General features: G+C 67.7%; 47 protein-coding genes and 2 pseudogenes (1 of these 49 only partly in view). 26 read left to right on the plus strand and 23 right to left on the minus strand.

Features of this window, described 5'->3' with window-relative positions; genetic code table 11:
- Positions 1–569: 569 nt before the first annotated feature.
- Positions 570–1760, plus strand: coding sequence for a benzoate/H(+) symporter BenE family transporter (locus J2X70_RS03960; RefSeq protein WP_223483093.1), 1191 nt, complete (start codon positions 570–572; stop codon positions 1758–1760).
- Here J2X70_RS03960 and J2X70_RS03965 read toward each other — a convergent pair.
- From J2X70_RS03965 to egtB, 4 genes are all read right to left on the minus strand, one after another.
- Positions 1754–2314, minus strand: a complete 561-nt coding sequence (locus J2X70_RS03965; protein ID WP_025875676.1) for a DUF2628 domain-containing protein — start codon at positions 2312–2314, stop codon at positions 1754–1756. The two genes, J2X70_RS03960 and J2X70_RS03965, sit on opposite strands and share 7 nt — an antisense overlap.
- A gap of 30 nt (positions 2315–2344) precedes the next feature.
- A complete protein-coding gene (locus tag J2X70_RS03970; protein WP_223483188.1) occupies positions 2345–4492 on the minus strand; it encodes a lytic murein transglycosylase in 2148 nt (715 codons plus the stop codon).
- Between the two features lie 137 nt (positions 4493–4629).
- Positions 4630–5607 carry an L-histidine N(alpha)-methyltransferase gene (gene egtD / locus J2X70_RS03975; RefSeq protein WP_223483094.1) on the minus strand — a complete coding sequence of 326 codons (978 nt, stop codon included), beginning with the start codon at positions 5605–5607 and terminating at the stop codon, positions 4630–4632.
- Complete coding sequence (egtB, locus tag J2X70_RS03980; RefSeq protein ID WP_309909079.1) at positions 5604–6875, minus strand: ergothioneine biosynthesis protein EgtB; 1272 nt, start codon at positions 6873–6875, stop codon at positions 5604–5606. The genes egtD and egtB overlap by 4 nt, the downstream gene beginning before the upstream one ends.
- Positions 6876–7021: 146 nt before the next feature.
- Here egtB and J2X70_RS03985 point away from each other — a divergent pair, with 146 nt between their 5' ends.
- Positions 7022–8323, plus strand: coding sequence for a GGDEF domain-containing protein (locus J2X70_RS03985; protein ID WP_105165065.1), 1302 nt, complete (start codon positions 7022–7024; stop codon positions 8321–8323).
- Here J2X70_RS03985 and J2X70_RS03990 read toward each other — a convergent pair.
- Positions 8305–8697, minus strand: a complete 393-nt coding sequence (locus J2X70_RS03990) for a YchJ family metal-binding protein (protein WP_032978546.1) — start codon at positions 8695–8697, stop codon at positions 8305–8307. The two genes, J2X70_RS03985 and J2X70_RS03990, sit on opposite strands and share 19 nt — an antisense overlap.
- Positions 8698–8769: 72 nt before the next feature.
- Here J2X70_RS03990 and J2X70_RS03995 point away from each other — a divergent pair, with 72 nt between their 5' ends.
- Positions 8770–9549, plus strand: coding sequence for a TSUP family transporter (locus tag J2X70_RS03995; RefSeq protein WP_025875666.1), 780 nt, complete (start codon positions 8770–8772; stop codon positions 9547–9549).
- Between the two features lie 102 nt (positions 9550–9651).
- On the opposite strand, the gene J2X70_RS04000 is transcribed toward J2X70_RS03995, so the two are convergent.
- The 4 genes from J2X70_RS04000 to folE form a co-directional block, all read right to left on the minus strand.
- On the minus strand, positions 9652–13032 hold the full coding sequence (locus J2X70_RS04000; RefSeq protein WP_309909083.1) for an ATP-binding protein: 3381 nt from the start codon (positions 13030–13032) through the stop codon (positions 9652–9654).
- Between the two features lie 16 nt (positions 13033–13048).
- Positions 13049–13750 carry a DUF4194 domain-containing protein gene (locus tag J2X70_RS04005; RefSeq protein WP_025875661.1) on the minus strand — a complete coding sequence of 234 codons (702 nt, stop codon included), beginning with the start codon at positions 13748–13750 and terminating at the stop codon, positions 13049–13051.
- Complete coding sequence (locus J2X70_RS04010) at positions 13737–15206, minus strand: DUF3375 domain-containing protein (protein WP_059065679.1); 1470 nt, start codon at positions 15204–15206, stop codon at positions 13737–13739. Before J2X70_RS04010 ends, J2X70_RS04005 begins: the two co-directional genes overlap by 14 nt.
- A gap of 109 nt (positions 15207–15315) precedes the next feature.
- Positions 15316–15927, minus strand: coding sequence for a GTP cyclohydrolase I FolE (gene folE / locus J2X70_RS04015; protein WP_025875657.1), 612 nt, complete (start codon positions 15925–15927; stop codon positions 15316–15318).
- A 629-nt stretch (positions 15928–16556) separates the two neighbouring features.
- Between folE and J2X70_RS04020 the strand changes: the two genes are divergently transcribed.
- From J2X70_RS04020 to J2X70_RS04045, 6 genes are all read left to right on the plus strand, one after another.
- Positions 16557–17012: a MarR family transcriptional regulator gene (locus J2X70_RS04020; protein WP_309909086.1), complete on the plus strand. Its 456-nt coding sequence runs from the start codon at positions 16557–16559 to the stop codon at positions 17010–17012.
- Between the two features lie 107 nt (positions 17013–17119).
- Positions 17120–17329, plus strand: coding sequence for a DUF1656 domain-containing protein (locus J2X70_RS04025; RefSeq protein ID WP_025875651.1), 210 nt, complete (start codon positions 17120–17122; stop codon positions 17327–17329).
- Complete coding sequence (locus J2X70_RS04030; RefSeq protein WP_025875649.1) at positions 17326–18243, plus strand: HlyD family secretion protein; 918 nt, start codon at positions 17326–17328, stop codon at positions 18241–18243. Before J2X70_RS04025 ends, J2X70_RS04030 begins: the two co-directional genes overlap by 4 nt.
- Complete coding sequence (locus tag J2X70_RS04035; RefSeq protein WP_140228089.1) at positions 18240–19700, plus strand: efflux transporter outer membrane subunit; 1461 nt, start codon at positions 18240–18242, stop codon at positions 19698–19700. Before J2X70_RS04030 ends, J2X70_RS04035 begins: the two co-directional genes overlap by 4 nt.
- Positions 19701–19703: 3 nt before the next feature.
- Positions 19704–21743, plus strand: coding sequence for an FUSC family protein (locus J2X70_RS04040; protein ID WP_218788213.1), 2040 nt, complete (start codon positions 19704–19706; stop codon positions 21741–21743).
- Between the two features lie 94 nt (positions 21744–21837).
- Entirely contained in the window at positions 21838–22236 is a 399-nt protein-coding gene (locus J2X70_RS04045) for a hypothetical protein (protein ID WP_032978532.1), read from the plus strand.
- Between the two features lie 310 nt (positions 22237–22546).
- On the opposite strand, the gene recD is transcribed toward J2X70_RS04045, so the two are convergent.
- The 3 genes from recD to recC are packed head-to-tail and all read right to left on the minus strand — an operon-like array spanning position 22547 to position 31436.
- Positions 22547–24427, minus strand: a complete 1881-nt coding sequence (gene recD, locus J2X70_RS04050; RefSeq protein WP_309909090.1) for an exodeoxyribonuclease V subunit alpha — start codon at positions 24425–24427, stop codon at positions 22547–22549.
- Entirely contained in the window at positions 24424–28098 is a 3675-nt protein-coding gene (recB, locus tag J2X70_RS04055) for an exodeoxyribonuclease V subunit beta (protein WP_223483099.1), read from the minus strand. The genes recD and recB overlap by 4 nt, the downstream gene beginning before the upstream one ends.
- Positions 28095–31436: an exodeoxyribonuclease V subunit gamma gene (gene recC, locus J2X70_RS04060; protein ID WP_223483100.1), complete on the minus strand. Its 3342-nt coding sequence runs from the start codon at positions 31434–31436 to the stop codon at positions 28095–28097. The genes recB and recC overlap by 4 nt, the downstream gene beginning before the upstream one ends.
- A gap of 194 nt (positions 31437–31630) precedes the next feature.
- On the opposite strand from recC, the gene J2X70_RS04065 reads away from it, so the two are divergent.
- From J2X70_RS04065 to J2X70_RS04090, 6 genes and pseudogenes are all read left to right on the plus strand, one after another.
- The gene (locus tag J2X70_RS04065; RefSeq protein WP_025875633.1) at positions 31631–32419 is read left to right on the plus strand and encodes an ATP-binding cassette domain-containing protein; all 789 of its coding nucleotides are present in this window, start codon (positions 31631–31633) and stop codon (positions 32417–32419) included.
- Entirely contained in the window at positions 32419–33168 is a 750-nt protein-coding gene (locus J2X70_RS04070) for an MlaE family lipid ABC transporter permease subunit (RefSeq protein ID WP_006404088.1), read from the plus strand. Before J2X70_RS04065 ends, J2X70_RS04070 begins: the two co-directional genes overlap by 1 nt.
- A gap of 58 nt (positions 33169–33226) precedes the next feature.
- Positions 33227–33691, plus strand: a pseudogene (gene mlaD, locus J2X70_RS04075) (outer membrane lipid asymmetry maintenance protein MlaD); the annotation flags it as partial.
- Between the two features lie 56 nt (positions 33692–33747).
- Complete coding sequence (locus tag J2X70_RS04080; RefSeq protein ID WP_025875629.1) at positions 33748–34410, plus strand: ABC transporter substrate-binding protein; 663 nt, start codon at positions 33748–33750, stop codon at positions 34408–34410.
- Positions 34400–34711, plus strand: coding sequence for an STAS domain-containing protein (locus tag J2X70_RS04085; RefSeq protein ID WP_025875628.1), 312 nt, complete (start codon positions 34400–34402; stop codon positions 34709–34711). The genes J2X70_RS04080 and J2X70_RS04085 overlap by 11 nt, the downstream gene beginning before the upstream one ends.
- 1 nt (position 34712) lies before the next feature.
- Positions 34713–35714, plus strand: coding sequence for a VacJ family lipoprotein (locus J2X70_RS04090; RefSeq protein ID WP_032978521.1), 1002 nt, complete (start codon positions 34713–34715; stop codon positions 35712–35714).
- Between the two features lie 87 nt (positions 35715–35801).
- Here J2X70_RS04090 and J2X70_RS04095 read toward each other — a convergent pair whose 3' ends face one another.
- The 4 genes and pseudogenes from J2X70_RS04095 to rmuC form a co-directional block, all read right to left on the minus strand.
- Entirely contained in the window at positions 35802–36347 is a 546-nt protein-coding gene (locus J2X70_RS04095; RefSeq protein ID WP_025875625.1) for a glutathione peroxidase, read from the minus strand.
- 136 nt (positions 36348–36483) lie between these two features.
- Positions 36484–36667, minus strand: a pseudogene (locus J2X70_RS04100) (hypothetical protein); the annotation flags it as partial.
- A gap of 91 nt (positions 36668–36758) precedes the next feature.
- Positions 36759–37160 (minus strand): hypothetical protein, encoded by a 402-nt coding sequence (locus tag J2X70_RS04105; protein ID WP_025875623.1) that lies wholly within the window; start codon positions 37158–37160, stop codon positions 36759–36761.
- A 60-nt stretch (positions 37161–37220) separates the two neighbouring features.
- Entirely contained in the window at positions 37221–38789 is a 1569-nt protein-coding gene (gene rmuC / locus J2X70_RS04110) for a DNA recombination protein RmuC (RefSeq protein ID WP_059065694.1), read from the minus strand.
- A 55-nt stretch (positions 38790–38844) separates the two neighbouring features.
- On the opposite strand from rmuC, the gene J2X70_RS04115 reads away from it, so the two are divergent.
- On the plus strand, positions 38845–39450 hold the full coding sequence (locus J2X70_RS04115) for a glutathione S-transferase N-terminal domain-containing protein (RefSeq protein ID WP_309909095.1): 606 nt from the start codon (positions 38845–38847) through the stop codon (positions 39448–39450).
- 251 nt (positions 39451–39701) lie between these two features.
- Here J2X70_RS04115 and J2X70_RS04120 read toward each other — a convergent pair whose 3' ends face one another.
- Positions 39702–40709 carry a zinc-binding alcohol dehydrogenase family protein gene (locus J2X70_RS04120; protein ID WP_309909097.1) on the minus strand — a complete coding sequence of 336 codons (1008 nt, stop codon included), beginning with the start codon at positions 40707–40709 and terminating at the stop codon, positions 39702–39704.
- 89 nt (positions 40710–40798) lie between these two features.
- Here J2X70_RS04120 and J2X70_RS04125 point away from each other — a divergent pair, with 89 nt between their 5' ends.
- Together J2X70_RS04125 and leuE are read left to right on the plus strand one after the other, a co-directional pair.
- Entirely contained in the window at positions 40799–41773 is a 975-nt protein-coding gene (locus tag J2X70_RS04125; protein WP_081794606.1) for a LysR family transcriptional regulator, read from the plus strand.
- Positions 41774–41785: 12 nt separating this feature from the next.
- On the plus strand, positions 41786–42415 hold the full coding sequence (gene leuE, locus J2X70_RS04130; protein WP_025875614.1) for a leucine efflux protein LeuE: 630 nt from the start codon (positions 41786–41788) through the stop codon (positions 42413–42415).
- Here the strand turns inward: leuE and J2X70_RS04135 are convergent.
- Positions 42353–43321 (minus strand): LysR family transcriptional regulator, encoded by a 969-nt coding sequence (locus J2X70_RS04135; RefSeq protein ID WP_051585166.1) that lies wholly within the window; start codon positions 43319–43321, stop codon positions 42353–42355. The two genes, leuE and J2X70_RS04135, sit on opposite strands and share 63 nt — an antisense overlap.
- Before the next feature lie 98 nt (positions 43322–43419).
- Between J2X70_RS04135 and J2X70_RS04140 the strand changes: the two genes are divergently transcribed.
- From J2X70_RS04140 to J2X70_RS04150, 3 genes are all read left to right on the plus strand, one after another.
- The gene (locus J2X70_RS04140; protein ID WP_309909101.1) at positions 43420–44508 is read left to right on the plus strand and encodes an aldo/keto reductase; all 1089 of its coding nucleotides are present in this window, start codon (positions 43420–43422) and stop codon (positions 44506–44508) included.
- A gap of 46 nt (positions 44509–44554) precedes the next feature.
- The gene (locus J2X70_RS04145; RefSeq protein WP_309909103.1) at positions 44555–44968 is read left to right on the plus strand and encodes a hypothetical protein; all 414 of its coding nucleotides are present in this window, start codon (positions 44555–44557) and stop codon (positions 44966–44968) included.
- 154 nt (positions 44969–45122) lie between these two features.
- Positions 45123–46550: an amino acid permease gene (locus tag J2X70_RS04150; protein ID WP_032978503.1), complete on the plus strand. Its 1428-nt coding sequence runs from the start codon at positions 45123–45125 to the stop codon at positions 46548–46550.
- Positions 46551–46667: 117 nt separating this feature from the next.
- Here the strand turns inward: J2X70_RS04150 and J2X70_RS04155 are convergent, their stop codons facing one another.
- Entirely contained in the window at positions 46668–47909 is a 1242-nt protein-coding gene (locus J2X70_RS04155) for a dipeptidase (protein WP_309909105.1), read from the minus strand.
- A gap of 156 nt (positions 47910–48065) precedes the next feature.
- On the opposite strand from J2X70_RS04155, the gene J2X70_RS04160 reads away from it, so the two are divergent.
- Positions 48066–48884: a protein klaA gene (locus tag J2X70_RS04160; RefSeq protein ID WP_032978497.1), complete on the plus strand. Its 819-nt coding sequence runs from the start codon at positions 48066–48068 to the stop codon at positions 48882–48884.
- Entirely contained in the window at positions 48881–49747 is an 867-nt protein-coding gene (locus tag J2X70_RS04165; protein ID WP_263930117.1) for a hypothetical protein, read from the plus strand. The genes J2X70_RS04160 and J2X70_RS04165 overlap by 4 nt, the downstream gene beginning before the upstream one ends.
- Before the next feature lie 72 nt (positions 49748–49819).
- On the opposite strand, the gene J2X70_RS04170 is transcribed toward J2X70_RS04165, so the two are convergent.
- Positions 49820–50989: a class I SAM-dependent rRNA methyltransferase gene (locus tag J2X70_RS04170; RefSeq protein ID WP_025875598.1), complete on the minus strand. Its 1170-nt coding sequence runs from the start codon at positions 50987–50989 to the stop codon at positions 49820–49822.
- A 350-nt stretch (positions 50990–51339) separates the two neighbouring features.
- Between J2X70_RS04170 and J2X70_RS04175 the strand changes: the two genes are divergently transcribed.
- Together J2X70_RS04175 and J2X70_RS04180 are read left to right on the plus strand one after the other, a co-directional pair.
- Positions 51340–52296, plus strand: a complete 957-nt coding sequence (locus tag J2X70_RS04175; RefSeq protein ID WP_025875596.1) for a TerC family protein — start codon at positions 51340–51342, stop codon at positions 52294–52296.
- A gap of 106 nt (positions 52297–52402) precedes the next feature.
- Complete coding sequence (locus tag J2X70_RS04180; protein WP_025875594.1) at positions 52403–53173, plus strand: rhomboid family intramembrane serine protease; 771 nt, start codon at positions 52403–52405, stop codon at positions 53171–53173.
- Between the two features lie 43 nt (positions 53174–53216).
- Here J2X70_RS04180 and J2X70_RS04185 read toward each other — a convergent pair whose 3' ends face one another.
- Entirely contained in the window at positions 53217–54332 is a 1116-nt protein-coding gene (locus J2X70_RS04185; protein ID WP_025875592.1) for a glycerophosphodiester phosphodiesterase, read from the minus strand.
- Positions 54333–54551: 219 nt separating this feature from the next.
- Between J2X70_RS04185 and J2X70_RS04190 the strand changes: the two genes are divergently transcribed.
- A complete protein-coding gene (locus J2X70_RS04190) occupies positions 54552–55634 on the plus strand; it encodes a beta family protein (protein WP_234003403.1) in 1083 nt (360 codons plus the stop codon).
- Here the strand turns inward: J2X70_RS04190 and J2X70_RS04195 are convergent.
- On the minus strand, positions 55582–56169 hold the full coding sequence (locus J2X70_RS04195) for a sce7726 family protein (protein ID WP_025875588.1): 588 nt from the start codon (positions 56167–56169) through the stop codon (positions 55582–55584). The genes J2X70_RS04190 and J2X70_RS04195 overlap by 53 nt on opposite strands.
- Positions 56170–56238: 69 nt before the next feature.
- On the minus strand, positions 56239–56844 hold the final stretch of the coding sequence (mnmE, locus tag J2X70_RS04200) for a tRNA uridine-5-carboxymethylaminomethyl(34) synthesis GTPase MnmE (RefSeq protein WP_025875586.1). The gene runs 744 nt beyond the window's last position; 606 of the gene's 1350 nt are visible here — the last part of the coding sequence; its start codon lies off the right edge, out of view; its stop codon occupies positions 56239–56241.

A 56844-nucleotide genomic window follows, 5' to 3' on the forward strand; every position in this document is an offset into this window, starting at 1 on the left:
CAATTAATAGTTGCTTGATCAAACGTCTGCAAGATGGACAATCATCCTTCCTGCAGGCGCCTTCACAAGATACCTGCGCATACTTTCAAAGATCCTGGGAAGTGGCCTCAGCGCCGTTCCCGTGTGCTGCGAAGTTTCCTTCGTAGCGAGCCGCCCATTATAGCCGGCTTTTCCGCTTCGTCAACACCTTTTTTCAAGGCCGCCTCACCGAAGTGGACGTTGTTGCCGATGCTGCTTCGTCGTTGGGCCCGAGGGCCTTTCGTCGTTGCGAGCCGCCTATTATGCCGGACTTTTCGAGTCCGTCAACACCTTCGTTCGATGATCTCGTCCGGCGGTGGTGGCGTTGCTCTTCGCGTTGCCGGCTTCCGAAGAAGTCGCCGCGCTGCAGCAAGGGAGCGAATTCTAGAGATCCTGCAGAATTCGTCAACACATTTTTTTCAGGAGCATGACAACGCATCGGCTGCTGCATGCACAACGGGCGTGCAACGATCACGGCGGCGTTGCCCGCGCGTTGCGCGGTCAACGCCGCAGGCGCTATCTATAGTGGGATGCATACAGGAAGGAAGACGATGGACACGACGGTACGACAGGGATGGTGGCGCGATCTTTCGATGCCGGCGATCGTCGCCGGCTTCATCACCGTGCTGGTCGGCTTCGCCAGCTCGGCGGTGATCGTGTTCCAGGCCGCGCAGGCCGTGGGTGCCGACCAGGCCCACATCGCCTCGTGGATGTGGGCGCTGGGGCTGGGCATGGGCGTGACCTGCATCGGCCTGTCACTGCGCTACCGGGTGCCGGTGGTCACCGCATGGTCGACGCCTGGGGCGGCGATGCTGGTCGTCGGTGCGGGTGGCGCCTCTCTGCCCGAGGCCACCGGTGCGTTCCTGCTTGCGGCAGTGCTGGGCATGCTCGCCGGCTTCTCGGGAGTGTTCGCCCGGCTGATGAAACGCGTGCCCATGGCCCTGGCCGCCGGCATGCTGGCCGGTGTACTGCTGCGCTTCGGGCTGGACGTGTTCGTGGCGATGAACACCCAGCGCGTGCTGGCATTGGCCATGTTCGCTACGTGGCTGCTGGGCCGCCGCCTGTTCCCCCGCTATGCGGTGATCGCCACCCTGCTGGTCGGCATCGCCATCGCTGCCAGCCAGGGGCTGCTGCATGCACAGCAGGTGCACCTGCAACTGGCGGCACCGCAATGGGTCACTCCCTCGCTGTCGTGGACGGCGATGGTCGGCATCGCCCTGCCCCTGTTCGTGGTCACCATGGCGTCGCAGAACATTCCCGGTGTGGCGGTGATGCGCGCCTCCGGCTACGACGCGCCGGTGTCACCGGTGATCGGCTGGATCGGCGTGGTCAACACGCTGCTGGCGCCCTTCGGTGCCTACGCATTGAACCTGGCCGCCATCACCGCGGCGATCTGCATGGGCCGTGATGCCCACGAAGACCCGGCACGGCGCTACACGGCGGCGATGGCGGCCGGCGCCTTCTATATCGTCATCGGCCTGTTCGGGGCCACTGTAGCGGCCCTGTTCGCTGCCTTTCCCAAGGAACTGGTGGCCTGTGTGGCCGGCATCGCCCTGTTCGGCACCATCGGCAACAGCCTGGCCAGCGCATTGGCAGTGGAGCGCGACCGCGAGGCCGCGCTGGTCACTTTCCTGGTGACCGCCTCGGGCATGACGCTGGCCGGTGTCGGTTCTGCGTTCTGGGGCCTGGTCGCCGGAACGATCTGCCTGTGGGTGCTGCGGCCGCGTTCGCCGGCTCAGTGATAGGTCTGCAGGAGGCCCTGGGTGATGTAACGCAGCGCGTAGATCAGGCCCAGGCAGACCACCACGGCCGAGGCGCGGGTGCCACCACGGCGAAGCAGCTCGGCGCGGATGCGGTTCGGCTGGCCGGCGTGGGTCGCCTGCACCCTCGCCAGCAGACGGCTGCAATGGCGCAGGTACAGGGCGTTGGCGAAGATGGCCAGGGCGATACGCGGGAGCAGCATGCCAAAGGCGATCTGCGGTATGCCCGCGTCGGCCAGCAGCATCAGGATCGGCAGCAGCGTGGTGACCAGGTAGAAGCCGATGGCGGCCAGGTACATCCGGCGATGCACCATCCACAGGGTGCCGAACAGGAAGGCGGGCCAGTTCCAGCGGCGCGGAGGCTTCGGCAGTGCACTGTCCACATGCCAGAAACGTCGGTAGGCGGCGGCATTGGGCCCGACCACCAGCGTCAGGTAGTCGGCATCTTCCAGTGCAGTGCCTACATCGGCGTCAGCGCCGGGCGCCAGATAGGGGTTCTCGCTACCGGGCGAGGTCTGCGGATCGAGGGTGCTCATGCTGGCCATCCGTGCCAAAGGGGAAGCCCGCTATAGCGGCGCGCTGGACAGGATCTGAAGCAGAACATGACGCCCGCCCGGTGCCACGGTGACCACATCGGGCCCGGCGTTGGCCGCTTCCAGGCAGACATAGTCGCGCCAGCCGTCACCGACATCGGCCATCCTGGCGGCACCTTCGGCGCCAGGGTTCCATGCCACCAGCGAGCGGCTGCCTTCGGTACGGAGGTCGATGCGGCGCTTGAGCACCGGGTCGCGCAGCACATAGTGTCCGCCGGCCTGGGTGTAGATGCGGTCGCTGCGGCCCGGGTCACGCGGATCGCGCAGCGACCAGGGGCCCTGCTGGCGGCGCGGCTGGGCGTAGTTCTCGAACTTGTCGAGGTAGTCCAGGCCGTCGACGCCGTCGACATCGACCTTGCTGGCGTCACCGACACGGAAGTAGTTGTGCAGCGCCTGGGTGATGGTGGCTGGAGCCTTGCCGGTGTTCTCGGTGACCAGCTGCTGGCGCAGTTCACGGCCGACACGGACGGTCATGGTCAGGCGCAGGCCGAGGTTGTCCAACGCCGGCGGGGCCAGGGTCAGCTCGATGCTGCCATCGTCGAGCCGGCGCGCCTGCTGCAGTTCCCAGGGCAAGGTGCGCACGAAACCGTGGGCGGGCACGTCGTCGCCCTGCCCCTGGCGGCCGAAGTAGGGCCAGCACACCGGGCTGCCGCCACGGATCGGCGTGGGCAGCGCGGCACGCTTGGGCGAGAGCCACATCAGATCGGGCTGGCCCTTGGGCACGAACGAGAGGAGTTGGCCGCCGAACACGCTGATCGCGGCGGTGGCCTGGGGAGTTTCCACCAGCCAGGCGTCGAGTCCCTGGAACTGGCCACTGCTGACACCCTGGATCTGTTGCACGCTGGATCGACTCCGGATGGCCGGCGACTGCACGGCACTGTAGTTGTTGGGAAGGCTGAAGCGGGTCGGCGCGGCTGGCGCCTGTGCCTGCGGTTGTGCCTGCGGTTGTGCCTGCAGCGCGCGCAGGATGCGCTGGCCGGCGCGACCGTCGGCGTCGGCCCACCCGAGCCGACGCTGCTCGACCTGGATGGCACGACGACTGGCGGTACCGATCATGCCATCGGCGGCGCCGATGTCATGGCCGCGCGCGAGCAGCAGGGTCTGCAGCTGGCGGCGCTCGTCGCGGCCAAGGCCAGGGTCATCGGTTGGCCAGGCGGTGACCAGGCCGTTGCTGCCACGCAGGCGGTCGGCCAGGGTGGCGATGGCCAGCGCATAGCTCTCGGCCGCGTTGTAACTGTAGATCGCGTCGTAATTGCGGAACACCAGCAGCGCCGGGCCTTTTGTCCCGGACGGCAGCAGCAGCGCGGCGCGGGCGTCGGCGGGCAGGCCGGACGGTGCCAGCGCGCTACCGTCCAGGCCGGTCACGCCCAGTGCGCGCCAGTCGGCCAGTGACCGGCGCTGGGTGCGTCCCGCCTGGCTGGCGTTGAAACCGGCGGGGACACGGACTTCCATGCCCCAGGGTTCGCCGGTTCGCCAGCCGGCACGCTTCAGATAGTTGGCGGTGGAAGCCAATGCATCGGGAATGCTGCCGACCAGATCGCGGCGGCCATCGCCATCACCATCGACGGCAATGCGTGCGTAAGTGCTGGGCATGAACTGGGTGTGGCCGAAGGCACCGGCCCAGGAACCGGTCAGGCCCTGCGCCTGCAGGTCGCCCTGGTCGATGAGCTTGATCAGCGCCAGCAGTTCGCCGCGGAAGAAGGGCTGCCGGCGGCCGGCACAGGACAGCGTGGCCAGCGACTGCAGCAGTGGGCGTTTGCCGAACACGCGGCCGTAGTCGCTCTCTACACCCCATACGGCGACGATGGTGACTGGATCGACGCCGTACTGCGCCGATACGCGCTGAAGCAGGTCACGGTGCTGCTGCAGCATGGCGCGACCGTCGTCCACGCGCTGGCGATCGACCAGTGCGGCCAGGTAGTCCCAGATCGGCGTGGTGAACTCCGGCTGCGCATCGAGCAGCGGCAGCACAGTAGGGTCGGGCTGCAGTCCGGCGGTGATCGCATTGAAGCGGTCAGCGGCAATGCCCTGGCTGGCAGCCGTCGCCTGCAGGCCCGCCATGCAGCGGGCGAACGCGGGATCAGCGGTTGCCGCTGCTGCCGGCGGCGCGGCCGCTGGCATGGCAAGCGCGGCGGCCAGGCCGAGCGTGGTCAGAATGGGCATGGCGTCCTCCGTGTTGCCGGTGCTGCAGCCATGGTAACGCGGAGGGAGAGCAAGGTTGGTCCAGATTGCCGGCCAGCGGCCGGTACCACCTGTGCCTAGGGTGAGGGGCGCAGGAGGCGCAGGCCATAGGCGGGATCGTCCGCGTTCCAGGATGCCGCCACCTCCAGCGCTGCCTGCTGCAGCAGGTGGCCGAAGCTGGCATCGGTGTACTTGTGGCTGTACTCCACGCGGATCGGTTCGCCAGCGCTGAAGTGGAAGGTGCGGCCGTCGAGATGCACGTCCTGCTCGCGCTGGCTGACCAGATCGGTTTCGATGCGCAGGCGCGCGGTGCTGTAACGGGCCCGGTGACGGAAGCCGTCGAGATCGAAATCGCTGCCGACCTCGCGGTTGAGACGCGCCAGCAGGTTCAGGGTGAAGGCGGCGGTGACACCGTCGGCGTCGTTGTAGGCGGCTTCGATCAGTGCCGGGTCCTTGTGCAGATCGATGCCGACCAGGGCCAGGCCGTGCTTGCCCATGGTCTGACGCATTGCGCGCAGCAGCGCGATCGCATCCTCATCGGCGAAGTTGCCCAGCGTGGAGCCCGGGAAGAACAGCAGCCGGCGCGCGGCAGGCCGCTCTGGCGCGGGGACCTGCACAGGGCGGGTGAAGTCGGCACACACCGGCAGCATTTCCACGTCCGGCAGCGCCGGGGCCAGATGGTCGATGCTGGACAGCAACGCCGCGCGCGAGATCTCGATGGGTGTGTAGGCCACCGGGTCCTGCAGGGCAGCCAGCAGGCGCGCGGTCTTGCGGCCGCTGCCGCTGCCCAGTTCGACCACATGCACGCGCGGCCCCACCGCCTGCGCGATCTCCGGCAACACCCGGTCCAGCAGGGCCAGCTCGGTGCGTGTGGGGTAGTACTCGCGGGTGTGGGTGATCTGCTCGAACAAGCGCGAGCCGCGTGCGTCGTAGAAGTACTTGGAAGGCAGCTGCCGTGAGGCGTGCGACAACCCCGCCACGGCGTCGGCAAGGATCTGCTGGCGGCCGGGGGTAAGGTCGGTCAGCGCCTGCAGCGCATCCTGGACGGTACTCATGAAAGATCCCTTGCCAGGCGCAGGCCTGAGAACTGCCAACGCGCCGGTGGCATGAAGAAGTTGCGGTAGCTGGCCCGTACATGGCCGCGCGGCGTGGCGCAGCTGCCACCGCGCAGGACCCACTGGCCACACATGAATTTGCCGTTGTATTCGCCGAGGTTGCCGGCGAAGGGACGGAAGCCGGGATAGGCGCCATAGGCGCTGCTGGTCCATTCCCACACGTTGCCGAACAACTGGCGCAGTCCATCGCCCTGCCCTGCCATCGGGTGCAGATGGTCGTCATCGGCGAAGTGGCCTTCGACCGGCTGCGTGGCGGCGGCCGCTTCCCATTCGAATTCGGTGGGCAGGCGGGCACCGGCCCAGCGGGCGCAGGCATCGGCTTCGTAGTAGCTGAGGTGACAGACCGGCGCATGCGGATCGAGCTCGCGCCAGCCGCCGAGGGTGAACTCGCGCAGCAGGTCGTCATCCCAGTACAGCGGATGCTGCCACTGCTCGGCCTCGCGCAGCGCCCAGCCTTCGCTCAGCCACCAGCGCGGATCGCGGTAGCCGCCAGCGTCGATGAAGGCGCGGTACTCGGCGTTGCTGAGCGGGCGTTCGGCGATGGCATGCGCGGGAAGCAGCACGCGATGCACGGGCGATTCATTGTCATAGGCGAAGGCCGTGTGCTGCGGCCAGGCGGACGCACCGATGCTGACGATGCGTTCGCCCTGTTCGACCCAACCCTGCGTGCCGAGGGCGCTGACGGCGATGGGCAGGTCTTCGCGGTACGGCGGCTGCAGCGGATTGCACCAGAAGGCATGCTTGATGTCGGTGAGCAGCAGCTCCTGGTGCTGTTGTTCGTGCTGCAACCCGAGCTGCAGGTGCTGCAGGGCGTCGCTGCCGAGATCGCCATCGCGCAGTCCTGCCAGCACCTGCTCATCCACATGCTGGCGGTAGGCGTGGACCTGCTGCAGCGAGGGCCGCGACAGCAACCCGCGCTGAGGCCGTGCGTGAGCGGGGCCGAGACTCTTGTAGTAACTGTTGAACAGATAGTCCCAAGCCGGATCCCAGGGTGCGTAGCCGGGCTGGCTGGCCAGCACGAAGCGTTCGAAGAACCAGGTGGTGTGGGCCAGATGCCACTTGGCCGGGCTGGCATCGGCCATGCTCTGCAGCAGGGCGTCTTCCGGGCTGAGGGGTGCGGCCAGCTGCACGCTGCGCCCCCGCACATGGGTGAAGTGGCGGGCGAGGTCACGCTGCGGGGCAGCGACGGCGGCGGGTACGCTGTCCATGCGACCAGCTTCGACCGCTGCCGGTGAGCGCAATGTCATGGCCCGGTGCCGCGGTGTTCACATCAGGGCGCGCGCATTCAAGAAGGGCACCGTTGCGCCGCTAACGGCAGTGCTGCGGCCGCGTCGTGACCGCGCTGGAATTCCGTGTGTCCCATCATCCGCTTCGACAGCCTGTGCACTATCTGTTCGTGCTGCCCGCCGTGCTGGTCGCGCTGGTGCTGTGGGCGAGCCTGGAAAGCGATGATGTCGGCCGCGCCGGGCAACGCATCCTGCCGTGGTTGCTGGCCTGCCTGGGTGCAGGGCTGGCGCTGCTGTACAACCAGGTGCGCACGCTGTGCCTGTTGCTGCTGGTGGCGCTGGCCTTCGCGGTGCTGCACCAGGACCTTGGGCATTACCTGCGCGAGGGCCGGGTGACGGCGTTGACGCCACTGCGCTTCCACGCGATCTCGACCTGGCTGCCGTTGCTGTTCGCCGTCCATGCGTTGTGGCCCGAACGTGGCCGCCGCCGCCAGGACCTGCTGCTGAGGGCCACGACCAGTGGTGTTGCGGTGGCGATCTTCATCCTGCTTGCCGCACAACAGCCACAGGGCATGCACGACCTGCTGTCGAACCGGCACTTCCCCTGGATACCGAGCGACTGGAACGCGCTGGCGCAGCTGCCTGCCGTGCTGTTCCTGCTGGCCACCGCTGCGCTGGCATGGCAGGCGTGGCGCCAGCCGCGGCCGCTGCATACGGCGATGCTGCTGGCCCTGCTGTGCCTGTGGTGGATGCTGCCGCGGATCTTCCTGCAGCCGGCACTGCTGCCGGCGCTGAGCGTAGCGGCACTGCTGCTGATGCTGGGCGCGACCCTGCAGGAGTCCTTCCACATGGCCTTCGGCGACGAGCTGACCGGCCTGCCCGGTCGCCGTGCGTTCAACGAGACCCTCAAGCGCGCCACCGGCACTTACAGCATCGCGATGATCGACGTGGATCATTTCAAGAAATTCAACGACACCCACGGCCACGACACCGGCGATGACGTGCTGAAACTGGTGGCCTCACGGCTGTCGCGGGTGGGCGACGGCGGCCGTGCGTTCCGTTATGGCGGCGAGGAATTCGCCGTGGTTTTCCTCGACCGCCCGGCATCGGCCTGCGTGGATGCGGTGGAGGCGCTGCGACAGGGCATCGAGCAGAGCCGCATGCAACTGCGCGACCGCAGCACGCGCACCCGCGACGATACGCTCGGCCAGCAGCAGCGCGGGCGCGGCGGTGGCGGTGCGGTGGTGCAGGTAACCGTCAGCATCGGCCTGGCCGACAGCCGGGTCGATCGGCGCCCTGCCGGGGTGGTCAAAGCGGCCGACCAGGCGCTGTATGCGGCCAAGGAGGAAGGCCGCAACCGCGTGTGCGCACATGGCGGCCAGCGCGTGCTGGCCGTGCGCGGCAGCCAGGCTCAGACGGCGTCGAGGTAGTACCAGCGACCCTCGACCCGCAGGAAGCGGCTGTGCTCGGTCATTTTCACCGCGCTGCCGCCACCGACGCGGTAGCGGGCGGTGAAGCGGACCTCGGCGCTGTCGCTGCCGGTCACCTGGTGGTCCTGCACGGTCAGGCCCAGCCATTGGGTACGCTGGCCGGGGGCATCATCGAGCGACAGTTCTGCCGGACGGGTGTCCGGGTGCCAGGTGGCACGCAGGTAGTCCGGCAGGTGGCGCACATAGGCGCTGTAACGCGAGCGCATCAGGCGCTCGGCATCCGGCGCGGCGTCGCCGGCATGGAAGCGCCCGCAGCAGGCGGCGTAGTCGGCGGCCAGGCCACAGGGACAGGGATCGGGGGCGGTTCGGCTCATGCGGGTATTGTCGCGTGGGCGGCGGCAATGTGACAGGCGTATGCTGTCGCGCCCCCACTTCGATCGATCGCCGTGCTGGAACTGATTCCTCCTGAGTTGTGGTGGCTGGTGGTGATCGCCTTCATTGCCGGCCTGGTCGATGCGGCCGTGGGCGGCGGCGGACTGGTGCAGCTGCCCGGCCTGTTCACGGTACTGCCGCAGCAGACCCCGGCGATGCTGTTTGGCACCAACAAGTTCAGCTCGATGTTCGGCACCGGCGCAGCGGCATGGCGCTATGCGCGCAACGTGCGCTTCCCGTGGAAGCCGGTGCTGTTCGCCGCCGGTACGGCCTTCGTGTTCTCCTTCCTGGGCGCTACGGCGGTCAGCCTGTTGCCCAAGGACGCAGTGCGGCCGCTGGTGCTGGTGCTGCTGGTGGCGATGCTGGCCTACACGCTGTGGAAGAAGGACTTCGGTGCGCTGCACCGGCCGCAGGACATCGGCCGCCGCGAGCTGGTGATCGCGCTGGCGATCGGTGCGGCGATCGGCTTCTACGATGGCTTCTTCGGGCCCGGCACCGGCAGCTTCCTGATCTTCCTGTTCGTGCGTTTCTTCGGGCTGGACTTCCTGCGTGCGTCGGCCGCGTCGAAGGTGGTGAACCTGGCGACGAACGTGGCGGCGATCTCGTTCTTCGTACCGACCGGCAACATCCTGTGGCTGTTCGCGCTGCCGATGGCGGCGGCCAACATCATCGGTTCGGTGGTGGGCACGCGGTTGGCGCTGAAGGGCGGCACGCCGTTCATCCGCAAACTGTTCGTGGGCCTGGTGGTGGTGCTGATCGCGCGGATGGCGTGGGATACGTTCCGTAGTGCGTGAATGCGGTTGCCGGCCAGCGGCCGGCACTACCACTATCGGGGTTCATGACCCGGTAGGTGCCAACCTTGGTTGGCACAGCGCTACCAGTGCGGGCCGAAGCGGTCAGGCCTCGGCTTCTTCCGGTTCGTCGGCCTGCTGGCGGCTGCGCTCCGGCAGCTTCAGGCGCTTGCCTTCTTCGTCGTACTCGATGAGCAGCACGCCCGAATCGTGGCGGCCACTGATCTCGACGAAGCAGGCGCCACCGATGAACGGTTCCAGCGTCATCACCGATTTCAGCGGGGTGGCCACCACCATCTGGAAACCGAAGTTGTCGAAGATGTTCATCGCCAGCGCGGTGAACTCGTTGTCGGCCTTGTCGAAGGCTTCGTCGAGCACGACTGCGGCGTAGCTGGGCAGCTGGCTGTCAGCGCCGCCGAGCTGGTAGCGCAGCGCCGCCGCCAGGCAGGTGGTGGCCAGCTTCTGCCGCTGGCCACCGGATTTGCCGGCGCCGCTGCGGTAGATCTCGACCTGCTGGCGCGTTTCCACATCCAGCTCCACGCCGATGAACTCCACGTGCAGGCGTACGTCCAACACCACTTCGCGCCAGCGCTTGTCTTCGCCTTCCTGCGAGCCGAGGCGGTTGACCAGCTGGCGCAGGACGGTGAACTGCGTTTCCGCCAGGTCGCGCTGCTCGGTCTGCTGCTGCGACAACACCTCGCGCAGCTGCTGGTGGAACTCCTGCACTTCCGGCAAGCGCCGGTCGTTCAGCTCGATGGTCAGCAGGGTGCCACGGTTGAAGGGCACCTGCTCCAGGCTGGCGTTGACTTCGTCCAGGCGCTGGCCGATCGACTTGCGGGCCTCGGCGCTGTGACGCTGCAGCGCGAGCAGGTTGTTCTTGCTCTGGTTCTGCAGCAGGTCGAAGAAGCGTTCTTCGTGCTGCGGCAGGCCATCGCGTTCAAGGCGTTCGAGGCGAGCCAGGAAATCCTCGGCCGAGGCCACCGACACGGTGAAGTCGCCCGATTCTTCCGGCCACTGCTGGATGAAGCGACGGAAGCATCCCAGCAGCAGGTTCTCGATGCGGTTGACGTCCTGCTGCGAAGACGAGAGCTGTTCGTTCAGCGCGTTGCTGACCTGGCGCATGTGCGCTTCCAGCGTTTCCAGGCTGAGCGGGCCCTGCTCCTGCAGGCGCTCGGCCAGGCCGGCTTCCTGGTCTTCGGCCAGCGCTGGCAGGACCAGTGCACGGCTCTGCTGGCGGGCACGGTCCAGGCGGTCGCGTTCGCGCACCAGCTGGCCGCGCTCGACGCGGGTGTCTTCGTAAGTGCGGCGGGCCTGCTCGATATCGGCGCGGGTGGCGTCGATCTGCTGGGCGATCCTGGCCAGGTCGGCATTGCCTTCGCGCAGGGCGTGCAGGCTGGCCTCGATGTCGGCCAGGCGCTGCTGCGGCGCGGCGACGTCGATTTCGTTCCAGCTGATGCCCACCAGCTGGTGGCAGGCCAGGCGACGTTCGTTGTCGCGGTCACGCTGGCTGCGCAGGCGCGCGATGTCGGTATCGCAGCTGGCGATACGGGCGGCCAGCTCCTGGGCTTCCTTCTCGAAGACGGCCAGCTTGTCGCGGTTGCTGAAGCCCAGCAGCCAGCGGCGGCGATCATTGACCGCACTGCGGTCGTCCTTCTCGAAGCGATCGCCCGGATGCTTGACCTGGCCTTCGCGGGTGATGCCGCGGTCGACGTTGCGCAGCTGCTTGGCGTCCACGCATTCGTAGTCGAAGCGCTTGCCCAGCTCGCGACGCAGCCAGCTTTCGAACACGTGATCGCGCAGTTCCAGCTTGTGCAGCAGCGACTTGGCGGACGGTTCGCGGGCGAACGCATCATCATTGCGACGCACGCGGTAGTAGGTGAAGCGCATCCCCAGGTGGGTGCGGTTCACCCACTCGGCGACGTCGTTGTAGTGCTTGTCATCGACCAGCAGCGATTGCGCGAAACCACCGAGCACGCGCTCGATCGCGCCCTGCCAGCTCTGCTCTTCCGAGCGGACCTGGATCAGTTCGCCGACGAACGGCAGGGCCGCTTCGGAGATGCCGGTTTCTTCGGCCAGGCGTGCGCGCAGCTTCTGCATCGGCGCAGGAATGCTGGAGGGTGTGCGCTGCATCGCCTCCAGTTCGCCACGCACTTCGGAGAAGCGCCGCTCGTCGTCGCGCTTGCCGCCCAACCGTTCGCTGATGGCGTCATCCAGGGCGCTCGACGCACGCTGACGGTCTTCCAGTTCGGACTGCGCCTGCTCGACCAGCTCGGCGAAGCCATGTGCATCCTCGGGCAGCGCGGCCTGCAGCTTCTGTGCGGCGTCACGCGCCTGCGCCTGCTTGGCCAGGCGGCGATCACGTTCGGCTTCGGCGCGGCCCTGCTCGCGTTCCAGTTCCTCGATGCGCTCACCACCCTGCTGGCGGCGCTGCAGTTCCAGCTCGGCCAGTCGTTCGGTGTGGTTGTCCAGCGCCGCTCGACGCTGCGCTTCTTCGCCCAGCAGGCCACGATCGCGCGTGTCCATCTCGCGCAGGCGTGCTTCGATCAGCAACTGGCGGCGGCTTTCGCGGAAGCTGTCGATGCCGAGCTTGAGCGCTTCGTCGTTGCCGCGACGGCGACTCATCGCCTGCAGATCGCCATAGTGCTCGCGCGCCGGCTGCAGGGTTTCGACCTGGCGCCGCGCGGTGACCACGGCCTGGTGCGCGCCATCGAGTTCGGCGAAATCGCTGACCAGTCGTTCGGCAGCGTCGAAGGTCTTCGGCGTGTCGAGCATGAAGTCGCGCAGGAAGACGTTCAGGTCACCCAGGTTCTTCGCCGACTGCGTCTTGTGCAGCAGCCGCAGCGCCATCTCGTTGTCGATGCCGAGCAGGTGGCGGAAGCGTTCGGCATAGCCGGAGAACGTGTCGAAGTGATGGACGTCGGCCAACTTCTGCTTGAGCTTGCGCAGGTCCAGATCGAAGCCGCCCAGATCCTTGGCGATGTCGAACGGACGCTCGGCGATCATGTAGTGCTTGCGCACGTCACCGGCGGAGGTGCTGCTGCCGGCGATCCAGAGCAGGCGTACCAAGCTGACCACGCGGCCATCGCCGGCGCGGTACTCCAGCACCAGCGCGGTCCAGGTCGCGCCCTTGCGCAGGTACTGGGTGGCGATTTCACCGGTGCCACTGTCCTGCTGGTCGGCCCACGCGCCGCGCACGTAGGACACCAGGTTGCGGTCGCGGCCGCTGCGTTCGGCTTCACGCGCTGCGGCGTTGAAGTCGACGATGGCCGGCGGCGTCAGCAGGGCGGACATGGCATCGAGCAGGGTCGACTTGCCCGAACCGGAGCGGCCGACGAACAGGAAGCCGCGCTCGGCGATCGGCACTTCGGTCAGGCCGTTGAAGGTGCCCCAGTTGTGCACCTGCAGGCGGCGCATGCGGAACTGCTGCAGGCGCGGGTCCGGCAGGCCTTCGTTGAACAGGGCGGGAGTGTGCTTGGAAATGGCCATGCGGTGCTCGGGTCTCTCAGGCTTCAGCGGCCGGGGTTTCGCGCAGCTGGCGGTAAACCGCCGACAGCTGGGATACGTCTTCGGCGGAGAACAGCAGCTTCAACGCCGGCGAGACTTCGTGGCGGTCTTCCTGGCCGCCGAGGCGGGTCAGGATGTGGTTGTCCTTCATCTTCTGCACCGCCGAGGCGACACGGCGGTTGAAGCCGGCGCGGTCGGTGGACAGGTTCTTTTCGTAGATGGCCAGTGCTTCGGCCATTTCAGCATCGGCGACCACGGCGCGGTTGCCACGCGCATCGGCTTCGCCCAGCTGCTGGCGCAGGTACAGCAGCAGCACCGAATCGATGAAGGTCAGCGGCGAGGTGCGCAGCAGTACCGGTGCATCGACATCTTCGGTGTCGGCCTGGCGGGTGAACGCCACGCCACTGTCACGGTCGAGCACCAGTTCCAGGAACAGGTCCGACAGCGCCGAACGGATACCGGCTTCGCTGCGGATCAGTGCCGGCCACAGCTTGGCGTGACGCAGCTGGTCGATGCTGGGGCCGATCAGCAGCTGGCACAGCGCGCGGCGCGCATCCAGCGGCAGGCGGCCGGTATCGCCCATGTAGTAGACGTCGTTGCCGCGCCGGGGCTGGGCCACGGTCGCCACCGGTTCGGCCTGGTAAGCGTCTTCGGCCAGGTCGGCATGCGGTGCATCGATGGGGTCTTCATGCCAGCTCATGGCGTCTCTCCTGGGTAAACCAAACCAGCGGGATGCGGGCACGACGGATCTGTCCGTCGCCACCTCGCCATTCGGCAAGCTCCTGTTCGCCGGCGATCACGCTGCCAAAGCGCGTGCCCAGCGAGAGGTAGCCGATGACACTGCCCAGCCCCTGCGGCGCTTCGCGCTGCGACAGGGCCTGGGCAATGCTGAGTTTCGGCTGCCTGTCGAGCAGGTCGTGCAGGTCGCGGCGCAGGGTGCGGAAATCGATTTCCGACGACGCCACCAGATCGCCCACGCTTTCCAGGCTGATGCTGGCCGCATCGTTGTATTCGACGTTGCCATCGACCTGCGCGCTGCGCGGGTCGTGCAGCTTCCACTGCGACCACGAGCGCAGGCGGCTGGTGGTCAGCTGCAGGTCGCGGCCAATGGCGCGCTGCGCCGGGAAGTCATCGCGCAGTGCCAGTGCTTCGGACTGCGCCTGCTTCAACAGCTGGTTGAGGCGGCGCTGTTCCAGGTAGCCACGGCTCTGCACAAAACCACGCAGGCTGCGCGCGAAGTTCTGCAGCACGTCATGCACCTGGCCACCACGCTCGAGCATGGTGCTGGTGAAGCCGCGCAGGAAGTTGCGCTCGTTGCGATCCAGCCGCCGGGCGAAGCCACGGGCCAGCAGCGTCTCCAGCGCGGCATCGAGCTGGGCGCTCTGTTCGGCGTCGTTGAGCAGGCGCCAGAACGCCTGGAAACTACGGCCCGCGTCGCTCTCGCCGATCACGTCCACGCCTTCGAACAGCTTGGACAGCACGTCGCCGCGCTCGCCTTCGTCATCGATGATGCGTTCACGGAACTCACGGTTGAGCTGTTCAAAGTCGTCGCGCACGCGGCGGAAGTCTTCGGTCAACTCGTCGGCCAGGCCGATGATCTGCCGCGTACGTTCCAGCGCGCGCTTGCCGTCCAGGGCCGTCACGCGACCAGCGCTGACACGGGCGATCTCGGCATCGATGCGATCGCGTTCGTCTCGCAACGCGGACAGGCGCGCGTCCGGATCGGCCTCGGTCTGCGCGGCCAGCTGCGACAACTGCTCGATCACCAGTGCCAGACGGCTCTCGGTGGCGGCCACGCGGGCCTGCTCCATGCTGTCGGCGAAACGGATCGCCTGCAGCGCCTGGGTCGAGAGCTCGTACTGCTCCTGGTCGGCGCCTTCAGGCAGCCGGCGTTCCAGCCAGCCCTGCGCGAGCCAATGGGCGACGTAGGCCTGCGCGGTCCGCGGCAGCTCGCGCGACAACTCGTCGCCGTTGAGCTGGTCCAGCGCACGCTGCAGGCGCTCATTGAGAACCGATGCCGGCAACGTGCGATCGCCGTCCATCAGCAGGCCCTGCAGCAGGCCGATGATTTCCGGTGCGTGGTCGGCGGCGAGCAGCTTCCATTGCGGCTGTTCGCGCAGGTGGCGATAACGGGTGATGCGTTCGCGGTGCTTCATGCAGCGAGATCGGTCGGAAGGGCGCGGCGGCCAGCGCGCGCGCAAAGACGCGGCGCAGGCACGGCGAAAGCGGCGGCCACGCGCGGCCGCCACCGGGAGGCGACGGCGCTCAGCGCTTGCCGCCCACTTCGATGAAGCGCAGGAACTCGGCGCGGGTGCGGGCGTCCTCGCGGAAGCTGCCCAGCATCTTCGAGGTGACCATGCTGACGCCGCGCTTGTGGATGCCGCGGGTGGTCATGCACTCATGGGCGCCTTCGACAACGACGCCGACACCGACCGGCTGCAGCACGTCCTGGATGCACTGGGCGATCTGCGCGGTCATCTTTTCCTGCACCTGGAAGCGGCGGGCGTAGGCTTCGACCACGCGTGCCAGCTTGCTGATGCCCACCACCTTGCCGGCCGGCAGGTAGCCGACGTGCACGCGGCCGATGATCGGCGCCATGTGGTGCTCGCAGTGGCTTTCGTATTCGATGTCGCGCAGGACGATCAGTTCGTCGTAGCCGGCCACTTCCTCGAAGGTGCGTTCCATGTAGGCGCGCGGGTCGTCGCGGTAGCCGCTGAACCAGTCGCCATAGGCTTCGGCCACGCGGCGCGGGGTATCCAGCAGGCCTTCGCGGGTCGGGTCCTCACCGGCCCAACGCAGCAGGGTGCGCACGGCATCCTCGGCCTGGACCTGGGTCACTTCGCCCTGCGGGGCGGCCTTTTCGTTGTTCTTGCTCATTGCATACAGCGCCCGAACGGGGGGCGAGCATCGTACCCGACCGGGGGGTGGGTCGTCCTCTGGGGACGGTTCATCGGGGGATCCCCTGCGGCGCCTCAAGGCTGCTGGGCGAGAGGTGGAGGGGCAGGCAGGGCAGGACACGCCGCAAGTACGTCCTTGTAGGCTCGGCCACGGCATCCATGCCGTGGACGGTCCTGCCCTGCCTGCCCCTCCGCCTCTCCGACGGTTTCCTGCGGGCGCGGCCGGTCCGCCCGAAAGCGGGGTCAAAAGCTGGGGTCCATGGCTTCGGAGAGTGCTCTGGTAGCGCCGGGCCATGCCCGGCGAGCGGAGCGGTGCCACCAGGAGCCGCCGGGCATGACCCGGCGCTACCGCTCTTGTTCTTGAAGAGCCAACCCTCCGCGCCCGCGGGATGTGGGGTGGGTGGCGGAGGGCCGGGCGGGGTAGGACCGTGAGGCGCATGGATGCGCCGATCGAGCTTACAGGGACGTACTTGCAGCGTGCCCTACCCCGCCCGGCCCTCCGCCACCCCAACCGATAGCCAGCAGGCGCAACGCTTTCCTCAATACACCCCACCCATTCAGCAAGACCTATTGATAGGAATGAAATTAGTAGTATCCTATCTATTACTTATGGACCGCCCCCTCGACGAGCGCACCGTGCTGCAGATGCAGCTCAGCTCCGGCCTGCTGTACGCAGGGCGGCAGTGGCAGCGCCTGGCCGACAGCCGGTTGGGCAGCTACGGCATCTCCACCGCCTGCACCATGCCCCTGCTGATGATCGGCCGCTCCGGCGGTGGCATCCGCCAGGTCGCGCTGGCGCAGCAGCTGGGCATGGAAGGCCCTTCCCTGGTGCGCCTGCTGGACAAGCTCTGCGCCAGTGGACTGGTCCGCCGCGAATGCGATGCCAGCGACCGCCGCGCCAACCTGCTGTGGCTGACCGAGGAAGGCCAGGCATTGGTGCGCGAACTGGAAGACCAGTTGATCGGCCTGCGCCAGGACGTGTTCGGCGAGCTTTCCATGGATGAACTGAATGCCGTGCTGAAGGCATGGCGCCTGCTGGCCGAGGCTGCCGACCGCATCACGTAAGCCCGTTGTCGGTGAATACCGCCGCTGCCGTGCATGCGCCAGCGGCTTTTGCCCGTTGCCGTTGTCCTGTTCCACCTCCCCTTCCCCTACCGTCCCCGCCCCTACCGATGCCCGGTGAATTCAGTCTCCACGGAGTGTTCGTCCCGACCCTGCTCGGGTTGATGGTGTTGGCCTACCTGGTCAACAGCGGCCTGCACGCGCTGCTGCAGCGTGCCGGTGCCTATCGCCACGTATGGCACCCGGCGCTGTTCAACCTGGCCTTGTACGGGATCGTGCTGGGCCTGCTGTTCCACCTCCTGCGTTGGATGCAATCGTGAACAAGATCGTGAAGAAGACTCTGCCGGTGCTGCTTACCTGCGCAGCCGTGATCGTCGCCCTGCTGGTGCTGCGCCAGCTGTGGGTCTACTACATGGATGAGCCGTGGACCCGCGATGCCCACGTCGGCGCCGACGTGGTGCAGGTGGCGCCGGATGTGTCCGGCCTGGTCGAAACGGTGCAGGTAGCCGACAACCAGGCAGTGAAAAAGGGCGACCTGCTGTTCGTGATCGATCGCGCGCGCTACCGCATCGCGCTGGAGCAGAGCCGCGCCAGCCTGGCTGAACGCCAGGCATCGGTCGCGCAGCTGCGCCGTGAGATCGGACGCGACCGCAGCCTGCAGGATCTGGTCGCCGCCGAGGACGCCGAAGTGCGCCGGGCCAAGCTGCAGGCCGCACAGGCCGCATTGGCCACCGCACAGGCCGCGGTCGACCTGGCCGAACTCAACCTGGCCCGCACCGAAGTACGTGCACCGGCCAATGGCCGGGTCAACGACCGCACCATGCGCGTGGGCGACTACGTGGTGGCCGGCAAGCCGGTGCTGGCGCTGCTGGATACCGGTTCGTTCCGCATCGATGGCTACTTCGAGGAAACCCGCCTGCGCGGCGTGGCCCCGGGGCAGCGCGTGGACATCCGCCTGATGGGCGAAGACACCCCTCTGCACGGCCATGTCGAAAGCATCGCCGCCGGCATCGAGGATCGCTACCGCAGCAATGGCAGCACCCTGCTGCCGAACGTGACCCCGGCCTTCGACTGGGTGCGGCTGGCGCAGCGCATCCCGGTGCGCATCGCCATCGACGAGGTACCTGCCGGCGTGGAGCTGATCGCCGGGCGCACCGCCACGGTGACCGTGGATACCGGCCGCCACGTGCAGAACAAGAAGGCCGGCGCTGCGCCGACACAGGCGGGCCTGTGAACGCCGCCCTGCCCCGCCTTGGCCTGATCGTCGCGCTGGCCAGCCTGGCTGCGTGCAGAACCGTCGGCCCGGATTACACGCTGCCCGAGGGCTCGGCATTCAAGCGGCCGCAAGCGAATGCCGCGTTCATCGATACCCACAACCCCGAAGTGGCTGCCAACCAGGCACTGCCGGCACGCTGGTGGTCGCTGTACAACGACCCGGTGCTGGACGGGCTGATCACCCAGGCGCTGCGCGACAACGTCGAACTGAAGGCCGCCGACGCGCATCTGCGCCGCGCTGCTGCGGTGTACGAGCAGGCGATGGACGCCGGTGGCTTCGAGTACGAGGCCGAAGCCGGCGTCAGCCGCGCACAGTTGTCGGCCGAGTCGTTCCTGCAGGAGCACGAGCTGCCGGTGATCAACCTGGCCGACGGCAAGTTCGCGGTGAGCTACCAGTTCGACCTGTTCGGCAAGCTCAAGCGCGGTGCCGAAGCAGCCCGCGCCGACGAACAGTCGGTGGCCGCTGCACGTGACCTGGCCCAGGTGAGCGTGGTGGCCGAGGTGGCCGACAGCTACCTGGAGATCTGCCACGCCAACCATGAGCTGCATGTCGCCGAGCATTCCCTGCAGCTGCAGCAGCGCAGCCGTTCGGTCACCCAGCGGTTGATCAGCGCAGGCCGCGGCACGCCGCCGGAACTGGCGCGCGCCAATGCCCAGGTCGCGCTGCTGGAAGCCGCATTGCCCCCGCTGCAGGCGCAGCGTTCGGCCGCCGCCTATTCGCTGGCGGCACTGCTTGGGCAGACCCCGGGCCAGCTGCCGGCCGGGGTGATCGACTGCGCGCACGCACCCACCCTTGCCCAGCCGCTGCCGGTCGGTGATGGCCGCGCGCTGCTGCAGCGCCGTCCCGACATCCGCCAGGCCGAACGCAAGCTGGCCTCGGCCACCGCGCGGATTGGTGTCGCCACTGCCGAGCTGTACCCGGACATCCGCCTGGGCGCTTCGGTCGGCGCCGCCGGCCTGCTGGAAGACTTCGGCCAGCCGATGACCCAGCAGTGGTCGTTCGGCCCGCTGATCTCATGGACGCTGCCGTCCTCGGGCACGCATGCACGCATCCACGCCGCCGAGGCTGGCGCCGATGCCGCGCTGGCCGAGTTCGACCATGCCGTGCTGCAGGCACTGCGCGAAACACAGACCGCACTGGACCGCTATGCGCAGGATCTGCGCCGCCTGCAGTCGTTGCGCGTGGCGCAGGAGCAGGCTGCGATGGCCGCAGAGCAGAACCGCCGGCTGTACCAGGGTGGCCGCACGCCGTACCTGTCCAGCCTGGATGCCGACCGCAGCCTGGCCAGCAGCGATGCCACCCTGGCCGCGGCCGAAGCCCAGGTCTCGCGCGACCAGATCCACCTGTTCCTGGTACTGGGCGGTGGCTGGCAGGACAGTGCCGCGTCTGCGTCTGCGCCGACGGCGGCGAGGTAAGCGATGAACGGGCTGACCGACCGCCAGGCCTGGCTGTTCTCGATCAAGACCTACCTGGCAGCGATCGTCGCGCTGTATATCGCCATGGCCGGCAACCTGTCGCGCCCGTACTGGGCGATGGGCACGGTGTACATCGTCAGCCAGCCGCTGCTGGGCCCGACCCGGGCCAAGGGCGTGTACCGCATCCTCGGCACCCTGGCCGCCGGCCTGGCCACCCTGCTGATGTTGCCCGCCCTGGTGGAAACGCCGCTGGTGCTGAGCGCAGCGATGTCGATCTGGCTGGCCGGCTGCCTGTTCCTGGCCCTGCTCAACCGTGGCCCACGTGGCTACGCGTTCCTGCTTGCCGGCTACACCACTGCATTCATCGGTTTCCCGGCGGTGACCTCGCCGGAGACCATCTTCGACACCGTGGTGGCGCGCAGCGAGGAGATCATCCTCGGTACGGTGGTAGCGGTGCTGTTCGCCTCGCTGCTGTTCCCGGCCTCGGTGCGGCCGATGCTCGGCGCGCGCATCGGCAACTGGATGGAGGACGCGGCGCAGTGGTGCCGGCAGATCCTCGAGCGCGGCCGCGCGCATGCCCCACGCAACCGGCTGGCCGCCGACCTGGTGCAGTTCGAGGCGCTGATCGAGTTCCTGCGCCGCGATGACCCACGCCATGCCGGCGCGGCCGTCTCGATGGAGCGCCTGCGCGAACGCATGCTGTTGCTGCTGCCGGTGCTGTCATCGATCGCCGACCGCCTGAGTGCGCTGCGCAGCGATGGACAGACCCTGCCCGAGGGCCTGCCGACGCTGGTCGATGACATCCACGACTGGATCGACACGCCGTCCAGTGCCAGCGACTACGCGCGCCTGCGCGCACGCATCAGTGCGCTGAAGCCACAGGTGGACCGCGATCTGCAGCACCTGCAGCTGGCCAGCCTGCTGCTGCGCCTGGAGGAGCTGGTGGACCTGTGGCAGGACTGCCGCACCCTGCAGCACGCGATCGACCAGGGCACCGCGCCGCTGGACCGTGCGCACTACCGCATCCGCACCGAACGCGCCGCCACCGACAAGCACGTCGACTACGGCATGGCACTGTTCTCCGCGCTCAGCGCCGGCGTGGCGCTGATGAGCTACTGCGTGCTGTGGATCGGCCTGGGCTGGGAGGGCGGTGGCAACGGCGCGATGATGGCCGCGGTGACCGCCGCGTTCTTCGCGGCACAGGACGACCCGGCGCCGAGCATGGTCTCGTTCCTGGTGTGGGCGATGGTGGCTTCGCTGGTCGCCGGCGTGTACCTGTTCGGCGTGTTCCCCGCCGTGCACGACTTCGGCCTGCTGGCGCTGGTGCTGGCAGTGGTGTTCCTGCCGTTGGGCCTGCTGCTGCACCACCCGAAGAGCGCGCTGTTCGCGCTGCCGCTGACGGTCAACCTGGCTGCGCTGCTCAGCCTGCAGAACACCTACAGTGCCAACGTGCAGACCTTCGCCAACTCGTCGATCGCGATGTTCATCGGCATTGGCTTTGCGGTGGTGATGACCCGGCTGTTCCGCTCGGTGGGTGCCGAATGGACCGCGCGCCGGCTGGTACGGCAGGGCTGGACCACGCTGGCCGAGGCGGCCGAAGGCCGTGGCCAGCAGGATCGCCAGCGCTTCGCCGCGCGCATGCTGGATCTGCTCGGCCTGCTGGCACCGCGCCTGGCGGCGACCCCGGAAGGCAGCGACATCGCCTCGGTGGACATGCTCAACGAGGCGCGCATCGGCCTGAACATCCTGCAGCTGCGCCGCGCCCGCCTGGAGCTGCCGGAGCGCAGCCGTGAGGCGGTCGAGCACATCCTGGAGGAAGTGGCCGTGCACTATCGGCGGCAGATCGCCGCACGCAAGCCGATTGTGGCGGCAGAGGCGCTGCGCGAACGGCTGGACACCTCGCTGGGACGGGTTGGCAGCGTGGCCGCCTGCAAGGCGCGCGACGAGGCGCTGATGGGCCTGGTCGGCCTGCGGTTTGCGCTGTTCCCGGAAGCGAAGGCGTTGGCGCCGGGACTGGCGGACACCGCAGCGCCGTCCGTCTGATGCGATCCACCGGGCATGGCCCGGCGCTACCATCGTCATCCGGTAGCGCCGGGCCATGCCCGGCGTCCTTACGCCACGGCAACAGGACGGTTCAATGAGTTACGACATGATGGTGTTCGAGGCCAGCGTCGCCCCGCGTGAAGCGGCGGCGTTCATCGCCTGGTTCGAGAAGCAGGCGCAGTGGGGCGAGAGCCACGAGTACGACGACCCGGCGGTCAGCAGCCCGGCGCTGCAGGCATGGTTCGCGGAGATGGCGCAGGAGTTTCCGCCGATGAACGGCCCGCTGAGCAATGACGATGATGATCGCGCCGAGGTGACCGAGTACAGCATCGGCCGCCATGTGATCTATGGCGCGTTCGCGTACTCGGTGGCCGAGCGCGCGCATGGGCGGGTGCAGGACCTGGCCGAGAAGCACGGCGTGGGGTTCTTCGATGTCAGTGCGGATGAAGCGGCGATCGTGTATCCGGATGGGTTGGTGTTGATGCCGGAATAGATTTGGCGGCAGGGCTGCGCCCTGCACCCGCCGAATCAACGGCAACGGCAACGGCAACGGCAAAAGCGGGCGATCCTTGGGATGGCGGAGTGGGTCCGGTTGCGGGGGACGCTGCAAGTACGTCCCTGTAAGCTCGGTCGCGCCATCCATGGCGCTCACGCCCCCGCAACCGGACCCACCCCGCCTTCGACAGGTTTCCGCGATCTGTCGGAATGGCATGTCCTGCTTCTGGTGAGTGTCGACCTTGGTCGACACGGTAGATCCACGCCATGCGTGGAAGAAGGTGACCGACGTGATGGTAAGGGCGGCGTTAGAACAACGTGCCTTGCACGGTGGGTTCTTCGCAGCGCGCCGGTTCCTCGGTTACCTCTTCCGCACCCAGTCGCCAGGCCAGGCCACCAAGGCGGCTGGCATGTCGTTTCAATGCCGCCTCCAGCACCTCGGCGCTGCCGGCCACCTGCAGGCGCTGGCGGGCGCGGGTCAGGCCGGTGTAGACCAGTTCGCGCGACAACACGCGGCTGTCCTGCCTCGGCAGCTGCAACCACACCTCATCGAACTCCGAACCCTGCGCCTTGTGCACGGTCATCGCGAACGCGCTCTCGTGTGCGGGCAACGCTGCCGGGTGGAAGGCGCGCGGCTGGTCGGCGGTCTCGCCGGGGAACCAGGCCACCATCGCACCGGTGCCATCGCGCAGGCAGATGCCGATATCGCCGTTGAACAGGCGGTGGCGGTAGCTGTTTTCGGTGATCAGCAGCAGCCGGCCCTGGAAGTAGCCCGGGGTGTTGCCAGCCAGCAGCTGTTCAATGCGGCTGTTGAGGCCACGCGCGCCCTGCGGGCCTTCGCGCAGTGCGGTCAACACGCGCAGGCGGCCGGCCTGCTGCAGTGCCTGCGCCGGGTCCACTGCGTCGGCCAGTGCGCGCCAGTGGTCGAGCAGATGCTCGCGCTGGCCACGCAACGGGTCCGCCTCGCCTTCATGGAAGCGGACACCAGCCAGCCCGCCACTGCGCAGCAGGCGCAGGGCGGTACCACTGTCACCGCCACGCACGGCCTGCGCCAGCGGCGCCAGGTCCAGCGCATCACTCTGCCGGTAGCCACGCTGCAACTGCACGCGGCGACCTGCGAACGCGCGCGGCGGTGCCTGCGGCTGCAGCGTCGCCGCTGCCAGCAGTCCATGCAGCGCCTGCGCATCGTCGGCACGGGTGCCGATGCCATCGCCGCTGGCGCGCAGGATGGCGCTGAGCACATCACCGGCTTCCACTGACGGCAACTGGTCGGGATCGCCGAGCAGGATCAGGCGGGTACCGCTGGCGATCGCGTCGACCAGCTTGGCCATCAGCGGCAGGTCGATCATCGAAGCTTCGTCGACCACCACCACGTCCACCGGCAACGGGTTGTCGGCGTGATGGCGGAAGCGCGGTGAATCGGGAATCACCCCGAGCAGGCGATGCAGGGTGGTGCCTGTGCTGGGCAGCGCGGTGCACAGCGCCGGGTCCAGCCCCTGCTCCTGCAGCCGCTGTACGGCCAGGCGCAGGCTTTCGGCCATGCGCTCGGCAGCGCGGCCGGTGGGTGCGGCCAACGCCACCTTCGGCAGGGGCAGGCCCTGGTGCTGCGCCTGTGCCGCCAACAGCAGCAGCAGGCGGGCGATGGTGGTGGTCTTGCCGGTACCGGGCCCACCGGTGACCAGGGCCAGCGGGTGGCGCAGGGTTACGCCAGCCGCACGGGCCTGGTGGTCCTCACCCGTTGCGGCGTGCGGGAACAGACGCGCGAACAGGGGCGCCACGGCGGCCATGTCCGGTGCAGGCAGCGGATGGCGGCCGATGCGTTGCAGGCCGACAGCCAACTGCCGCTCGTATTCCCGGTAGCGGCGCAGGTACAGCAGACCGTTCTCCAGCACCAGCGGCGCTTCCGCGGCGGCGGCGCCGGCATCCTGCGGGGTCGCCACCCAGGGTGAGGCCTGCAGCTGCGCCAGCCACTGCGCAGGTTCGGGCCATGCCGGAATGCCATCGATCACGCGCTGGGGCTGGCGCGGATCGAAGCCAGCGTGCCCCTGCGCCACGGCCAGCGAGGCCAGTGCGGCGGCCAGTGCCACGTCGTCCGGCGTGTCTTCGCGCAGGCGCTTGAGGCTGATGGCCAGGGCGTGGTCCAGGGTGCGCAGCTGGCCACTGCGATGCAGATCGCGCAGCAGGTTCATGCGGTTTCTCCGCGCGCGCGCGCCGCCATCTCGGCCTGGGCTGCTTCGCCGCCCGCAAACAAGGCATCCAGCGCATCCACCAGCTCAGGCGCGAAGCGCTGCACGTGCACGCCATTGCCGGCAATATCCAGGCCCCGGCAGAACAGGTAGCGGATACCGCCCATGTCGCGCGCGTAGTCGTATGCCGCGCCCAGGCGGAAGCGCAGCCAGCGATGCAGGGCCACGGTATAGATCAGCGCCTGCAGGTCGTACTCGCTGTGGCGCATGGCGATCTCCAGCAGGTCCGGGCTGTAACCCGGCAGCCGGTTGGATTTGTAGTCCAGCACATACCAGCGGCCATCGCGCACGTAGGTCAGATCGATCTTGCCGGTCATCAGGCCTTCCAGCCTTCTGCGCAGGCCGAAACCGCGCCGTGCGCTGGAGATGCCGTGCTCGTGCAGCAGCTGCAGCAGCACCGGTACTGCGGTCGGCTCGATGGCGAAGTGGAACTCGATTTCGGCCCGGCGCTCATGCTCGGGCACGCTGCACAGCGCACCGCCTTCGGGCAACGGTACGGTGAGGGTGTGGCCGACCAGCGGCACCAGCACCGCCACGCCATCGTCCAGATCCTCGTCGGCATAGCCCTCGTCGTGCAGCGAGCGGCGCAGCACGTCGGCCTGTCCCTCCGGTGCCGGTTGCTGCGGCTGCCAGTGCGACCACAGTGCGAAGTCGACGTTCTCCAGTGCATCGTGCAGCACATTGCCGAAGCGGCTGCCCATGAAGCGCGGATCCGGCGGCGCAGTGTCTTCTGCGGCAGCGTCCGGCAGCGCCGGTTCCAGCGGCAGCTCGGCACCGGCGGGTTCGTCGGCAGCCGGTGCCGGCAGTTCGGTGGCCGCCGCTTCGATATCGTCGCCGTTGCCAGCGTCGGCATGCGCCAGCTGGGTGAAGCTGTAGACCCACCAGTCATGTGGCACCCGGCGGGTCAAGGCACGCACCGCAGGCAGCTCACCTTCGGTTTCGGCCAGCAGCTGTGGCAGGCGGCCCGGCGGCGCACTGTCATCCAGGTCCACGTCCGCGTGCGCTCGCAGCGCCTGCAGGTCGCCCAGCAGCGGGGCCAGGCGGGTCTTCGCATGGCCTGCCAGATCGCCGGTGGCGATCCACAAGGCATGCTCGGCGCGGGTCAGGCCCACGTACAGCAGGCGCGCGTCTTCTGCACGCTGTTCGCGCTCGCGCTGGCTGCTGGCCGCGTCCCAGGCGTCGTCCCTGTCCAGCTTCCAATGCAGCTGGCGCTCACCCTGCAGGTGCACGGTGCAGTGCGTGGCGGTGTTCGGCGCGCCGCCATCGATGCCCACGAACGGCAGGAACACCAGCGGGTATTCCAGGCCTTTGCTCTTGTGCAGGGTGATGATCTGCACCCGTCGCGCGTCGGACTCCAGCCGCAGCAGCTGTTGCTCGTCATCCTGGTCGGCATTGGCCATCTGCCCCTGCAGCCAGTCCAGCAGGCCGTGCATGCCCAGTGCCTGCGCGGAGGCTTCCTGCAGCAGTTCGCCCAGCTGCAGGTAGTTGGTCAGGCGCCGCTCGCCGTCGATCAGTGCCAGCAGGCGCTCGCCCTGCGCGGCGCAGACATCGGCCACCACCGCGAACGGGCCGCCACGCTGCCAGCGCTCGCGCCAGTGCAGCAGCTGTGCCTGGAACCCGCGCTGCAGGTCCCCCTCACGCTCCATGCTGGCAATCGCGCTTGCGCGCTGCCCCAGCAGTACCGTTGCCAATGCAGTACGCAGTCGCCCTTCGTCGGCCGGTTGCAGCAACGCCAGCAGCAATGCACGCAGGTCACGGGCCTCGCTGGTGGCAAACAGGCTCTGCTTGCCGGCCGCCACCGCAGGAATGCCGACTGCGGCCAGTGCACGCTGCACCAGCGTGGCTTCGCGATGCGAGCGCACCAGCACGGCGATATCGCCGGGTTGCACCGGGCGCCCACGCAGCAGCGCGGTGCCGGCACGCGCCTCCAGCAGGATCTGGTGGATCGCGGCCACACAGGCCTGGGTCGCCGCGTCGCGCGACGCATCGGCGCCAAGGGCTTTTTCACCGTCGCTGCGCAGCAGGCGCAGGGTCAGCGCCGGTGCGGCCCGGCCATCGCGCAGGTAGTCCTCATCGACACGCACGCCACCGGGCCGCACCGGCTCGAACCGGATGTCGCGTTCGAGGAAGGCATCTTCGCCAGCGTTGTCATACAGCGCCTGCAGCGCGCGCAGCACGGCCGGGCGCGAGCGGAAGTTCTGGTCCAGCGCCGGTGCCTGCTCGGCCACCTGCTTGGCTTTCAGGTAGGTATGGATGTCGCCGCCGCGGAAGCCATAGATGGCCTGTTTGGGGTCACCGATCAGGAACAGCGCCGGCTGCAGCCCCAGTTCGTCCACCTCCGGCGAGGCGCCGAACACGGTATGGAAGATGCCCCACTGGCGGTCATCGGTATCCTGGAATTCATCGACCAGGGCGATGCGGTACTGCGCCCGCAGCTGCTTGACCAGGGCCAGCCGCTGCGGGCCTTCCAACGCGCGGGCGACGCCGTCGATCAGATCGTCGTAGGTCTGCACGCGACGCATGCGCTTCAGCACGGACAGGCGCTGGGTGGCTTCCTCGCGCAGGGCGTGCAGGAAGTTCAGTGCCGTGGCACGCAGCCATTGTTCGCGCTGGGCCAGCAGTGCCACGTAGCGCTCAAGCGGTGCCTGCAGCGGCGAGGACGGTGTGCGGTCGGCGGACTTCTTGTTGGTCTTGGCCACCAGCGCATCGGGCAGCAGCGCCGGCAAGCGGTCGCTGGACAGCAGTTCGGCTGCGTCGCCGCGCTCGGCCCAGCCCAACAGCTGCCGGCCCAGCGGGTGCAGCCAGCCCAGCTTGTAGGAAACGCCGTTGATCCACTTGTTGTCGACCGCTTCGCACAGGTCCAGGAAGAAGCGCTCACCATGCTCGCGCACGGCCATCGACAGTTCCGCCGCCGTGCCCTGCAGCGCCGGGCGCGGATCGTCCACGGCCAGCGGCTGCAGTGGCGGGTGCAGCGGTGGCGATGCCAGCAGCGCGCGCAGGTCAGCCGCCAGCGCATCCGGGTGGGACCACAACCAGGTCAGCGGTTCCAGCGTTGCCGGGTCGTTGGCATGCACACGCCAGAGATCGGCCGCCAGCTCTTCCAGCAGCTCGCGATCGCTGGCCAACAGCTCGGGCGGGTCGAAGGTATGCCCGCTTTCGAGCGCATGTTCGCGCAGCACGCGGGTGCAGAAGCCGTGGATGGTGAAGATCGCAGCCAGGTCGATCTCGTCGGCGGCTACCTGCAGGCGCCGCTTCAACGCTTTTGCGGTTTCCGTGCCGTCCTGCAGATGACGTTGCAGCACCTGCCGGGTCAGCAGCGCATCGGGTGTTTCATCGTCGCCCGGCGGCAGATCGACCAGGCGCGCAGCCAGGGCCAGGCGCTCGCGGATGCGCTTGCGCAGTTCCTGGGTGGCGGCGTCAGTGAAGGTCACCGCCAGGATCTGCCCGATACGCAGGCCCTGCTCAACCACCAGACGGGTGAACAGCGTGGCCAGGGTAAAGGTCTTGCCGGTGCCGGCACTGGCTTCGATCAGTCGCGTGCCGTGCAGCGGCAACGCCAGGTAAGGGTCGGGGCAATGCGTGTTGATGGTAGCGCCCTCGGCACCGCTGCTCATGCGTGGCCCGCCTGTGGATCATTGCCGAAGCCGCGCCCTTCGCGCACGGCGCTGAAGACCACCTGGCTGTTGCGCAGCAGGTCGGCGTAACTGACGTCGTCGGCGAACGGGTCGGCGCCACGCAGCAGCAGCTGCCAGGCATCACTGTTGGCTTCACCCCAGCTGCGGTCGCTGCCATGCCATTGTTTCCAGCCTTCGCTGCGCTGCTTTTCCACCGGCGCGTTGAACAGCACCCAGCCGGTATAGGGCGCAAAGCGCAGTGGTTCGCGCAGCCCACGCTGGCGCAGCTGCAGCAGCGCGCGCAATGCCGCGCGTGCTGCGGGCACGGTCAAGGCAGGCAATGCATGCGGACCGGGGCCGGCATCACCGCCGTCGTAGAACTGCACCAGCGGCAAGGCATCGCTGGCGGCGTTGGCCAGCAGCCAGTCCAGCCCCTGGCGGATCACCGCGTTGCCGTTGAGGGCGCCGGCGCGCAGGCGCACCAGGCCTTCGGGATGGCGATCACCGACCCGGCCATGCAGGCGAACGCCGTCGATCTCCACTTCATAGCGGCGGCTCTCCAGCGGCGTGCCCTGCAACCAGCCCAGCATGGCCGTGGCATACGGGCGGGTCTTGAGCCGCTCCACTTCAAACTGGCGCTCGCCGAGGATGCCCGACGGCAGCAGCCCGCGTGCGCGCAGCCGCGGGTACAGCGGCTCGCTGTCACCGGCCAGGGTGGCCTGCACCACGGCCAGCTGCACACTGCGCTTCTCCGCCCCACGCGAGGACAGCACCAGCGGCTCCAGGTCGTCGACGTCCTCGACGTCGTCGGCTAGGCGCAGGCCCAGCGACTGTGCGAGGAACTGCCCGGCCGGATCACACAGGAAACGACGCAGGCTCTCCAGCGAGACCTCTTCTTCCACCGCGTCGTCCACCGGCGGCGGCAGTGCGGCGTCGAACCACGGCAGCAGGCCGCCGCGCTGCCCGCCCAGCCGCCCGGCGGCCGGGTGCCACTGCCGGCGGTAGCTGAAGCGGCGTGGATCGCCGTCACCGAAGGCGGCCGGCGAGAACGGCTGCAGCGCGTGGCGCACGGTGAAGTCCCGCGTGGCGGTCGACGGATCGAGGTGATAGGCCGCGGCGGCATCGATCAGTTCGCTGACCAGCACCGAGGGTTCGCGCACGCTGCCATCGCGCGGGTCCGCGCCGAGGTAGCTGAGGTAGAACACGTCCTGCGCAGCAGCAAACAACTGCAGGAACAGGAAACGATCGTCTTCGCGGGTGGAGCGGTCGCCGGGACGGCGGCGCGGCGTATCCAGTTCGGCGGTGAGCTGGTTGAGGCCGGCGGCCGGGTCGCGACGCGGGAAATCACCATCGTTGAGGCCGAGCACGCAGATCACCCGGAACGGCAGCAGGCGCATCGGCACCATGCGGCCGAAGCTGATGCCACCGGTCAGCAGCGGCGCGCGCGTATCGGCCTCGGCAAGCGCACCGGCGAAGTGCGCACGCACCACCTCTGGTGGCACGCCATCGGCGAACCCGGCCTTGTACGCATCTTCGGCGAACTGGTTGAGCAGCTTGCGCAGGCGCTCCAGCGCGCGCTGGCTGTTGGGCGAGCTGGGTGGTGTCGGCAGCAGGGCATCGAGCAGCGACAGCAGGCGCTGCCGCCACTGTGCCGGGGTCAACAGTTCGCCCAGCCGGCGCTGGTAGACGGCCAGCACGCGCAGCAGGCGCAGCAGCCGGTCCAGCGCATCCAGCGCCCCGCCTTCCAGTTCGATCCACGGAGCCACCCCGACCAGATCCACCTCGCTGCCGGTGGCGTGGCCCAGCAGCAGGCGATCCAGCGCGAACTGCCAGGTGTAGGCGTCATCGCTGGGGGCCTGCAGCTGGTCGCGATGCTGGGCATCCAGGCCCCAGCGTGCGCCTGCCTGCTGCAGCCAGCCATGCAGTCGGTCGAAGTCCACCGCTTCCAGGCCGGCGGCCTCGGCCAGGGGTGCACTGGCCAGCAGATCCAGCACCTCGTTCAGGCCGAAGCGCGAAATCGGCAGGCCAAGCAGGTGCACGAACACGTCGGCCAGCGGCTCGCCAGCCAACGGACTGCTGTCGGCCAGCGCGTAGGGAATGTGTTCGTCCTCGCCCCCGCGTCCGCCGAACACCGCTTCCAGATAGGGCACATACGGATCGATGTCCGGCGCCAGCACGGCGATCTCGCGCGCCTGCAACGGCGGGTCGAAGCGCGGGTCCTGCAGCAGGCTGCGCAGCTGGTCGTGCAGCACCTGCAGCTCGCGCAGGCGGGTGTGGCAGGCGTGCACCTGCAGGCTCGGGTCGTCGCTGCGCAGGCCATCGCGCAGTTCACCGGAAGGCAAGGCACGACGGTGGAACAGGTCGCGCTGCAGGCGATGCAGCAGGCTGTCGGACAGCCCGCCCTGGTCCATCGTCGGCCGCGTGTCTTGCTCGGGGTCGGAATAAGCCGCGATCTCGCCGGCCGGATGCACCACTTCATAGCTGCCCAGCACCGCCATGAAATCGCGGCCGGCCGCACCCCACGCTTCCAGCAGGCGGTTCTCGCCGGCGGCCTCGCCGAACGGGTCCGGCGCACCGCTGCGCAGGCGCTCTGCCAGGGTCTGCAGGTCGCCCCAGTAGGACTGCACCGGCGTGGGCAGATAGAAATGCAGTTCGCCCACCCGCGACTGGGTGGCCATCACCCGCAGTACGTCGGGCGAGATGTTGAGGGTGGCGAACGCCGACATCCGCGGCGGCAGGCCCTGCGGCAGCGGTTGGCCGGCGCCCTCGAAGCGGTCCAGGTACGCCTGGATGCGGCGCGCGCGGTAACCATGGCCGGCGGCGATGCTGCGCCACAGGATGGCCTGCGGATCGGCCGCGTCGGCGCCGGCTTCCCAGCGCAGCAGCCAGTCGCGGCGCCAGGCCTGGTACTTCTCGAACACCGAGGCCAGTTCGCCGGCCAGGGCCCAGGGTTTGAGCGCGTCGCCCCCGGCAAGATAGGACTGCAGCGCGCGCATCGGTGGCTGCGCCAGCAGCTGCGGATCGCGCAGGGCCTGGTACAGGCGCCAGTGCAGGGCGGCCGCGTCCAGGTCGTCGGCTTCGCCCTCGACATTGGCGTTCAACGCACGGGCGACGAACTCACCGGGGGTCAGGAATTCCAGGTTGGCGGCCACGCCATACTCGGCGGCCAGTGTCGCCTGCAGCCAGCGCCGCATCGCCACCTGCGGGATCAGCACCACCTCCGGCGCCAGCAGCGGCTGTCCCGGCACCGGCACACGCACGTTGCGCGCCAGCAGGGCAGCCAGCACGTCCAGCGAATTGGAATGGTAGAGGCGGAAGTCGCTGCCCGGGTCACTCATCGTGCACAGTGTGCAGCACACCCGCCCGTATTCAATCCCGGGGTACGGTGATCGCGACGGATTGTTCCGGTCGTTTTCGGCATTGTCCCGGTCTGGCGACGGTCCGACCGTGCAACAATACTGCACCGTCCAGTCTGCTTATGTTCAGCAGTCTGACCCGATGCTTCAATGTCGAAAAAACGTTAAGGGTGCCCATGTCGGCTTCCACTCCCAGTCTGGTGCAGTTGTCCAACGTCCGCATCGACCGGAGCGGGCGCACGATCCTGCGCGACGTTTCGCTGCAGGTGCCCAAGGGCAGCATCACCGCGGTGCTCGGTCCGTCCGGCAGCGGCAAGTCGACCCTGCTGGCGGCGCTGACCGGCGAACTGCGTCCGGTTGCAGGCGACGTCACCCTGTTCGGCAAACCCATCCCGCAGCGTACCGCCGAGCTTCTGGAGATGCGCAAGAGCGTTGGCGTACTGCTGCAGGGCAATGGCCTGCTGACCGACCTGACCGTGGCCGAGAACGTCGCCCTGCCGTTGCGCACCCACACCCGCCTGCCGGCACCGGTGCTGCGCCGGCTGGTGCAGATGAAGCTGCATTCGGTCGGCCTGCTGGCCGCCGCCGATGCCTGGCCGCGTGAGCTGTCCGGTGGCATGGCCCGGCGCGTGGCACTGGCCCGCGCGTTGGCCCTGGACCCGCCGCTGATGATCTACGACGAGCCGCTGACCGGGCTGGACCCGATCGCCTCGGGGGTGATCATGAGCCTGATCCAGCGCCTCAACCACAGCCTGGGCCTGACCAGCATCATCGTCAGCCACCACGTGCACGAGACCCTGCCGATCTGCGACCAGGTAATCGCGATCGCCAATGGCGGCATCGTGTTCCAGGGCACGCCGGAGGCGCTGCAGACCAGCCAGGACCCGCTGCTGCAGCAGTTCCTGCATGGCCAGCCCGATGGTCCCATCCCGTTTGATGCCGCACCGCGCGCGAGGGTTGCCTGATGCCGTTCGTGCAAGCCACCCGCTCGCTGGGTCGTGCCGGCCTGTTCTCGCTGACCGTGCTGCGCGGTTCGCTGCCGACCCGTGATTTCCTGGCCGAGCTGACCCGCGAGATCTACAAGATCGGTGCGCGCTCGCTGCCGATCATCGCCGTGGGCGGTGCCTTCGTCGGCCTGGTGCTGACCCTGCAGGGCTACCGCACGCTGACCACCTTCGGTGCGGCCGACGCGCTGTCCACCCTGCTCGGCCTGTCGCTGTACCGCGAACTGGCACCGGTGCTGACCGCGTTGTTGTTCATCGGCCGCGCCGGCAGTTCGATCGCCGCCGAGCTGGGCCTGATGCGCGCCACCGACCAGATCAAGGCGCTGGAACTGATGGCCATCGACCCGGTGGCCAAGGCCGTGGCACCGCGCTTCTGGGCGGCGGTACTGACCGTGCCGCTGCTGACCGGCATCTTCTGTTCGCTGGCGATCAGTGCCAGCTATTTCGAAGCCGTGCACGTGCTGGGCCTGGACAACGGCGTGTTCTGGTCGGCGCTGCGTGGCAGCGTGGACTTCTGGGACGACTTCGGCGTGGCGATGCTGAAGTCGGCGATCTTCGGTGGTACCGCGGCCCTGGTGGCCGCCTATGTCGGCTTCCACGCCGAACCGACCATCGAAGGCACGTCCGTCGCCACCACCCGTGCGGTGGTCAACGCCTCGCTGCTGGTGCTGATGTTCAACTTCGTACTGTCGGCAATGTTGTTCACCTAACCCCTCCATCGGCGGTGCGCATCGGCGCGCGGCCACCACGACTGATCAGGTAATCCACATGGCCATCCGCGGTCCCAGACTCGAATTCTCCGTCGGCGCCTTCCTGCTGCTGGCCCTGGCCTCGCTGATGGTGCTGGCCGTAGCCTCGACCAACCAGCGCTGGAGCTGGGGTGGCGAAGGCTATGAACTCAAGGCACGCTTCTCCCAGGTCGGCCAGCTGCGCAAGCAGGCGCCGGTGAAGATCGGTGGTGTCACCGTCGGCCAGGTCGCAGCGATCGACCTGGACCCGGTGAAGTTCGAATCGATCGTGACCCTGCGCATGGACAGCAAGGTCAAGGATCTGCCGGCCGATACCTCGGCGGGCATCTTCACCAGTGGTTTGCTCGGCGAGAGCTATATCGGTCTGCAGCCCGGCGGCGATCCCGACGTGCTCAAGCCCGGCGAAGAGATCGTCTTCACCCAGCCGGCCGTGGACCTGATCCAGCTGGTCGGCAAATACATGTTCAGTGGCGGCGCCGGTGGCGGCGCTGCTCCGAAGCCCAACGATGGCGCGCAGGCGCCTGCAACGGAACCGCAACCATGAAGATGAAACTGATCCCGGCCCTGCTCGCCTCGTCGCTGCTGCTGGCTACCCCGTTCCTGGCCCAGGCACAGGCTGCCGCCCCCGCTGCTGCCGCCCCCCAGGGCCAGGCCGGCAAGGTGGTGATCGACGCCAGCACGCGCATCCTCACCACCCTGCAGCAGCGCCGTGCCGAATTCAGCGGCAACCCGGCCAGCCTGCGCAGCTATATCGACAGCGAGCTCAACCGCACCTTCGACCGCGACTATGCCGCGCGCCTGGTGCTGGGCACGCACGCACGCGGCGCTGCGGACGCTGACATCAAGCTGTTCGCCAATGCGATGGCCGACAACCTGATGCAGCGCTATGGCTCGACCCTGCTCAACATCCAGGGCAAGCCGAGCTTCCGCCTGAAGGGCGAAAGCCCGCTGCCGGGCAACCGCGGCGTGCGCGTGAGCACCGAGCTGGTGCGTGCCGGCAGCGAGCCGACGCCGGTGGAGTACTGGATGCGCAACGAAGGCGGCCAGTGGAAGATCTTCGACGTGAACATCGAAGGCATCTCCTACGTGCAGACCTTCCGCAACCAGTTCGATGCCCCGCTGCGACAGAAGGGCATCAAGCAGGTGGCCACCGAACTGCGCAGCGGCAGCATGCAGGCTGGGCCGGCCGGCAATGGCAAATAAGGCGCTGGCGCTGCTGGAAGGTGACACCCTGCGCCTGCGCGGGGTGCTCGACCGTGCAGCGGTGATCGCGCTGTGGCCGCAACTGCAGGCCCTGCCTGCGCAGCTGTCGCGGCTGGAACTGGCGGAGGTCGAGCGCGTGGACAGCGCCGGCCTGGCGTTGTTGGCCGAGTTGGCCGCACGCGCGCGCCAGGGCGGCCATCCGCTGACAATCTCCGGCGCCCCCGCCGGCTACAACGAGCTGAGCGCGGCCTACCGGCTGTCGCCCGACCTGGACTTCAACGCTACTTCTGCTGCGAGCTGACATGAACGTCGTGCGCGTTTTCCCTCTGATCCTCCTGGCCGCCGCGCTCAGCGCCTGTGCCGGCAAGCCGGCGCGCAGCGACGCGCCGACCGCCGACACCGTGGTGCCGGCGACGAACACCACCACGGTCGACAACGCTGCTGGTGCGGATGCGCCTGCTGCGAGCGTCGCAGCCGACGCCCCCGTACCTGCTGCGGCCGCGCCGGCACCGGCTACCGCCTCGCAGGGTGCAACCGGCAGTGATGCCACCGCCGCCGCACCGGGCGGCGATGACGACTTCGACGCGCTGTACGGCGCCAATGGCAGCACCACCAGCACTACCGCGTACGACCCGTGGGAACCGTTCAACCGCAAGGTGCACGGGTTCAACAACGCCGTCGACCGCGGTATCGCTCGCCCGCTGGCAACCGCCTATACCCACGTGGTGCCGCGCTTTGCCCGTACCGGCGTGAGCAACTTCTTCAGCAACCTGCGTGCGCCGCTGACCATCACCAACCAGCTGCTGCAGGGCCGCCCCGGCGACGCCTGGGACAGCCTGGGCCGGTTCCTGATGAACAGCACGCTGGGCATCGGTGGCCTGTTCGACCCGGCCAGCAAGGCGATGGTGCCGCGACGCAACGAGGACTTCGGGCAGACCCTGGGCGCCTGGGGCTGGCGTCGTTCGCGCTACGTGGAACTGCCGTTCTTCGGCCCGCGTACCGTGCGTGATGTGTTCGGCCTGGCCGGTGACATCCCGCTGTCGCCGATCCGCCGCATCGAAAGCGACAAGTACCGCATCGGTCTGCAGGGCCTGCAGCTGGTCGATACCCGCGCGCAGCTGCTGGCGATCGACGACCTGCGCGATACCGCGGTGGACGAATACGCCCTGGTCCGCGATGCCTGGATGCAGCGCCGCAACTACCAGATCGAGAACGACCTGCGTGGCAAGCGCGAGCGTGGCAGCGACGATGCGAACTCGCCGATCCCGGTCGATGCGATGCCGATGCCGCAGTGGACCAATTGACCGCTGCCGGCAACGCATGAAAAAACCCCGCCTCGGCGGGGTTTTTTGTTTTACCGGCAGGTGCCAACCTTGGTTGGCACGTCGTCTTCAGGCCGCCAGCGCCGCCTCGACCGCTTCGCGCAGGCGCGCGTCATCGGCGGCAACGTCCGGGGCAAAGCGGGCGATGACCTTGCCATCGCGGCCAACCAGGAACTTCTCGAAGTTCCACAGCACCGCCGGTGCCGGGTGGATCGGAATCTCCTTGCTGGCCAGGCGCTCGCGCAGCGGGCCTTCACCGATCGCCTGCGGCTGCGCGGCGGTCAGCTGCTGGTACAGCGGGTGGGTATCTTCACCGGCCACGCTGATCTTGGCGAACATCGGGAAGCTCACATCGTAGGTCAGCTGGCAGAACTGCTGGATCTCCGCCTCGCTGCCCGGCTCCTGGCCGAGGAAGTTGTTGGCCGGGAAGCCCAGTACTTCCAGCCCCTGCGCGTGCTTTTCCGCATACAGCGCCTGCAGGCCTTCGTACTGCGGGGTCAGGCCACACTTGGACGCCACGTTGACCAGCAGCAGCACCTTGCCCTGGTAGTCGGCAAGAGAGGACGGCTGGCCGTCGATGGTGGTGAGGGAAATATCCTGGATCGAGGTGCTCACGCGGGGCTCCGGCTACAGCGGGGAAAGGCCCACCAGCATACCGCCGCACGTGACCGGTAGTGCCGGCCGCTGGCCGGCAGCCTCATGAATCTTCGGGAACGGTCGTGCAGCTGCCGGCCAGCGGCCGGCACTACCCTCAGTCGACGCAGAGGGTGCCTTGTGCCTTGCCACCGTCGATGCGTTGCCGGCAACCGAAGTTCTGGCTGACATCACGCTGGCAGGTGCCTGTTGCCACCGCGCCTGCTGCAGGACTTGCCGGCGTCGGCATAGGGAATCACGCACTCCACCCGCTGCAGGCGGCCCAACGGCTGCAACGTACCGCACGTGACCGGTAGTGCCGGCCGCTGGCCGGCAACCTCATGACTCTTCGGGAACGGTCGTGCAGCTGCCGGCCAGCGGCCGGCACTACCTTCAATCCACGCAGAGGGTGCCTTGTGCCTTGCCACCGTCGATGCGTTGCCGGCAACCGAAGTTCTGGCTGACATCACGCTGGCAGGTGCCGGTTGCCACCGCGCCTGCGGTCACCTCGGCGGACGCCAGGCACTGGCCGCTGCAGTCGCTCTTGCTGCTGCAGGACTTGCCGGCGTCGGCATAGGGAATCACGCACTGCACCCGCTGCAGGCGGCCCAACGGCTGCAGGGTACCGCCCGCCGCGCGGCAGTCCACATCGCGTGCTTCTTCATAGGCTGCAGCAGCTTCAGGGCTGTCGACCACCGTGGCTGCCGCGCCTGCATCGTCACTGGCGGGTGGAGCACTGCTGCAGGCGGCAAGCAGCACGCCCAGGGCAGCGCTGGCAAGGAATCGGAGGCGCATGGCGGTACCTGGTCAGTGAGGACGGCGCCAGCATACGCACCCGGCGATGCAGGTGGCGTGTCAGCCGGCGTTGCCGTCTTCCTCTCCGTCGGCAGAGGTCAACTGCTGCAACGGATCGGGGGTCAGCTCAGGGGGCAACGCGCGCTTTGATTTGCTGCCCAGTTCGGCAAGTCGGCGAGCACGGCTGATGGCTGACTGCGGCGAATCGATCAGGCGGTTGCGCGCGTCGGCGTAAGCCTTGCCTGCATCGTCGAGCTTCCTGCCCATGGCATTGAAGTCCTGCAGGAATCCGGTCAGGGCGTCCAGCACCAGTCCACCGGCTTCACTGATCTTCAATGCCTGCTTCTGCACCTTGTCACGTGTCCACAGACGCTCGGCCACCCTCAACAGGGCCATCAGCGTGTTGGGCGAGGCAAACACCACGCGGTTGTCGAAGGCATAAGCCTGCAATGCACCATCAGCGCCCAGTGCCGCCGACAGTGCGCCTTCGATGGGAACGAAAGCGATGGTGATATCCAGAGTCTCGCTGCCAAGAGCCTTCGGATAGTTCTTTTCGCCCAGATCCTTGACGTGCTGGCGCAGCGCCACCGCATGGCGGCGCAGTGCATCTTCGGACTGTTCCGGCGTGGCGGCATTCATCGCTTCCTGCCAAGCGATCAGGTTGACCTTGCTGTCGATCACCACGCTGCGCTCATCGGGGAACTGCACCACCACGTCCGGCCGCAGGCGCGCGCCCTCATCATCCACCGCGTGCTTCTGCCGCTGGTAGTGGACGCCTTCCTCCAGGCCTGAGCCACGCAGCACGTTGTCGAGCATCAGCTCACCCCAGTCGCCGCGTACCTTGGCACTGCCTTTCAGTGCATTGGTCAGCGCCGAGGCCTGTGCGGCCATGTCCTGGTTGAGGGTCTTCAGTTCGCCCACCGCGCCAAGCAGGCTGGCACGCTGCCGCGCCTCTTCCCCGTACAGCGTGTCGACCCGGTTGCGGAAATCCCCCAGCCTGTCGGCAAAGGGTTTGAGCAGCCCTTCGATGTCCGCGCGTGACTGCACCGTGGCCTGGCGCACGTTCTTTTCGAACTGTTGCCCGCGTTCGTCGAAAACCTTGCCCGCCAGTTCCGCGAAGGCACCGGACAGTTTTTCCTTGGCGGTATCCAGATAGCTGCGCAGTTCGGCGCTGGCGCGTTCGGAATGCTGCAGGTTGGCCAGGGCGCGCGCGTGTTCACCATGAAGTTGCTGGTAACGCTGCTGCGCCTGCTGCAGCTCCGTGCTGGACTGGGCCAGATCGGCCCGTACCTGCGCCAAGGCAGCTTCGCGCTCGGCCAACATCGCTTCACGACTGGACGCCAATGCGGCCTCCCGCTCCACGCGTGCGGTCAGGGTAGTGACAAGCTGGGCGTGCTGCTGGCTTCGGCCGCGCTCGCTTTCCAGCTCCGCCAGCAAGGTTTCCAGCCGCCCTCTCAGTTGGCCGGCGTCAACCAGTGCGAGGCGATGCTGTTCGCGTTCGGTAACCAGCTGTTGCTGTACTTCGGCAGCGGGTGCGCTGGTGGATGCGCGACGCCACAACAGCACCAGCACCAGCAGCGTCGCCAGCAGCAGCACCACGGCGACAATCATGAGGACTTCGATGTTCATGCGGCCAGTGTAGCCCCGCCGCGCTAGCCTTGGTTGGACCACGACGGACCCGCCCATGCTTGTTCTCTACGGAAAGCCCACCTCGATCAACGTGCGCAAAGTGCTGTGGCTGTGCGCCGAACTCGATCTGTCGTTCTCCCATGATCCGGCACCTGCGCCGGACGTGCTGTCCACGCTGAATCCGAACCGGCAGGTACCGGTGCTGCGCGATGGCGACTTCCTGCTGTGGGAGTCCAACAGCATCTGCCGCTACCTGGCCGCACGCCAGGGCCGCGATGACCTGCTGCCGTGCGCCGCACAGGCCCGTGCCTTGGTCGAACAATGGATGGACTGGCAGGCCACCGAGCTCAACAGCGCCTGGCGCCACGTGTTCATGGCCCGCGTGCGCCAGCACCCCGACTTCGCGGACGACGCACGCGCCGAGGCAAGCCTGGAACAATGGAACCGCCTGATGACCGTGCTCGACCACCAGCTTGCCGCCAGCAATGCCTACGTGGCGGGCATCGACTTCAGCCTGGCCGACATCGTCCTCGGCCTGTCGACACAGCGCTGGCGCAGCACCCCCGGCAACAAACCGGCGCTGCGCCACGTAGACGCCTGGTTCGAACGCCTGCGCCCCCGGCCGGGCTTCAACGAGCATGTAGACAACGGCGTGGCGTAAGGGGGGCCGGCAGGGCGGCGCCCTGCACCCGCAGAGGCAACGTCAACATCAAGAGCTGGCGTTCCGTGGGATGGCGGGATGGCATGGATTTGCGGGACACGCCGTAAACCCGTCCATGGGGGCTCGTAGGCGCCATCCATGGCGCCTGCGGTCCCGCAAACCCATGCCACCCCGCCTTTCACGGATCTCCGCGATCTGCAGTAGATCCACGCCATGCGTGGATGATGGTCAGAGGCTGGGTTGGCCCGGCGTTACCAGCCTTCCAGCACGATCTTGCCCTTGGCCCGGTGGCTCTCCAGCAGCGCATGCGCGCGCCGCAGGTTGGCCGCGTCGATGCGCCCGAAGTGCTCGCCCAGCGTGGTCTGCAGCACGCCGGCATCGACCAGATCGGCCACCCGGTTCAGCAGTTCGTACTGGCGCTGCATGTCCGCGGTCCTGTACAGCGGTCGGGTGAACATGGATTCCCAGTGCAGCGACAGCGCCTTGCGCTTGAGCGCCATCACATCGATCTGGCCCGGATCATCGATCAGCCCCAGCTGCCCCTGCGGTGCCAGCAGCTCGACGAGCTGCGCATAGTGCTGGTCGGTGTGGGTCAGGCTGGCCACATGGTCCACCTGGGTGATGCCCAGCCGGGCCAGGCCCTCGGCCAGCGGCCGGGTGTGGTCGACCACATGGTGCGCGCCCATCGCCTGCACCCAGTCCTGGGTCTCCGGGCGCGAGGCGGTGCCGATCACCGTCAGCTTCGTCAGCCTGCGCGCCAACTGCACCAGGATCGAACCCACGCCACCCGCTGCACCGATCACCAGCAGGGTCTGGCCCTCGCCGCCGCCTTCGGCGATGCGCAGGCGGTCGAACAGCAGTTCCCATGCGGTGATCGCGGTCAACGGCAGCGCCGCAGCGGCGGCATCGTCCAGGCTGGCCGGCTTGCGGCCAACGCTGCGCTCGTCCACCAACTGGTACTCGGCATTGCTGCCCGGGCGATCGATCACACCGGCGTAGTACACCGCATCGCCGGGCTGGAACAGGGTCACCTCGCTGCCGACCGCTTCGACCACACCGACCGCATCCCACCCCAGCACGCGCGGGCCGTCGGTGGCGGCGCCGCGCCGCACCTTGGCGTCGACCGGATTCACCGCCACCGCGCGCACCGCCACCCGCAGGTCGCGCGGGCCCGGCTGGGGCAGGGGCAGGTCGAGATCGATCAGGGCCTGCGGGTCGTCGATCGGCAGGCCGGCTTGGGTGTAGGCAATGGCACGCATGGGGGATATCCAGGGAGGAGAGACCACAGCGTGCGCCGTGCGCAGGGGGGCGGAAAGGCGCAGAATCGGTCAACACTTTCACTGCAGCAATGAAAATGGTCCGCTTCGACGATCTGCAGCTGTTTGTCCGTACCGCCGCGCTGGGCAGCTTCTCCCAGGCCGCGCGCGAGGCCGACCTGCTGCCGGGCCAGGTTGCCGCGGCGGTGGCGCGACTGGAACGCGAACTGGACCTGCGCCTGTTCGTACGCACCACCCGCAGCCTGCGGCTGACCGCCGAAGGCGCGCTGTATCTGCCCTACGCACAGGAGGTTCTGAGCACCCTGCGCGAAGGCCAGGCGCGGGTGCAGGGCGAGGACGCCGAACTGCACGGCACCCTGCAGTTGTCGGCGCCGTCGGACTTCGGCCGCAACCTGCTGCTGCCGTGGCTGACCGCGTTCCGCGCGGCGCATCCACGGCTGCGCCTGCACCTGCGCCTGTCCGACGAAGTGGCCGACGTGTTCCGCGACCCGGTCGACGTGGCCATCCGCATCGGCCACTTCGACGACGCCAGCTACGTCGCCCTGCCCTTGCTGGAACAGAACCGGCGGGTGCTGGCTGCGTCGCCCGGGTACCTGCGGCGGCGTGGCACGCCCAGCCGCCTGGAAGATCTGCGCGAGCATGATTGCCTTGTCTACCAGCTCGGCGGCCGCGCCTACGATCGCTGGTCGTTCGAGATTGAGGGGCGCCGCGTGGTGATCCCGGTGCGCGGGCCACTGGTCTGCGACGACGCCGACGTGGTGCGGCGCTGGGCGGTCGCCGGCGAGGGCATCACCTACAAGTCCTGGCTGGACGTCCGCGACGACGTGCTGGAAGGGCGCCTGCAGGTGCTGCTGGATGGCATCGGCAGCCACATTCCCCTGCAGCTGGTCTGCCCCCATCGCAAGCAGTTCTCACCGGCGGTGCGGCAACTGCACGCGCAGCTGCGCCAGCATCTGCAACCGCTGCTGTCCGCCATGCCCGGCAATGGCGACACGCCCCTGTCGCCTGCGCCAGCACTGGCCGACAATGGCGCTCCCCCGTTGTAAGAGAGTCGCGCCATGCCGTGGATGGGCATCCAGGATCTGTGGACCTTCCTGCTCGCTGTGCTGGTGTTTCTGGCGCTGCCCGGGCCGGGCACCTTCACCCTGCTGACCGCTACCGGTCGCGGCGGTGTGCGCGGCGGCTACACGGCGCTGGCCGGCCTGCTGGTCGGCGACCAGATCCTGATGTGGCTGGCACTGGCCGGCGTGGCCGCGCTGCTGAAGGCCAATCCGACGGTGTTCCATGCCGTGCAGTATCTGGGCGCGGCGTATCTGGTGTGGGTCGGCATCAGCCTGTTGCGCACGCCCAAGGGTGACGGTGCCGACGTTGGCCCGGTGCGCATGCAGCCCGGACGCTACTTCCACCAGGCGATCCTGGTCAGCCTGCTCAATCCGAAGGCGATCCTGTTCTACATGGCCTTCCTGCCGTTGTTCATCGACCCGAAGGCCCACCAGGGCATCGCTACGTTCGCCGCGCTGGCCGGGATCATCTTCGTGGTCAGCATCGCCTACTGCTCGCTGCTGATCTGGGTCGGCAACCTGGCCCGCCGCCGGTTGATCCAGCACCCGCGGGTCAGCGATGCGCTACGGCGTGTTGCCGGCCTGTTCCTGGTCGGCTTCGGCATCCGCCTGGGCCTGAACGGCTGAGATCCCGTCGGCCTGGCAGGCCGCGCGCAGGTGGTCGATGAACACCCGCAGCTTGGGCGCCATATGCTCGCGCGCCGGGTAGTACAGATGAAAGCCGGGGAACGGCGGCTGCCAGTCCTCCAGCACGCTGCGCAGGCGGCCGGCAGCCAGGTCGTCGGCGACCAGTGAGGCGAACCCCTGCGCCATGCCCAGCCCAGCCAGCACCGCCGCATAGGCCAGTTCGGCATCGTTGAACACCAGCCGGCCCTCGACGGCTACGTCCAGGTCACGCCCCTCACGGCTGAATTCCCAAGGCATCAGCCGGCCATTGGCGCGGCGATGGACGATACAGTCGTGGCCCTGCAGCTCCTGCGGGCTCTGCGGCACACCGTGGCGCGCGAAGTAGCCCGGCGTGGCCACCACCACCTGGCGCTCGGGCGGCCCGATCGGCACCGCGATCATGCCCTGCGCCAACGATTCCCCCAGGCGGATGCCTGCGTCGAAACCCTCGGCGACCAGATCGGTCAACGCCGGTTCCACGCACAGTTCCACCTCCACCTGCGGATACCGGGCCAGGAAGGACGGCAGCGCCGGCAGGACCCGGCGCTCGGCAACGATGCGTGGCAGGGTGATGCGCAGCCGACCGGCCGGCACGGTCCGCGCGCTGTCCAGGTCCTCGAAGGCCGATTCGATCTGTGCCAGCCCGCCACGTACGCGCTGCAGGAAGCGCGCACCGTGCTCGGTCAGGCCCACCCGGCGCGTGGTCCGTTGCAACAGGCGCACGCCCATCCGCGCTTCCAGCGCGCGCACGCTCTGTGACAGTGCCGAGGTCGAAACACCAAGCGCATCTGCGGCGCGGGTAAAGCTGGCGTGGTCGGCCACGTGGACAAACGCGACCACCGCCGACAGCGGTGCGGAGGGATCCATTGTGAAGCCTTCCTTCATTGTCAGTTCGGCTGTGTCCAGTTTATCCACAGGATCATCGGGCGGATGCTTTCCCTCCCGGCGGCACACCGCCTCCTCCAATGGAATGCCACATGTCACTTGATCACTACCGCCTGCTCGGTCGCTCCGGCCTGCGTGTCAGCCCGATGGCGCTGGGCACGATGACCTTCGGTGCCGACTGGGGGTGGGGCGCGGACGAAGCCGAGGCCCGCCGCATCTTCGATGCCTACGTCGAACGCGGTGGCAACTTCGTTGATACCGCAAACAACTACACCAATGGCAGCGCCGAGACGCTGCTCGGACGATTCGCCCAAGGCCGCCGCGAACGGCTGGTCATCGCCAGCAAGTACACCCTGGCGACCGTGCCCGGCGATCCGAACAACGCCGGCAACCACCGCAAGAGCATGATGCGCTCGGTGGAGGACAGCCTGCGCCGGCTCGGCACCGACTACCTGGATCTGCTGTACATGCACGCCTGGGACGACACCACCGGGGTGGACGAGGTGATGCGCGGTTTCGACGATCTCGTGCGCAGCGGCAAGGTGCTGTATGCCGGCATCTCGGACACGCCGGCCTGGCAGATCGCCCGCATGCAGACCCTGGCCGACCTGCGCGGTTGGGCGCCACTGGTGGCCCTGCAGATCGAATACAGCCTGATCCAGCGCAGCGTCGAACAGGAGCTGCTGCCGATGGCCGAGGCGCTCGGGTTGGGCGTGGTGGCGTGGTCGCCGCTGGGCAGCGGGGTGCTGACCGGCAAGTACAGCGCGGCTGATCTCACCGCGGCCGAGCCGCTGGAGGCTACGCCGGGCGGTTCCCGGCGCAACGTGGCCCTCATCAATGGCGCGTTGACGCCGCGTTCGTTGAACATCGCCGGGGAAGTCGCTGCCGTCGCAGCGGAACTGTCGCACTCGGCTGCGCAGGTCGCTCTGGCCTGGCTGCTGCAACGACCCGCGGCCGGGGCCATGCCGATCGTCGGTGCACGCACCCTGGACCAGTTCGAACACAACCTGGCGGCGCTGGATCTGGCGCTGCCGGCTGAGGCGCTGGCACGGCTGGATGCGATCAGCGCGGTCGCGCCTGCCTTCCCGCACGACTTCCTGCAGATGCCGCTGCCACGCATGCTGATGAGCGGTGGTACGCGTCTGCAGCCACGCGCGCTGGGCAGGTAACAGCGGGGGCGCGCTATGCTGGCGCCCCTCGTTGGACAAGAGCGCCATGGCCGCAACACCAACGCTCGCGGTCGCAGCAGCCCTGGTGCTGCTGCTTGCCAGTGGACCGGCCACGGCCGCACCGGACCACCGCTGCCTCAGCGGTGGCCGCGACAACACGATCCACCTGGAATGGCGCTGGCTGGACGATGGCCGCGCCGATGTGCGCTATGCCGGGCACAGCGAGCGCCTGCCACTGCGCCGGATCTCCGAACAGACCACGGTGCTGGACGAAGACCGCCCCTACCAGTTCGATACCGTCTGGGAAGAGCGCGTGGACGGTCGCATCAACGGTCACTACACACTGAGCACGCAGGGCGCACGGATCTACAGCTTCAGCTACGTGCGTGCCCGGGACGGTCGCCGCACGGACTTCGACGAAGACGTCAACGCCTTTCAGGACGACGGCTGTCACTGGTAGGCGCCTGCGCTGAGGCCGTTTGTGCCGTTTCCGGCAGAGTGTTCAGCGTCCAGCGCGCGCTGTGTCGGCCATGACCCCCGTCAGTGGCAATGCTGCGCTGCGTTCGGTCACACTCGGGGACTTGTCGTTCTCAGTCACCCCTTCCGAGGCCTGCATGTCCCTGCTCCGGCGCAAGTCCCTAGATTCCGTCACCGTCCATGAAGCCGGCCGGCGTCTGGTCCCGACCCTCAGCTGGCCGCACCTGATCGCGCTGGGCATCGGCGCCATCGTCGGCACCGGCATCTACACCCTGATCGGCGTGGGTGCCGACCGCGCTGGCCCGGCCGTGCTGATCTCCTTCGCCATCGCCGGCGCGGTGTGTGCCTGCGCGGCATTGGCCTATGCAGAGCTGTCCACGATGATGCCTGCCGCCGGCAGTGCCTATACCTACAGCTACAGTGCCCTGGGCGAAGTGTTTGCCTGGGTGGTGGGCTGGAGCCTGATCCTGGAGTACTCGCTGGTGGTGAGTACCGTGGCGGTCGGCTGGTCCGGCTATTTCGTCGGCTTCCTGGAATGGGTACATACCCAGTTCGGCTGGGACCTGCGCCTGCCGGCGATGCTCGCGGCAGGCCCGCACGTCGATGGCGGCATGATCAACCTGCCCGCCATCGTCATCACCTGGCTGGTGGCCCTGATGCTGATGGCCGGTACCAAGGAAAGCGCCACCCTCAACGCGATCCTGGTCGTGTTCAAGCTGATCGCGCTGGCGATCTTCGTGGCGGTGGCCCTGCCGGCGTTCGACGCCAACAACCTGCAGCCGTTCATGCCTTACGGATTCGCCAAGACGCTGGGCCCGGATGGCGTCGAGCGCGGCGTGATGGCGGCGGCGGCGATCATCTTCTTCGCGTTCTACGGCTTCGACGCGATCTCCACCGCCGCCGAAGAAACCAAGAACCCCGGGCGCGACCTGTCCATCGGCATCATCGGCTCGATGGTCGGCTGCACCATCGTGTACGTGCTGGTGGCGCTGGCTGCGATTGGTGCGATGAGCTACACCGTGTTCGGCCAGAGTGCCGAGCCGCTGGCATTGATCATGCGCCAGCTGGGCCAGCCCACCGCCGCGATGCTGATCGGCGTGATCGCGATCATCGCCCTGCCGACCGTGCTGCTGGCCTTCCTGTACGGCCAGAGCCGCATCTTCTTCGTCATGAGCCGCGATGGACTGCTGCCGCGTGGCCTGTCCAAGGTCAACGCACGTACCGGCACGCCGGTGGCGACCACGCTGTTCACCGCCCTGGTGGTGTCGGCACTGGCCGGCGTTGCACGCCTGGACGAGATCGCCGCACTGGCCAATGCCGGTACCCTGGCCGCGTTCACCGCCGTTGGCATCTGCCTGGTGGTGCTGCGCGTGCGTGAGCCGAACCGCGAGCGTACATTCCGCACGCCGTTGGCCTTCATTGTCGGCCCGCTGGCGGCGCTGGGCTGCATCTACCTGTTCATCAGCCTGCCGCACACCACCCAGCTGTACTTCCTGGCGTGGAACGTGGTCGGCCTGGTGCTGTACTTCGCCTACAGCCGTCGCAACGCGCTGATCGGCCGGTAAAGGCAGCGCCGGGCCATGCCCGGCGGTCTTTGGGTCGTGCCGGCCGCTGGCCGGCAACCTTCGTATCAATTGGCTGCATGCAGTTGCCGGCCAGCGGCCGGCACTACCGCAGGGCGGCTAACCGCCCTGCTTTGCCGCATGGTCCTGCGCCTGGCGCATCACCCGCAGCAGGTTGCCGCCCCAGATCGCGGCGATCTGTTGTTCGCTGTACCCCTTGCGCAGCAGCCACGCGGTGATCTTCGGCAGCTGGCTGACATCGGGCAGGTCGCTCAGGCCACCACCGCCATCCCAGTCCAGACCGATGCCGACGTGCTCGGGGCCGACCACCTTCAGGATGTGCTCGAAATGGGCGAAGAAGTCGTCCAGGCTGGCGTGGCGCACAGGGTGTTCGTGGTCCAGTGCGTGCTCGGCCTTCTGCAGCGCCACGCCCTGTTCGATGGTCATGCCTTCCCAGCCACCCAGCTGCTTGCTCAGGGCTTCTTCGGCCTGCTTGCGCTCGGGCGACTTGGCGGTGTCGATCAGGTAGCCGCCATACGCGTTCACCTGGATCACCCCACCAGCCTTGGCCAGCTTGCGCAGGCGCGCGTCATCAAGATTGCGTGGGTGGTCGTAGACCGCCTTGGCCGAGCTGTGCGACAGCACGAACGGCACCGGCATCATCGCCAGCAGATCGTCGAACACGGCATCGGAGGCGTGCGACTGGTCGATGACGATGCCCAGCTTCACCGCCTCGCGCACCAGGTCCTTGCCAGCCGGGCTCAGGCCCTTCCATTCAGCCCCCTTGGGATCGGTGGCCGAATCGGCGAACTCGTTGTTGGCGAAGTGCACGGTGCTGAGCAGGCGCAGGCCCGCCCGGTGATAGAACGACAGCAGGCTGGGATCGGCCACCAGCGGACTGGCGTTCTCCATGCTGATGTAGACCACGCGCTTGCCGGCGGCCTTGATCCGCGCCGCGTCATCGGCGGTCAGCGCCAATGCGAAGCGCTCGGGATTGGCGGCCAGCATCTGCCGGATCTCCAGCAACCGCTGCAGGCCGTGGTCGCGCTCGGCCAGATGCGCGGCGGCCGTGCGGTCGCCCTGGTCGGTATAGATCGCCCAGAAGCCGCCATCAAGCGCACCTTCGACCATGCGCGGGTAGTCCACCTGCGAGAGTGCATTGCGGTCGTGCCGCTGCTCGATGTCGAAGCCGGTGCGGCCGAAATTGGCCGGCGTATCCAGATGACTGTCCAGGGTCAGCAAGCGCTGCTGCAGTGCCTTGGCACGGGCCAGCTCCTGCGCGCTGAAGTCGATGGCATGGGCGGACAGCGGCGCACTCAGCGCCAGGGCGACCAGCAGGGACAGACGACGCAACGACGGCATGGGCATCCACCGGCAATGGGAAGGACACGACCATAGCGCCGCGACGGCCAACGCCGGTAGTGCCGTATTGATCCGCCGGCTCCATTACACTCGCCGGCAGCCGATAAATCAGCGTGCAGCACCGCGTGCTGCGTCGACCATGGAATGGAAGCATCGATGTCGAACTCCCAGCCTCCAGCGCTGCCCGCGCAGGGCCAGGCGCCTGTCCCCGCCAGCACGGTCACCGTCGAACAGCTCAAGCGTGATGTGCTGCCAACGTTGTTTGCCGGGCGTACCGACATCGGCCGCTATGGCCCGGCCGACCTGGCCAGCGCCAGCGCCGAGCCGGCCTGGCAGGATGGCAGCGCCAACGCACTGGCCCAGGCGCTTGCCGAACTGGTCAGCCGGCTGTCCGAACATGATCCCAATGCGCTGCTGCAGCGCGCGGGATGGTGGGAGCGGTTCACCGGTGCCGATATCGAAGAACGCCTGCGCCGTCGCATTGCCATGGGCAGCAACGGCGACGTCCTGGCCAGGATCGAGCGCGAAGCCATCGCCGTGCGGGCCAGCGTCGATCGACTGGATGCGCAGCTGCTCGAGCATGACGTGCAGGGGGTGCGACTGCAGGTGTACATCGATGCAGGCGTGCAGTTCCTGCAGGAGCTGCCAGCGGCCGTCGACAGCGACGATGGCGCGCCGGTGCTCGACCGTCCGGTCGAGCGGCTGCAACGCCGCGTAGCCAACCTGACCGCGCTGCTGGCCAGCCATTCGATGAGCCGGATGCAGGTGCAGCTGGCACGCAGCCATGCCATCGACCTGCTGGACCGTTACAGCGAGACGGTGCAGATCCTGCTGCCGATCTGGCGCCAGACCATCCAGGCGCTGCACAACAGCGACAACGCCAGCCCGCAGATGATCGCCAGCGCGGCCCAGGCACAGGACCAGCTGAAACAGGCCCTGCAGCAGTTGCTGCGCACATCGGCGGTGCCGGCATGAGCGCGCCGGTACGCGATCCGCTGCAGATCCCGCCGGATCTGCAGGCGCGGGTGGAAGCTGTTCCGGGCCTGCGCGCGTTCTACCGGCGGGCCTCGCTGCTGCGGGTCTTCGGCTTGGCCTGCCTTCCGCTGGCGGCAACGGCGCTGTCCTACATGGCGCTGGCATTTACCGGCACCGAGCTGGGCCCCCCGTCGTGGGCACAGGTGCCGGCCGGCTATGGGTCGAAGGACACGGGCAGGCAGTTGCTCATCCTGCTGGTCATGACCCCCTTGCTGCTGGTGTGGATGTTCTTCGGCGTGCGCGACCTGCTCAGCCGCCATCGCCTTCGCCGCTTCGCCTGGTCATTCGCGCTGGGTTCGATGCTGCTGTGCGGTGCCTGGGGAAGCATGGGCATCACCGCACCCGCCATCGGCCAGGGCGATCGCCTCGACCATCGCCAGCTGGACGCGCTGATCGCCAGTCCAGACTTCAGCGGCTTCAGCCCCCAGTGGCAGGCCTATCTGCGTGCACAGCAGGAGCTTCCCTACGGCGTCGCCTCGTCGGCCGTGGTCGCCACTGCCCGTGCGTTGGCCAATGGCGAAGACATAGGTGTTCCGGTATCGCCGGCAATGCAGTCCCGCTTCGAGAAGGCAGCAGGGCTGCCCCGCTCTGAACGGTCGCAGCGATGGCATCAGCAGCGTCTGCTGGGCTGGCTTCTGTTCGACGTCGGCTGGGTGCTCGCGCTGCTCGCGGTTCCGGCGCTGCTGGCGCTGGGCGCGGTGGCGATCGTGCTCGGCCACCATCTGCGGCGCAGGTCCGAGGTGATCAACGGGTTGCTGCAGCAGCTGCAGCCGGTTCCTGCGCCGCCACGCGCGCAGCCCTGAGGCTGGCGCGCGGGGGCAGTCTTCGGCGCTGTGTGGGGGAGCCGGGCATCGCCCGGCTCCACACCCCGTAGGTCAGTCCACCACGCGGCAGAACACGGCCTTCAGGTAACGCGATTCCTGCACGTGGGCCATGAACGGATGGTCCGGGCCGGCGCCGGCCACCTTCAGGATCTGGATGGTGCGGCCGGAGAAGTACGCCGCACGACGCAGCATGTCCAGGAACTGGTCCTCGGCCACCAGGCCGGTGCAGGAGAACGTGGCGAACAGGCCACCGGGCTTGACCACGCCCAGCGCCAGCTTGTTCATGTCCAGGTACTTCTTCAGCGCGGTGATGACCTGGTCGCGGTCGCGGGTCATCTTCGCCGGGTCCAGGATCACCACGTCGTACTGCTCACCGCGGTTGGCCGCATCGCGCAGCCACGGGAAGATGTCGGACTGGACGAACTTCGGGCGCACGTTGTTCAGACGTGAATTGCCCTTGGCGATCTGGATGACGTCCTCATCGATGTCGATGCCGACCACTTCCGATGCACCGCGCGCGGCCGCGTACACGGCGAAACCGCCGGTGTTGCAGCACAGGTCGAGCACGCTCTTGCCTTCCACCTGCTGGCTCAGCCACTCACGGTTCTCGCGCTGGTCGGCGAAGAAACCGGTCTTGTGCGCACCGGCCGGGTCGGCGCGGAACTTGATGCCGTACTCGGTGATCACCGACGCTTCGGTGGTGGTGTTGCCGTGGAAATCGAAGCTTTCCTGCTTCTGCACGTGTTCGTCGGCGAAGCTGTGGAAGCGGCAACCCGGGAACTGTTCACGCAGGGCGTCGTAGATCCATTCGCGGTGGCGGAACATGCCGGCGGCGAAGAACTCCACCACCACCAGGTCGCCGTAGCGGTCGACCACCAGGCCGGACAGGCCATCGCCCTCGCTGTGCACCACGCGCCAGGCGTCGGACACCGCATCGAGCTTGAGCACCTCACGACGCAGCGACACCGCCTGGGCGATCTTGCGCGAGAACCAGCCGGCATCCAGCGGGATCTGCGGGTCGGTTTCGAGGATGCGTACGGCAATACGCGAATGCCCGTTGTAGAAGCCACGGCCGATGAACTCGCCATCCACGCCGACGACATCGACGAGGGAGCCGGGCTTGGGCCGGACGGTCGGCTTCTCGACCAGTTTCTGGAAGATCCACGGGTGGCTGGAACGCCACGCGTTCTTGAGGCGGACAACGGGAAGGGGGGTATTCATCCACCTATTGTAAACCGGGCGCCGGGGTCAGATCCCCACAGGGGCTCTGACCCCTTGGTCGTTGTGGGAATGGGGTCGGAGCCCCCTGCGGGGATCCGACCCCGGCCAGCATTTGACGCCGGCCCGGCCAGGCCGCAGAATCGGCGGCAGAAGGGGAGTAGCTCCCAGACGTTGTGGCCGTCAATTCGAGCCCGCAGGCTCCGGTGCAACGGCAGTTCCGGCCCATCGGAACTGCGAGCGAGACCTTCGCCGTACTGGCGAAGCTCTGTCCCTGGATCCCCTCTCGATCCTCCGTTGCAGATCCTCGCCGTCCGGCTTGAGGCATTTTTCATTTCCCAACGGACAAACCCATGCAGACGATCGGTAATTTGTGGTTGTGGGGCGGCTTCGCAGCGGTGGTGGTCATCGCCCTGCTGGTCGACCTCGTATTGATGCGCCACGGTGGCCCGCACAAGGTCACTTTCAAGGAAGCCCTGTGGTGGTCCATCGGCTGGGTCGCGCTGGCGCTGGCCTTCAACGGCGGCCTCTGGTTCTACCTGAACGAGACCGCCGGCCAGGTCGTGGCCAACAAGGTCGGCCTGGAGTTCCTGACCGGCTATCTGGTCGAGAAGGCGCTGGCGGTGGACAACATCTTTGTCTTCCTGATGATCATGAGCTACTTCGCGGTGCCGGAGGAACAGCGCCAGAAGGTGCTTATCATCGGCATCCTGGGCGCGATCGTGCTGCGTACGATCATGATCTTCGCCGGTAGCGTGCTGATCACCCAGTTCCACTGGCTGCTCTATGTATTCGGCGCCTTCCTGCTCTTCACCGGCTGGAAGATGTGGTTCGCCGCGGGCCAGGAGCCTGACCTGGAAGCCAACCCGGCCCTGCGCTGGATGCGCAAGCACCTGCGCCTGCTGCCGGACTACGAAGGCAACGCGATGAGCGTCAAGCGCGACGGCGTGCGCTGGTTCACCCCGCTGTTCGCGGTGCTGATCCTGATCGCAGTGACCGACGTGATCTTCGCGGTGGACAGCATCCCGGCGATCTTCGCGATCACCACCGACCCGTTCATCGTGCTGACCTCCAACGTGTTCGCGGTGCTCGGCCTGCGTGCGATGTTCTTCCTGCTGGCCGGCATGGCCGACCGCTTCCACCTGCTGCCGTACGGCCTGGCCCTGGTGCTGGCCTTCATCGGCATCAAGATGATGATCATCGACCTGTTCAAGATCCCGACCCCGATCTCGCTGGGCGTGGTCGCGGTGATCATCGCCGCCACGGTGGTGCTGAGCCTGAAGAACCCGCCGAAGGAAGGCGGCGCCTGATCCTGGCCGATTGAACGCTGCGACCGGTGGATTGTCCCGCCGGTCGCAGCCACTCTCCCGCAGCGGTGGCCTTGGTTTCGCGCCGGCCACCGCCATTGCTGAGGGTATGAACACGAACGCGCCCCTGCCCGCCGGCGACGCGCCGGCCGCCCGCAACGACCGCACGCGCATCCTGCGCGCCTTCAATGCCAGCCTGGCCGCCGTGCTGGTGCTGGTGGCCGTGTTCGCCCTGCAGGACCATTTCGACTGGCGGCCCTGGGCGGTCGCACCGTTGGAAGCCAAGGGCCTGCTTGGCCTGATCGGCGGACCGCTGCTGCATGGCTCGGTCGAACACATCGCCGCCAACAGCTTCGCCATCCTGATCCTCGGCACCCTGGCCGGCAGCGTCTATCCCAAAGCCACGCTGCGTGCCCTGCCCCTGCTGTGGCTGGGCTCGGGCATCGGTGCGTGGATGCTCGGCAACCCCGGCAGCTTCCATCTCGGCGCCAGTGGCGTCACCCACGGCCTGATGTTCCTGCTGGCCAGCCTTGGCCTGCTGCGCCGCGACCGCGCGGCGATCGCCACCGGGCTGATCGGCATGCTGTTCTACGGCGGCATGTTGATGACCGTGCTGCCGCATGCCGACGGTGTGTCCTGGCAGTCGCACATGGGCGGAGCCTTCGCCGGCATCATCGCCGCGCTGCTGTTCCGCAACGCCGACCCGCTGCCGCCGCGCCCGCGTTACAGCTGGGAGGACGAGGAAGACGAGGTCGAGCCGCTGGCCGATGACGAACTCGAGCCGCCGTCGCCGCAGCGCGTGCCGGTGCTGTGGCAGCCGCGCGAAGGGCAGGACTATGTGGTGATCCCGTTCCGCCGGCCGGAAGACCCGCGCGGTTGATCGGGTGGATACGCCGGGCCATGCCCGGCGGCATTGACGCCGGTCAGTCCGCCGCGTTCGCCGCCGCGCCCATTCCATCCACCGCCTGCCGGCCCAATGCCGGGTCATCGGTGAAGAAGGCATCGATGCCGGTCGCCAGGTAGGCACGCATCTCCGCGATCGACCCCTCCGCGTTGCGCGCATTGTCCGCGCCCTTGCGCAGGTTGCTGGCCTGGAAGTGGTTCTCCGGGCGGAAGGTGTACGGAATCACCATCAGGCCCACCGCGTGCGCATCGCGCACGAGCGCCGTCGGCGTGCCCAGCGCACCGTTGGCATCCAGCGGGATGATCGAGCGCAGCTCCGGGCCGATGCCGTCGGCATAGGCCGCGATGTCCTTCAGCCCCGCCGGTGTCATCATCTGCGCATAGGTCAGCGCGCCGCCGGCCTTGGCGATGTCGGCCGGCTGGGTATCGCCCTTCCACAGCAGCTGCAACAGGCGGATGTTGCTGCCACGCGGGATCTTGCCGCGCAGGTAGCGCAGGTTGGCCGTCTCGAACGACTGGATGGTGACCGGGCCGACGTTGGTATAGGCGTTGCCGCGCAGCGCGGCCAGCAGCGTGTCTTCCATCGGCAGGCCGATCGACTGGAAGTAGGTCGGGTGCTTGATCTCCGGCACCAGGCCGATGCCACGGTTGGCACGACCGGCCTGCTGGACCAGGAACGCCAGGATCTCGTCCAGGCTGGCAATGCGGAACTGGCCGTCGTAGGCAGTGCTGCGGAACTCCGGCAGGCGCTCGCGGGCGTACAGCGTCTTCAGCTCGGCCAGGGTGAAGTCTTCGGTGAACCAGCCTTCGACCGTCTGCCCGTCGATGACCTTGCGGGTCTTCCGCTTGGCGAATTCCTTGTGCTCGGCCACATCGGTTGTGCCACCGATCTCGTTCTCATGGCGGGCCACCATCACCCCGTCCTTGGTCATCACCAGGTCCGGTTCGATGTAATCGGCACCGTCGGCGATGGCCTGCGCATAGGCCGCCAGCGTGTGCTCGGGCAGCAGCGCGCTTGCACCGCGGTGGCCGTAGACCGACACCTTGTGTGCGGCCGGAGGGGAGGATTCAGCACTCATGGCCACCGATGGTGCCACGGCCAGCGACAACAGCAACGCACGACCCCACGACTTCACTGCGACTTCCCCAAGCGGTTTGTGATGGGCGTCAGTATGCGGCGGGAATGTGACAGGTTGGGGGAGCTGGGGCCGGCTGCCTGCGGTTGGCCAATGATCGCGGTGACCGCCATTCGGATTGGATTCTGCAATTTTTCCGATTGAACCGCGGAAACGATGGGTCATAGCCTCGACTGACCAACACCGATGTTGGCGGAGGATCGGACCATGGAGAAAACAATGTACGTGCCTATCCTGAAATGGCGACAAGGTGAGTACCTCGCGGTAGGTCGTACACGCGAGACCATAAAGGACTGGATGTATCCCCTGTTCGAGATCCCGGTTGAACAGTGGGACTTCGAGAACGAGACACCCGCCAAGTCGCTTGATGATCACCTGAAGAATGTCGGCAAGCGACTGAGCACCAATTGGAAGAAACGCCGTTGCCTGTTCGATTCACCGCATCTTGCCGGCGACGACACGATGGCCAATGGAGACCATCACCTCGCGCGCGTCTTCGATCTCGCACGGGCGTCGGGCTGCCAGGCCATTCCGGTAACCGGTATCGGCCGGCATCTGGCGTATCAGCAGGCAGTCGCCAGCATCATCGCCCAGGATGATCGTGGGTGCGGACTGCGCCTGGTTCCCGATGATCTGGAAGGCAGTCCTCTGGCGAAGATCGACGGCTTGTTGCATCTCCTGGGTGTAGCCCCGGAGCAAGTGGACATCGTTCTGGACAGTACGGCAGATGTCGCAGATTCTCCGACCCTGCAGGCATCGGTCTGGCAGGCATGGATCGCTGGATTGCCCTACATCAGCCGATGGAGATCGCTCACCGTGGCCGGTGGCAGCTTCCCTGCAAGCCTGAGCCCGTCAGCAGGCTATCGCCCTCATGGTGACGTTCACCGTCGCGAATGGCGGGGGTACACCCGACTGACAGCCGGTGCCCTGCAGCGTCAGCCATGGTTCGGTGACTACGGATGCGCGTCACCACAGACGGAGATGATGGACCCACGCCTGTTCGACCCGAATGCAAAGATCAAGTACACGATCGATGACCAGTGGCGGATCATCGTCGGCACCCAGGTCAAGCGCAATGGCCGAGACCAGTATCGCGACCTGTGCAGGCACCTGATTTCTGATCGCCCGGTGGTATTCATGGGGCGAACTTACAGTGCTGGCGACGAGTACATCGAAGATTGCGCCAACAACGTCGCCAGTACAGGCGGAAGTTCGACCTGGCCAACGGTGGCGACCAATCACCACCTGACTAAGGTTGTTCGCGACCTCGCCAATCTGTCCGGCGCTTCAACTGTTCCCTGACCAGCGTGCGGATCTCGGCGAGGCTGTATACCTCTCCAAGCCGCTCACACAGCGCTGTGCGATTGCCGCGCAGCGCTGCCTTGTCCGGGTTCCGTGCACAGATCAGTGTCGTGATCTCATCACGCCAGAGAAGGGCGGCAACGTCCATCCCATTGACCGACGGATTGAGCCTGGCGGGTCGCAAAAGCTCCATTCGCACCGCATTACGCGCGCCGCGCGATACAGTGCGAACGCCCCACCACTCCGGCAGGACCTCCATCGCGTGGTCAAGATGCCGCTGCCCCACGACAATCGTCGCTTTGTCGAGAACGTTTGAATAGAACTGCTGCTGCATGGGAAGCCTGCGCAGCGTGTCCACGTCGCTCTTGATCTCGTAGCCGTGCAGGTGACCGTTGATGACGCAGACATCAACCCGACAGGCACCGCGAGCAAGCCCCATCTCCTCCACGACCAGCGTATTGGGATTGGCAACGTGCTCAGCGATCACCTTCCGAAGGAGCGCGGATCTGACGTCGCTGTCGGTTATCGGGTCCATTGTCGAATCGTACCAAGAGGGAGTCGCTGTACTGCATGAAATCCAGGCATGTCGCAGTTCATCGCGGCACTACTTGCCGATGCAGAAGCTGGAGAAAATCCGACCCAGCAGGTCATCGGCACTCATCTGCCCGGTGATTTCGCCCAGCGCGTCGTGCGCCAGACGCAGCTCCTCGGCCGCCAGCTCCAGGTGCTCGTGCACCAGCTCGCCATCCGCCCGGTGCGCGTGTTCCTGTGCGCGCTCGATCGCATCGACGTGGCGGGTGCGTGCGGAGAATTCGCCCTCCACCTGCTCCCCTGCCCCGGCCGAAGCGATCGAACGCAGGCGCGCATGCAGCTCGTCCAGTCCCGCGCCGGTGGCAGCGGAGACGAACACGCGGTCCGGGTCGTCCCGCACCGGCATCGCATCCAACAGATCCGACTTGTTGTGGATGTAGACCTTGTGCGGCACCGCCAGTACCGCTTCGCCGATCGCGGCTTCGCCGGCTGCCGGATCGCGTGCATCCAGCACGATCAACGCCAGGTCGGTGCGCTCGATCTCCGCGCGCGCGCGACGCATGCCTTCGCGTTCGATGGCATCGCCACCGTCGCGCAGGCCGGCGGTATCGACCAGGGTCAGTTCCAGCCCATCCAGGCGGATGGTCTCGCGCAGCGTGTCACGGGTGGTGCCGGCGAT

This window comes from Stenotrophomonas sp. 1337, assembly GCF_031455455.1.
Classification (GTDB): domain Bacteria; phylum Pseudomonadota; class Gammaproteobacteria; order Xanthomonadales; family Xanthomonadaceae; genus Stenotrophomonas; species Stenotrophomonas indicatrix.

What these genes read in the sequence shown, in the direction of transcription:
- J2X70_RS04160 (WP_032978497.1), top strand. Translation starts at nt 48,066, where the DNA reads ATGTCGAACTCCCAGCCTCCAGCGCTGCCCGCGCAGGGCCAGGCGCCT.
- J2X70_RS04190 (WP_234003403.1), top strand. Translation starts at nt 54,552, where the DNA reads ATGTACGTGCCTATCCTGAAATGGCGACAAGGTGAGTACCTCGCGGTA.
- recD (WP_309909090.1), bottom strand. Translation starts at nt 24,427, where the DNA reads ATGAACCTGCTGCGCGATCTGCATCGCAGTGGCCAGCTGCGCACCCTG.
- recC (WP_223483100.1), bottom strand. Translation starts at nt 31,436, where the DNA reads ATGAGTGACCCGGGCAGCGACTTCCGCCTCTACCATTCCAATTCGCTG.
- J2X70_RS04025 (WP_025875651.1), top strand. Translation starts at nt 17,120, where the DNA reads ATGCCCGGTGAATTCAGTCTCCACGGAGTGTTCGTCCCGACCCTGCTC.
- J2X70_RS04175 (WP_025875596.1), top strand. Translation starts at nt 51,340, where the DNA reads ATGCAGACGATCGGTAATTTGTGGTTGTGGGGCGGCTTCGCAGCGGTG.
- J2X70_RS04165 (WP_263930117.1), top strand. Translation starts at nt 48,881, where the DNA reads ATGAGCGCGCCGGTACGCGATCCGCTGCAGATCCCGCCGGATCTGCAG.
- J2X70_RS04070 (WP_006404088.1), top strand. Translation starts at nt 32,419, where the DNA reads ATGCCGTTCGTGCAAGCCACCCGCTCGCTGGGTCGTGCCGGCCTGTTC.
- J2X70_RS04170 (WP_025875598.1), bottom strand. Translation starts at nt 50,989, where the DNA reads ATGAATACCCCCCTTCCCGTTGTCCGCCTCAAGAACGCGTGGCGTTCC.
- J2X70_RS04090 (WP_032978521.1), top strand. Translation starts at nt 34,713, where the DNA reads ATGAACGTCGTGCGCGTTTTCCCTCTGATCCTCCTGGCCGCCGCGCTC.
- recB (WP_223483099.1), bottom strand. Translation starts at nt 28,098, where the DNA reads ATGAGCAGCGGTGCCGAGGGCGCTACCATCAACACGCATTGCCCCGAC.
- J2X70_RS03965 (WP_025875676.1), bottom strand. Translation starts at nt 2,314, where the DNA reads ATGAGCACCCTCGATCCGCAGACCTCGCCCGGTAGCGAGAACCCCTAT.
- J2X70_RS04120 (WP_309909097.1), bottom strand. Translation starts at nt 40,709, where the DNA reads ATGCGTGCCATTGCCTACACCCAAGCCGGCCTGCCGATCGACGACCCG.
- J2X70_RS04150 (WP_032978503.1), top strand. Translation starts at nt 45,123, where the DNA reads ATGTCCCTGCTCCGGCGCAAGTCCCTAGATTCCGTCACCGTCCATGAA.
- J2X70_RS04125 (WP_081794606.1), top strand. Translation starts at nt 40,799, where the DNA reads ATGAAAATGGTCCGCTTCGACGATCTGCAGCTGTTTGTCCGTACCGCC.
- J2X70_RS04010 (WP_059065679.1), bottom strand. Translation starts at nt 15,206, where the DNA reads ATGAAGCACCGCGAACGCATCACCCGTTATCGCCACCTGCGCGAACAG.
- J2X70_RS04065 (WP_025875633.1), top strand. Translation starts at nt 31,631, where the DNA reads ATGTCGGCTTCCACTCCCAGTCTGGTGCAGTTGTCCAACGTCCGCATC.
- J2X70_RS04085 (WP_025875628.1), top strand. Translation starts at nt 34,400, where the DNA reads ATGGCAAATAAGGCGCTGGCGCTGCTGGAAGGTGACACCCTGCGCCTG.
- J2X70_RS04115 (WP_309909095.1), top strand. Translation starts at nt 38,845, where the DNA reads ATGCTTGTTCTCTACGGAAAGCCCACCTCGATCAACGTGCGCAAAGTG.
- J2X70_RS04080 (WP_025875629.1), top strand. Translation starts at nt 33,748, where the DNA reads ATGAAGATGAAACTGATCCCGGCCCTGCTCGCCTCGTCGCTGCTGCTG.
- J2X70_RS04045 (WP_032978532.1), top strand. Translation starts at nt 21,838, where the DNA reads ATGAGTTACGACATGATGGTGTTCGAGGCCAGCGTCGCCCCGCGTGAA.
- egtB (WP_309909079.1), bottom strand. Translation starts at nt 6,875, where the DNA reads ATGGACAGCGTACCCGCCGCCGTCGCTGCCCCGCAGCGTGACCTCGCC.
- leuE (WP_025875614.1), top strand. Translation starts at nt 41,786, where the DNA reads ATGCCGTGGATGGGCATCCAGGATCTGTGGACCTTCCTGCTCGCTGTG.
- egtD (WP_223483094.1), bottom strand. Translation starts at nt 5,607, where the DNA reads ATGAGTACCGTCCAGGATGCGCTGCAGGCGCTGACCGACCTTACCCCC.
- J2X70_RS04020 (WP_309909086.1), top strand. Translation starts at nt 16,557, where the DNA reads ATGGACCGCCCCCTCGACGAGCGCACCGTGCTGCAGATGCAGCTCAGC.
- J2X70_RS04040 (WP_218788213.1), top strand. Translation starts at nt 19,704, where the DNA reads ATGAACGGGCTGACCGACCGCCAGGCCTGGCTGTTCTCGATCAAGACC.
- rmuC (WP_059065694.1), bottom strand. Translation starts at nt 38,789, where the DNA reads ATGAACATCGAAGTCCTCATGATTGTCGCCGTGGTGCTGCTGCTGGCG.
- J2X70_RS03970 (WP_223483188.1), bottom strand. Translation starts at nt 4,492, where the DNA reads ATGCCAGCGGCCGCGCCGCCGGCAGCAGCGGCAACCGCTGATCCCGCG.
- J2X70_RS04145 (WP_309909103.1), top strand. Translation starts at nt 44,555, where the DNA reads ATGGCCGCAACACCAACGCTCGCGGTCGCAGCAGCCCTGGTGCTGCTG.
- J2X70_RS04140 (WP_309909101.1), top strand. Translation starts at nt 43,420, where the DNA reads ATGGAATGCCACATGTCACTTGATCACTACCGCCTGCTCGGTCGCTCC.
- J2X70_RS04195 (WP_025875588.1), bottom strand. Translation starts at nt 56,169, where the DNA reads ATGGACCCGATAACCGACAGCGACGTCAGATCCGCGCTCCTTCGGAAG.
- J2X70_RS03960 (WP_223483093.1), top strand. Translation starts at nt 570, where the DNA reads ATGGACACGACGGTACGACAGGGATGGTGGCGCGATCTTTCGATGCCG.
- J2X70_RS04135 (WP_051585166.1), bottom strand. Translation starts at nt 43,321, where the DNA reads ATGGATCCCTCCGCACCGCTGTCGGCGGTGGTCGCGTTTGTCCACGTG.
- J2X70_RS04005 (WP_025875661.1), bottom strand. Translation starts at nt 13,750, where the DNA reads ATGAGCTGGCATGAAGACCCCATCGATGCACCGCATGCCGACCTGGCC.
- folE (WP_025875657.1), bottom strand. Translation starts at nt 15,927, where the DNA reads ATGAGCAAGAACAACGAAAAGGCCGCCCCGCAGGGCGAAGTGACCCAG.
- J2X70_RS04180 (WP_025875594.1), top strand. Translation starts at nt 52,403, where the DNA reads ATGAACACGAACGCGCCCCTGCCCGCCGGCGACGCGCCGGCCGCCCGC.
- J2X70_RS04000 (WP_309909083.1), bottom strand. Translation starts at nt 13,032, where the DNA reads ATGGCCATTTCCAAGCACACTCCCGCCCTGTTCAACGAAGGCCTGCCG.
- J2X70_RS03990 (WP_032978546.1), bottom strand. Translation starts at nt 8,697, where the DNA reads ATGAGCCGAACCGCCCCCGATCCCTGTCCCTGTGGCCTGGCCGCCGAC.
- J2X70_RS04155 (WP_309909105.1), bottom strand. Translation starts at nt 47,909, where the DNA reads ATGCCGTCGTTGCGTCGTCTGTCCCTGCTGGTCGCCCTGGCGCTGAGT.
- J2X70_RS04105 (WP_025875623.1), bottom strand. Translation starts at nt 37,160, where the DNA reads ATGCGCCTCCGATTCCTTGCCAGCGCTGCCCTGGGCGTGCTGCTTGCC.